The 57,671-nt window shown below is 42.2% G+C and carries 43 protein-coding genes (1 of these 43 running past the window's edge); 15 read left to right on the top strand and 28 right to left on the bottom strand.

Annotation, left to right across the window (positions count from 1 at the left end):
• Both AC1DQW_RS12865 and AC1DQW_RS12870 read right to left on the bottom strand, forming a co-directional pair.
• A partial coding sequence (locus tag AC1DQW_RS12865; protein ID WP_477454447.1) for a beta strand repeat-containing protein occupies positions 1 to 6,441 on the bottom strand: 6,441 nt, incomplete at its 3' end.
• 272 nt (positions 6,442 to 6,713) lie between these two features.
• Entirely contained in the window at positions 6,714 to 7,250 is a 537-nt protein-coding gene (locus AC1DQW_RS12870) for a phage tail protein (protein ID WP_477454448.1), read from the bottom strand.
• Between the two features lie 462 nt (positions 7,251 to 7,712).
• On the opposite strand from AC1DQW_RS12870, the gene AC1DQW_RS12875 reads away from it, so the two are divergent.
• From AC1DQW_RS12875 to AC1DQW_RS12890, 4 genes are read left to right on the top strand one after another with little or no spacing between them, the layout of a single operon-like run.
• On the top strand, positions 7,713 to 8,309 hold the full coding sequence (locus AC1DQW_RS12875; RefSeq protein ID WP_477454449.1) for a hypothetical protein: 597 nt from the start codon (positions 7,713 to 7,715) through the stop codon (positions 8,307 to 8,309).
• 13 nt (positions 8,310 to 8,322) lie between these two features.
• A complete protein-coding gene (locus AC1DQW_RS12880) occupies positions 8,323 to 8,979 on the top strand; it encodes a hypothetical protein (RefSeq protein WP_477454450.1) in 657 nt (218 codons plus the stop codon).
• Positions 8,946 to 9,734 (top strand): sensor histidine kinase, encoded by a 789-nt coding sequence (locus AC1DQW_RS12885; RefSeq protein WP_477454451.1) that lies wholly within the window; start codon positions 8,946 to 8,948, stop codon positions 9,732 to 9,734. The genes AC1DQW_RS12880 and AC1DQW_RS12885 overlap by 34 nt, the downstream gene beginning before the upstream one ends.
• A 6-nt stretch (positions 9,735 to 9,740) precedes the next feature.
• Positions 9,741 to 10,394, top strand: a complete 654-nt coding sequence (locus tag AC1DQW_RS12890; RefSeq protein ID WP_477420631.1) for a response regulator — start codon at positions 9,741 to 9,743, stop codon at positions 10,392 to 10,394.
• 72 nt (positions 10,395 to 10,466) lie between these two features.
• Here AC1DQW_RS12890 and AC1DQW_RS12895 read toward each other — a convergent pair whose 3' ends face one another.
• From AC1DQW_RS12895 to AC1DQW_RS12910, 4 genes are all read right to left on the bottom strand, one after another.
• Positions 10,467 to 13,268 (bottom strand): outer membrane beta-barrel family protein, encoded by a 2,802-nt coding sequence (locus AC1DQW_RS12895; RefSeq protein ID WP_477454452.1) that lies wholly within the window; start codon positions 13,266 to 13,268, stop codon positions 10,467 to 10,469.
• Between the two features lie 199 nt (positions 13,269 to 13,467).
• Positions 13,468 to 15,675: an alpha-galactosidase gene (locus AC1DQW_RS12900; protein WP_477454453.1), complete on the bottom strand. Its 2,208-nt coding sequence runs from the start codon at positions 15,673 to 15,675 to the stop codon at positions 13,468 to 13,470.
• A gap of 46 nt (positions 15,676 to 15,721) precedes the next feature.
• Positions 15,722 to 16,003: a hypothetical protein gene (locus AC1DQW_RS12905; RefSeq protein WP_477454454.1), complete on the bottom strand. Its 282-nt coding sequence runs from the start codon at positions 16,001 to 16,003 to the stop codon at positions 15,722 to 15,724.
• A 237-nt stretch (positions 16,004 to 16,240) separates the two neighbouring features.
• On the bottom strand, positions 16,241 to 18,178 hold the full coding sequence (locus AC1DQW_RS12910) for an SGNH/GDSL hydrolase family protein (protein WP_477454455.1): 1,938 nt from the start codon (positions 18,176 to 18,178) through the stop codon (positions 16,241 to 16,243).
• Positions 18,179 to 18,645: 467 nt separating this feature from the next.
• Here AC1DQW_RS12910 and AC1DQW_RS12915 point away from each other — a divergent pair, with 467 nt between their 5' ends.
• On the top strand, positions 18,646 to 19,425 hold the full coding sequence (locus tag AC1DQW_RS12915; RefSeq protein ID WP_477454456.1) for a hypothetical protein: 780 nt from the start codon (positions 18,646 to 18,648) through the stop codon (positions 19,423 to 19,425).
• 122 nt (positions 19,426 to 19,547) lie between these two features.
• Here the strand turns inward: AC1DQW_RS12915 and AC1DQW_RS12920 are convergent, their stop codons facing one another.
• The 5 genes from AC1DQW_RS12920 to AC1DQW_RS12940 form a co-directional block, all read right to left on the bottom strand.
• Entirely contained in the window at positions 19,548 to 21,437 is a 1,890-nt protein-coding gene (locus AC1DQW_RS12920; RefSeq protein WP_477454457.1) for a right-handed parallel beta-helix repeat-containing protein, read from the bottom strand.
• Entirely contained in the window at positions 21,418 to 23,700 is a 2,283-nt protein-coding gene (locus AC1DQW_RS12925) for a glycoside hydrolase family 95 protein (protein WP_477454458.1), read from the bottom strand. The genes AC1DQW_RS12920 and AC1DQW_RS12925 overlap by 20 nt, the downstream gene beginning before the upstream one ends.
• Positions 23,701 to 23,761: 61 nt before the next feature.
• Positions 23,762 to 23,974, bottom strand: a complete 213-nt coding sequence (locus AC1DQW_RS12930; protein WP_477454521.1) for a DUF4998 domain-containing protein — start codon at positions 23,972 to 23,974, stop codon at positions 23,762 to 23,764.
• Positions 23,975 to 24,118: 144 nt separating this feature from the next.
• Positions 24,119 to 24,586 carry an L-rhamnose mutarotase gene (locus AC1DQW_RS12935; RefSeq protein ID WP_477454459.1) on the bottom strand — a complete coding sequence of 156 codons (468 nt, stop codon included), beginning with the start codon at positions 24,584 to 24,586 and terminating at the stop codon, positions 24,119 to 24,121.
• A gap of 256 nt (positions 24,587 to 24,842) precedes the next feature.
• Positions 24,843 to 24,989: a hypothetical protein gene (locus AC1DQW_RS12940; protein WP_477454460.1), complete on the bottom strand. Its 147-nt coding sequence runs from the start codon at positions 24,987 to 24,989 to the stop codon at positions 24,843 to 24,845.
• Positions 24,990 to 25,116: 127 nt separating this feature from the next.
• On the opposite strand from AC1DQW_RS12940, the gene AC1DQW_RS12945 reads away from it, so the two are divergent.
• Positions 25,117 to 26,019 (top strand): AraC family transcriptional regulator, encoded by a 903-nt coding sequence (locus AC1DQW_RS12945; RefSeq protein WP_477454461.1) that lies wholly within the window; start codon positions 25,117 to 25,119, stop codon positions 26,017 to 26,019.
• Positions 26,020 to 26,367: 348 nt separating this feature from the next.
• A complete protein-coding gene (locus AC1DQW_RS12950; protein WP_477454462.1) occupies positions 26,368 to 28,467 on the top strand; it encodes a response regulator in 2,100 nt (699 codons plus the stop codon).
• A 61-nt stretch (positions 28,468 to 28,528) separates the two neighbouring features.
• Here AC1DQW_RS12950 and AC1DQW_RS12955 read toward each other — a convergent pair whose 3' ends face one another.
• Positions 28,529 to 29,146 carry an acetyltransferase gene (locus tag AC1DQW_RS12955; protein WP_477454463.1) on the bottom strand — a complete coding sequence of 206 codons (618 nt, stop codon included), beginning with the start codon at positions 29,144 to 29,146 and terminating at the stop codon, positions 28,529 to 28,531.
• Between the two features lie 452 nt (positions 29,147 to 29,598).
• On the opposite strand from AC1DQW_RS12955, the gene AC1DQW_RS12960 reads away from it, so the two are divergent.
• Both AC1DQW_RS12960 and AC1DQW_RS12965 read left to right on the top strand, forming a co-directional pair.
• The gene (locus tag AC1DQW_RS12960; RefSeq protein WP_477454464.1) at positions 29,599 to 30,465 is read left to right on the top strand and encodes a glycosyltransferase family 2 protein; all 867 of its coding nucleotides are present in this window, start codon (positions 29,599 to 29,601) and stop codon (positions 30,463 to 30,465) included.
• Between the two features lie 119 nt (positions 30,466 to 30,584).
• Positions 30,585 to 31,301 carry a DUF72 domain-containing protein gene (locus AC1DQW_RS12965; RefSeq protein ID WP_477454465.1) on the top strand — a complete coding sequence of 239 codons (717 nt, stop codon included), beginning with the start codon at positions 30,585 to 30,587 and terminating at the stop codon, positions 31,299 to 31,301.
• Between the two features lie 42 nt (positions 31,302 to 31,343).
• Here AC1DQW_RS12965 and AC1DQW_RS12970 read toward each other — a convergent pair whose 3' ends face one another.
• The 8 genes from AC1DQW_RS12970 to AC1DQW_RS13005 form a co-directional block, all read right to left on the bottom strand.
• Positions 31,344 to 32,102: a hypothetical protein gene (locus AC1DQW_RS12970; protein ID WP_477454466.1), complete on the bottom strand. Its 759-nt coding sequence runs from the start codon at positions 32,100 to 32,102 to the stop codon at positions 31,344 to 31,346.
• A 19-nt stretch (positions 32,103 to 32,121) separates the two neighbouring features.
• Positions 32,122 to 34,425 carry a family 20 glycosylhydrolase gene (locus AC1DQW_RS12975; RefSeq protein ID WP_477454467.1) on the bottom strand — a complete coding sequence of 768 codons (2,304 nt, stop codon included), beginning with the start codon at positions 34,423 to 34,425 and terminating at the stop codon, positions 32,122 to 32,124.
• A gap of 235 nt (positions 34,426 to 34,660) precedes the next feature.
• A complete protein-coding gene (gene trxB / locus AC1DQW_RS12980) occupies positions 34,661 to 35,617 on the bottom strand; it encodes a thioredoxin-disulfide reductase (RefSeq protein WP_477454468.1) in 957 nt (318 codons plus the stop codon).
• A gap of 196 nt (positions 35,618 to 35,813) precedes the next feature.
• Positions 35,814 to 36,743 (bottom strand): toxin-antitoxin system YwqK family antitoxin, encoded by a 930-nt coding sequence (locus tag AC1DQW_RS12985; RefSeq protein WP_477454469.1) that lies wholly within the window; start codon positions 36,741 to 36,743, stop codon positions 35,814 to 35,816.
• 128 nt (positions 36,744 to 36,871) lie between these two features.
• The gene (locus AC1DQW_RS12990) at positions 36,872 to 38,044 is read right to left on the bottom strand and encodes a dipeptidase (RefSeq protein ID WP_477454470.1); all 1,173 of its coding nucleotides are present in this window, start codon (positions 38,042 to 38,044) and stop codon (positions 36,872 to 36,874) included.
• 66 nt (positions 38,045 to 38,110) lie between these two features.
• The gene (locus tag AC1DQW_RS12995) at positions 38,111 to 38,539 is read right to left on the bottom strand and encodes a DUF3592 domain-containing protein (RefSeq protein WP_477454471.1); all 429 of its coding nucleotides are present in this window, start codon (positions 38,537 to 38,539) and stop codon (positions 38,111 to 38,113) included.
• 37 nt (positions 38,540 to 38,576) lie between these two features.
• On the bottom strand, positions 38,577 to 39,479 hold the full coding sequence (locus AC1DQW_RS13000) for an energy transducer TonB (RefSeq protein ID WP_477454472.1): 903 nt from the start codon (positions 39,477 to 39,479) through the stop codon (positions 38,577 to 38,579).
• Between the two features lie 128 nt (positions 39,480 to 39,607).
• Positions 39,608 to 41,236 (bottom strand): acyl-CoA carboxylase subunit beta, encoded by a 1,629-nt coding sequence (locus tag AC1DQW_RS13005; protein WP_477454473.1) that lies wholly within the window; start codon positions 41,234 to 41,236, stop codon positions 39,608 to 39,610.
• Positions 41,237 to 41,454: 218 nt separating this feature from the next.
• On the opposite strand from AC1DQW_RS13005, the gene AC1DQW_RS13010 reads away from it, so the two are divergent.
• A complete protein-coding gene (locus tag AC1DQW_RS13010) occupies positions 41,455 to 42,225 on the top strand; it encodes a C1 family peptidase (RefSeq protein ID WP_477454474.1) in 771 nt (256 codons plus the stop codon).
• Between the two features lie 143 nt (positions 42,226 to 42,368).
• On the opposite strand, the gene AC1DQW_RS13015 is transcribed toward AC1DQW_RS13010, so the two are convergent.
• Positions 42,369 to 42,953, bottom strand: coding sequence for an LOG family protein (locus AC1DQW_RS13015; protein ID WP_477454475.1), 585 nt, complete (start codon positions 42,951 to 42,953; stop codon positions 42,369 to 42,371).
• A 187-nt stretch (positions 42,954 to 43,140) separates the two neighbouring features.
• Here AC1DQW_RS13015 and AC1DQW_RS13020 point away from each other — a divergent pair, with 187 nt between their 5' ends.
• Positions 43,141 to 43,905, top strand: coding sequence for a hypothetical protein (locus AC1DQW_RS13020; RefSeq protein ID WP_477454476.1), 765 nt, complete (start codon positions 43,141 to 43,143; stop codon positions 43,903 to 43,905).
• Positions 43,906 to 44,042: 137 nt separating this feature from the next.
• On the opposite strand, the gene guaB is transcribed toward AC1DQW_RS13020, so the two are convergent.
• The 3 genes from guaB to AC1DQW_RS13035 all read right to left on the bottom strand — a co-directional run bounded on the left by guaB (position 44,043) and on the right by AC1DQW_RS13035 (position 48,371).
• Positions 44,043 to 45,512, bottom strand: coding sequence for an IMP dehydrogenase (gene guaB / locus AC1DQW_RS13025; RefSeq protein ID WP_477454477.1), 1,470 nt, complete (start codon positions 45,510 to 45,512; stop codon positions 44,043 to 44,045).
• Positions 45,513 to 45,705: 193 nt separating this feature from the next.
• Entirely contained in the window at positions 45,706 to 46,989 is a 1,284-nt protein-coding gene (locus AC1DQW_RS13030; protein ID WP_477454478.1) for a M16 family metallopeptidase, read from the bottom strand.
• Positions 46,990 to 47,102: 113 nt separating this feature from the next.
• Positions 47,103 to 48,371, bottom strand: a complete 1,269-nt coding sequence (locus AC1DQW_RS13035; protein ID WP_477454479.1) for a M16 family metallopeptidase — start codon at positions 48,369 to 48,371, stop codon at positions 47,103 to 47,105.
• Between the two features lie 172 nt (positions 48,372 to 48,543).
• On the opposite strand from AC1DQW_RS13035, the gene AC1DQW_RS13040 reads away from it, so the two are divergent.
• Positions 48,544 to 49,092 (top strand): hypothetical protein, encoded by a 549-nt coding sequence (locus AC1DQW_RS13040; RefSeq protein WP_477454480.1) that lies wholly within the window; start codon positions 48,544 to 48,546, stop codon positions 49,090 to 49,092.
• A 116-nt stretch (positions 49,093 to 49,208) separates the two neighbouring features.
• Here AC1DQW_RS13040 and AC1DQW_RS13045 read toward each other — a convergent pair whose 3' ends face one another.
• Positions 49,209 to 49,553 (bottom strand): phosphoribosylpyrophosphate synthetase, encoded by a 345-nt coding sequence (locus AC1DQW_RS13045; RefSeq protein WP_477454481.1) that lies wholly within the window; start codon positions 49,551 to 49,553, stop codon positions 49,209 to 49,211.
• 202 nt (positions 49,554 to 49,755) lie between these two features.
• Positions 49,756 to 51,369: a hypothetical protein gene (locus tag AC1DQW_RS13050; protein ID WP_477454482.1), complete on the bottom strand. Its 1,614-nt coding sequence runs from the start codon at positions 51,367 to 51,369 to the stop codon at positions 49,756 to 49,758.
• Positions 51,370 to 51,563: 194 nt separating this feature from the next.
• Here AC1DQW_RS13050 and AC1DQW_RS13055 point away from each other — a divergent pair, with 194 nt between their 5' ends.
• Positions 51,564 to 51,983, top strand: a complete 420-nt coding sequence (locus tag AC1DQW_RS13055) for a hypothetical protein (RefSeq protein ID WP_477454483.1) — start codon at positions 51,564 to 51,566, stop codon at positions 51,981 to 51,983.
• A 94-nt stretch (positions 51,984 to 52,077) separates the two neighbouring features.
• A complete protein-coding gene (locus tag AC1DQW_RS13060) occupies positions 52,078 to 52,266 on the top strand; it encodes a hypothetical protein (RefSeq protein ID WP_477454484.1) in 189 nt (62 codons plus the stop codon).
• 410 nt (positions 52,267 to 52,676) lie between these two features.
• Here the strand turns inward: AC1DQW_RS13060 and clpB are convergent, their stop codons facing one another.
• Positions 52,677 to 55,295 (bottom strand): ATP-dependent chaperone ClpB, encoded by a 2,619-nt coding sequence (gene clpB / locus AC1DQW_RS13065; RefSeq protein ID WP_477454485.1) that lies wholly within the window; start codon positions 55,293 to 55,295, stop codon positions 52,677 to 52,679.
• A gap of 142 nt (positions 55,296 to 55,437) precedes the next feature.
• On the opposite strand from clpB, the gene AC1DQW_RS13070 reads away from it, so the two are divergent.
• Positions 55,438 to 56,766, top strand: coding sequence for a sensor histidine kinase (locus AC1DQW_RS13070; protein WP_477454486.1), 1,329 nt, complete (start codon positions 55,438 to 55,440; stop codon positions 56,764 to 56,766).
• A gap of 322 nt (positions 56,767 to 57,088) precedes the next feature.
• Here AC1DQW_RS13070 and ligD read toward each other — a convergent pair whose 3' ends face one another.
• A protein-coding gene (ligD, locus tag AC1DQW_RS13075) for a DNA ligase D (RefSeq protein ID WP_477454487.1) crosses the window boundary here: on the bottom strand, positions 57,089 to 57,671 show its 3' portion. It continues 2,132 nt past the right edge of the window; the window shows 583 of its 2,715 coding nt (coding positions 2,133–2,715); its start codon lies off the right edge, out of view — the gene reads right to left on this strand; its stop codon occupies positions 57,089 to 57,091.

Consider the following 57,671-nt stretch of genomic DNA (forward strand, 5'->3'; position numbering starts at 1 on the left):
TGAGCCGTTCTTACTCACGGTTACGGTGTAAGTACGGGTGGCAATACCATCTTCGGCCGTTACCACAACGTTAATATCGGTGGTACCTGTAGTGTTAAGCGGCACTGTGGTTACTATCCCCGGTGTCGCAGCTATATTATTTACTGTAAAAGTTGCATGACTGTCACTCAAAGTTGCGCGCTGTTGTACACTGGTTGCAGAAAAACCTACAGATGTGGTGTAATGATCTGTCTTGCCTACCCTGGTCAATATAGCGCCATTTATAGTTAGCGATGTAAGGGATGCATCTGATGAGCCGTTCTTACTCACGGTTACGGTGTAAGTACGGGTAGTAATACCATCTTCAGCTGTAACAACAGTTGTTATTGTTGTTGTTCCCATACTGTTCAATATTATAGGGTTTGAAGTTGCCGCCGATAATACTAAGATGCCATTAACTTTGATGGTGGAACCGTCATCTTCAGCTGTAGCAATCTGCTGCACATTTATAGTTGATGAATTTACCAAAGCCGTGTAGTTGTCCGTTGTTCCCACTCTCACTATCGGCACCGATATTAGACTTATGGCCGATAGATTGGCATTATTAGAAATTGAAGCTTCCCTGGTTACTTTTAAAGTATACATTTTGCTGGTAATACCATCTTGCGCGGCAACCACGATAGTTATTACATTATCACCCACATTTAACGGTATATCCATTGTTCCGGTCACCCCATCCGGTGCTGTACCGTTTACCAGCAAAGTAGCGTTAGGATCATTAGAAAATGGAGAAAGCGTGATACTGCTTACCGTATTACTTACTGTAGCCGTATAGCTGGTTTTACCGGGCGCAAATACAGGGATTATCGTTCCAGTATTTATGTCCAGGCTGGCTAATGTTGCATCAGTGGATGCTGCGGCCCTGTTAACCGTTATCGTGTAGGTTTGGGTTGTGCTGCCATCTTCGGCAGTTACTACAACAGGTATAGCATTATCACCCTGGTTTAAAGTCACACCCAAACCAGCTCCCGAAACAACGGCCACCCCCCCTACCGTAACTACCGCGTTTGCATTGGTAGTGACCGGGGTTACTGTAATTAAACCTGTTGCATAATTTACGCCCATCGTGTAGGTATCTGTACCGCTGCTAAACACCGGACTAATAGCACCCGTACTCAGGCTTAGGCCGGCAAGAGTTGCATCGGCAGATGGTACTGCCCTGGTTATAGTTACAGTATATGTTTTGGTAGTACTACCATCCTGCGAGGTTATGGTTGTGGTTACTACGTTAGCGCCTGCATTTAACTGTATTAGTACTGATGGTGTACTGGCATTAATAGTGGTTGTATTACCTGCATTGGTTACGGTAATAATAGCGTTAGCTTCGGCTGTTGCCGGGGTAAAGTTGACGGACGATACATTACCCGCAACCGAAGCCGTGTAAATTACCGTGTTTCGGGAAAATGCGGGCGAAATAACGCCGCTGCTCAAAAGAATGTTACCAAGAAAAGCCTGGTTTGCCGACGGACGGAGCACATTTAAAGCATAGCTTGTAAAATTCACGCCATCTGGAGCTGTTACCCTTACAGTGATGCGTTGGTTGCCTACAAATAAAGCACTGTTGGTGTACGATGGAGTTGAAGCATCAATGGTTTGTCCGCCGGCATTTACGCTAACACCTGCTGCCGAAGCCACCGGCGTAACAGTAATAGCATTATCACTGCTGGCTACAACTACTGTATAACTTGTTGTACCCGGTGAAAAAGCGGGTGCAATGGCGCCTTTATCTACCGTTAACGAACTGAGCGTAACATCGGTAAACGGCAGCCTTATGGCATGTACTGTATAATATTGTGTATTAGAATTATCTGCCGCAGTTATGGCTATGGTAAATACATTATCGCCAACGGCTAATGGTAGGTTGTCTAATGAGCCGCTTGTTAAAGCATAGCCGTTCACTGTAATAACCGTACCTCCCGGGTCTGAGGCGTTAGGAATTAGCCTTATAGACGTTACATTATTAGGAATAGTAGCAGTAAGGTTATTAGCGGCTTGGTTAATGATAGCCGAATACCCCGCGTTACCGGAAAGGATAATATTAATCAAATTGGCATCTGATGAATAGGCCCGGTTGATGGTGATATTGTAGGTATTGTTACCCCCGCCAAAAGATAATACGTTTACCGGGATTACATTGGCGCCGCCCTGTAAGGCTACAAACCTTGATGTTCCTTTGGCTACGAACACTCCGCCCACCCTTAGTTCGGCATGGTCATCCTGTGCCACAGGTGCAATTACTACACCGGTTACACTTGGATCGCTAATAATCATCGTATAGTCATTCGTCGCCGCATCAAATACAGGAATTAGCGGTGTTATTGTCCCGTTGATATTCATCGTTAAGCTTTGCAGCAAATTATTTGTCGAGAAATTCCTTGTTACATTTACAGTGTAGGTTTTTTGGGTTGTTCCGTCGCCGGCAGTAACTACTATTTCTATAGGTTCAACTACCGAAAAGTATTGGAGCGTTATGGCATTGCCGTTGGTCGTATTTAAAGCCGTGCCGTTAATGGTTATCGTCGAGCCGTCGTTTGCAGCGACAGGGTTCAGTCTAAATGCTGTAACATCGCTGGTTAACGTAGTGTTATAGGTGTAAGTGCCACTGTCAAAAGGCACATCAAGCCCCGAAATGGTGGTCATTATACCCAGACCGACCAATGTTGCATCAGTCGATGTCGCCCTGGTTACGGTTATATTGTAGGCTCTTGGTGTTCCATTTTGTGCCGTTACGGTTACTGGTATCTGGTTATCACCTATAGCAAGTGCGCTGGTAAAAGCCGCTCCGGATGGGGCCGGCAAACCATCATGAGATCCGTAAGCAGTGGCATCAAAGGAGGGTGTAATATCGATGGATTTGGTTGCATTGCTCACCTGCACGGTATAGTTAAGGGTAGCGTTGTCAAAAGCAGGACTAAGCGAACCTGCACTCACCGCCAGGCTGTTCAGCAGGTTATTTGATGAGAAGGCGCGGTTAATAACCATGCCATAGTAATTTTGCGTAGTACCGTCTTGCGCGGTTACTATTAAATTGTATACATTATCGCCCAAATTAAGCGGCAGTGTAACCGGTGTACCCGACGTTACAGGATTGCCGTTGACTGTTATAGTGGCATTGGGTTCATGAACTACTGCGGTAACATCAAAACTGGTTATCGTATTAGCTACATTTGACCGGTATACATTGTATGCATCTGGTGTGGGCGTACCGGTGCTGATGTTAAAGCTATTTAATGTTGCATCTGACGAAGGCAGGCGGGTTACTGTAACATTATACGGGTTAGTGGTGGTACCATCCTGCGCGGTTACGTTTACCGGGATAACATTGGGGCCAACATTTAAAGAGATACTGCCCGATGATGTACCGGATATTACCTGGTTGCCATTAACCGTTACCCTGGCGTTAGCATCTGATAACGTTGGCGTTAAAGTTAACGACGTAATACCTGTTGCGACCGTTGCGGTATAATTATTAGTGCCCGATGCAAACGAGGGCGATAAACTACCCTGGCTGATAGCCAAACTACTCAGGTTGCCATTGGTTGATAAGAATATAGAAAACGCCGTGGCATTTGAAGCATCCTGCGCAATATTATAATTGGCCGAGCTTAAACCTGCGCCATCAATAGCGTATGTGCCAACCGGTGTACTTGTTGTTGCAGTTGTGTTAAAGCTAAGGGTACCGGTAGTAGCCGATGCCTGGGTATCGCCGTTTAAAAAGCCGGTTACTGTACCTGTTACCGATGGGTTGGCCGTATTAAACGCCCGGCTTGCCGGCGTGGCCACGTAACTCAGTGTATTTTTAGTGATGGTTAAGGCCGTATTGTTAGCTACGACAGCTGTTATGTTATAGTTGGTAGCTGATACGCCACTTAGCGTTATAGGATAACTGCCAACGCTGCTGGCTGTACCGGCCGTTGTGTTATAAACCGTGGTACCGATCAAAGCAGTTGCGGCAGTTTCGTTGTTTACGAAGCCGGTAATGGTGCCACTTAATGTAGGGTTAATTTCACCGTAACGTTTGGTGGCCGCCTGCGCCGTAAATGTTAAATTGGCCTTGGTTACGGTAAACGCGGTGGTGTTGGATGATGATGCAGAAAACGTGTAATTGAGCGCATCGAGGCCGCTTACTGTAATGGGATAAGCGCCAACCGGGCTACTAACTGTGGCAGTGGTAGTGTACGACAAAGAATTAAGTACCTGGTCAATCGTCTGACCGTTTGCCATACCGGTAAACACCACATTCAAGGACGGGTTTGCCGCACCATAAACCTTGGTTGCCGGTTGCGCGGTATAGGTAATAACAATTTTATTAAGCGTTAATGCCGTGTTATTTGCCGTAGCCTGTGCAAAGCTGTAATTGGCCGAGCTAAGCCCATTCCCGTTAATCCCATACTGGATAACCGTTGTGTTATTGGTAGTTACAGGAGATGTAGCATCGGCTGTCGAAGTAAAAACCATAGTACCGGTTGTAGCGGTTGCCTGGGTATCGCCGTTCACAAAGCCGGTTACGGAGCCTGTAAAGGTTGGGTTGGCGGCACCATAATTGCGCGATACAACATCAGCAGTATAAGTTAATACTGCTTTGTTTATAGTTAGTTGCTGGCTTACATTTGGTGCAGCAAGATAAGTGGTGTTACCGGCCTGTGCCGCCGTTATGTTCACCGTGCCAGTTCCTACTATATGTACCAGGCCCGTGCTTGATACCGTAGCTACATTATCATTATCGCTGGTATAGGTTACTGCCAGTGTGCTGCCGGATACCGCGCCCAAGGTAAAGTCTGCATCGCCGTAGGTTTTCGCCGTTAGTGCATTGAACGTAATGATTTGCGGGCTTTTATCTTTTGTAATAGTGGTTGTATAGGTTTTTGATGTTGTGCCATCCTGGGCCGTTACCACTGTAGTAATGGTGTTGCTGCCGGGGTTAAGGTTTATTGCGCCTGTGGCCGAACCCGAGGTGACTGCTATGTTGTTTACTTTTATAGTGGCATGAGACTCTTCTATCGTGGGGGTTACTGTTATCGTTGTTTTATCATAAGTGACGTTGGCTGTATAGCTTGTTGTGCCACTTGCGAAAGTTGGGCTTAATGTGACTGAACCGATGCTAAAGGCAGATAGGTTGGCATTATTGGATGTGGTGGAAACACTAACTACTTCACTATAGGCTGTACCTGCACTGCTTGTGGCATATGCCCTGACATTGTACGTGGTTGAAGGGCTAAGCCCTGTAACACTTGAAATAAACAAGCCGGTGCCCGTACCACCTGATACCTGCGTAACACCTCCGCCGCCAATTTCCGGCATAACTGCACTGCTGCTGTAGACGATACCGCGCGCTGTAACGGCCACATCGCTCAGCTTAACAGTATCAGTCACATTTACCGACGAGGCCGTTATACTGCCAAATATAGGTTTACTTAACACTGCACGTTGCGGAACAGCTATAAAGTTAACCGCCGCCACATTGGGATAAGTTGAAATATTAGTGACTAATGTAATCGCACCTGTAGTAAGATCAATAGACGTAACCTTTCTATCGGCCGGTGCCGCGCCGGCACCATCATAAACATATGCCCGGTTATTGCCGGCATCCATGGCAAAGGCATTTTCCGCTGCACCAATTGATCCCACTACTTTAGTATTAGTAACAAGATCCGGCGTTAAACTCCAGATGGCATCATCCGGCTTATTTGTTTTGTACGATCCGTCACTGGTAATATAATAAACCAAATTGGTTTGCGCATCATATTCTAAGCCGTAAGCTCCAAGCGTTATCACGAAACTTATTTTGGCCCCCGTTTTGAGATTAACGGCATAAATTTTTCTGTTGGTTCCGTATGAATCATAGATAAATACCCTATCGTGTGGAATATCGATGGCTAAATATGTAGGGCCGGGCGTAATCGAGCCCATCACCAGTGTTCCGGCGTTGTCGGTAGGTAATACTTTATAAAGTGCATCAGTTGCCTCAAGTACATTATTTGAACTTGCACCTGCCGTTATATAATATATATAACCACTTGTCGCATCATACCGCAGGCCAGCTATCTTGTCCGGTACCGGTATTGATTTAATTACCGCCTTAGTAGTTAAATTAATAATTTTAATGCTATAGCCTGTAGGTGCATACCCTTCACTTACAAATGCCCGGTTGTTTGGCAAATCGAGCGCTAAAAAAAGTGGTGTAGGACTAATGGAGCCTAAAATACTTGAAGCATTACTGCCATTGTAATCCATCTTAAAAAGAGCATCATTAGCAGTTGTGGTAGCACCGCTACCATCGTTAAAAGTATAATATACCTGGGCCTGGCTGCGGTCTGCTATTGATGCCAAAAGCAATAATAAAGCAAAAAAATATCGGCTATAACGCCCAAAATTCCTGTTAAGAAGTAAAAGTTTTTTCATAATAAGTTATTAATATTGTTATAGCTATCTGGGTAAAATTATTATTAATTCTTCCACGCCTCTTGCAATTCACTTTATAAGCAGTTCTATTGTCTACAATAACAGAATTCACTTTAATAACTATACGCAACCCACCCTGATACATTATAAAAGACATTGATAGATGATAGCCGATACTACACAACCCCTGTCTTAAAATAAGTCAGGGGTTGTATTTACTTTAGATTCCCTCTTCAATACATCGTATTAAAATCCGGTACAAATCATTACCACTATGGTCTTGGAGGGTAAATGCCTTCCAATGCAATGATGTAAGTAACCGCAAGCACTGGTTGTATTACACTAAAAGGTCGATTATCACCAGACGGTTGGATCATTTTAGGACTCATTTGCTGATTAGGATCAGCTGAAGAATAAGAACTGTAAAGCGTACCTGGTCCGGGGTCAATTGTTGAAGCCGGGACTCCTGCAGACGGTTGTATTAAGTCGCCGCCGCCCGAGAACGCGTTTACAACGTGACTATGTGCCGGCATTTGTGCAGCAGTTAATACTACATTTTCACTGCCGTTTCTCTGACCGAGGTAATAACCGGATGTATAGCCAGTACTAGCGCCTGCACTTACCGGAGCGCGGCCGCGCAAATCGGGCACGGCAAAGTTACTTGCGCCATCACCGCCATAATAGGTTTGGATAATCGAAAATAATTTATCCCACTGATCAATTCTTAGTAAACTGCCGTCGCAAAGCGCCCAGCCACGGGGGGCAAAATCGCCCGCAAACATTCTGATCTCGCCAATGTAAGGTTCCATAATAATAAGTTTTAGAGTTTAAATTAATAAGTTAGTTTTAGGGTATGATTTAGTTTATTTTGGTTTAATCGGTTAGTAAATATATGTCATTATATCAATTGAAAAATTTCATCTGTAGTTAATGTTCAAAACCAATTACCATGAACATCAGCTTAATTATTAATAGTTTATAATAATATACCATTGGTTAATTTAATTACAAATTCCAGTTAGTTATCACTATAACAAAGCATTATTATTACTGCCAGGTTATATTAAACAAGTATTAATACATGTAACAAAACCGTTACTTCATTTTCTTTGCTTTTGTATTACATCACAAATGTCTGTTATAGTTAAAAGGTAGTATAGGGTATAATCAGCTTTTTTAAAGGTGTTTTTTAGGGTAAAAAAAGGTTTAATATAGATGTTGTGTTTCTACGCATAATTAAGCACTTTCGATAAACTTAAATAATAATTATTATGACCCTAAAAATTACCCTAATTACCCTGGCTTTTGCCGCTATTGGTTTTAGCTCGTGCCAGCAAAAGCAGCAATCCGATGTCAGCGCTAATAAAATCGGCATCAACATTGATACCTTAAGCCTTCAAACAGCGCTGAGGTATGTAAAAAACTATAAAAAAAATGCCGGCACGGTTGATTCAGCCTTCGCTGATGCGCAAACTGTAGAGAGGACCTATAAAGGATCAAACACCAGGTGCATTTGGTTTAGTGTCGAGAGGCTACAGGCTCTTGTTGACACTATAATAAAGGAGAAGGGCGATGGCGTTCGTTTTTACCTGGCTACTTATGACAAATCTTACTCCGAAGATTTTAAGGGCGGCCATAAGCCTGAAAAACAATACTGGGGTTATAATACATTGGTAATGGTATCAACAAAAAAAGACAGCACTTCAGGCAAGATAATCCACCAGGATTACTACGGCAAAAAAAACCAACAGGGTCAAAATGGTGGCCAGCAAGGCTTTATTGTCGGCACTACCCCCGAAAATCGCGGTGAACAATGCCCGCCACCAGCTACCTGTAAAGGTGCAACCCTATTGCTATTAGGCAACTAATCCAACAAAACAAATGATGTTCATCACCATAAATACCGGGTGTGAATTTATATGCTTCCTGGCTGCCCTTATCTTTTTAATAAAAGATAAGGATACAGCCTGGAAGCTGTTTATCCCATACCTGCTGCTAACCTGCCTTGTCGAAATTACCGGTGTATACATGCGTAAAGTAGTACACGTGCCTAATTATAACCTGTACAACGCTTTTTTAATGTTTGAATGTGGCGTTACCAGCTATACACTTTATAACTTATATAAACCGTTTAAAAATACAGGTAAATGGCTTATTGCCTGGTATGTATTCTTTATAGCGATGTGCACAACTGAGCTGGTGATGACCCATTTTAAAGCATTTGTTTCCATAACGGCAATCGTTATGTCGGTTGTATTTGTACTGGCAAGCCTGTATTATTACTATCTTAAACTGATGGATGAAAACTTTGAGCGGCTTTCATTTTCGGCACCGTTCTGGTGGGTGAGCGGAGCGTTATTTTTTTACTTCGGCAGTACTACCTGCAACATATTTTTTGATTACCTTTCAAGTTTAAAACCTATCAATAACCAGCTTTCCATACGGTACTATATCTTTATTTTACTAAACATAACACTATACTCTTTTTGGTCATACGCTTTTTTATGCAGATATCTTCGCAGGAAATCATCTTCCTGATAGGGTTAACTTCCCTAATTTTTTTAATTGCCCCCCTGTTCCTCATCATTTACGTAGTTTCATACAACCGTAAAAAAAAGAAACATCAGGAGGAGAAGCTACTGCTGCAAAAAACATTTGAGAATGAGTTGCTTAAAACCCAGATAGAAGTACAGGAGCAAACCCTTAAAACCATCGCTTACGACTTACACGATAATATAGGGCAGTTGCTGAGTATTACTACTATCACCCTAAGTTCTATCGACCTTGACAATAAGGACAAAACGGCCGAAAAACTGGCTTTTGTTGAAGATCTTACAACCCGGTCAATCAAAGAAGTAAAAGCCTTGTCGCGCCTGTTACACGGTGAAGAACTGGTAAACCGTGGACTGGCCGCGGCTATTGAATTTGAACTGGAATGGCTGCAGCGATCAGACAAGTTTAAGATCAATTTCGATAAGCGAAATTTCAACACATTTAATGCCTATAGCGGTAAAGAAACCATCCTTTTCCGGCTGTTCCAGGAGATTATAAATAACATCATACAGCATGCCAAAGCAACCGAAATATTTATAACTTTAGAGCAGATTGAAAATTCATTTAAGTTAACAATCCGCGATAACGGGAAAGGTTTTGATGTTGAAGAAACGCTGAAACGAAAAAACGGGATGGGCCTGCACAACATCACCAAACGGGCGGCCATGATAAATGGCATAACCTCCATTAACTCAGCGGCCGGAAATGGATCTGAAATTATTGTAACCATACCCTACTAAATATTGATGTACGCCGATAAAATAGATATAGCCATTGTTGATGACCATACCCTTTTCAGACAGGGCCTGGTGAGCCTGCTTACCGATTCGGGCAAAATTAACGTGATCTTTGATGCCGAGAATGGCCAGGATATGATCCAGAAACTACCGCGCCATCCCCTGCCCGAAGTGATCCTGATGGACATTACCATGCCGCAGATGGATGGATATGAAAGCACCAAATGGATCAAAGAAAAGCACCCCCAGATTAAAGTACTGGCCTTAAGTATGTTTGAGGAAGACAAACCCATCATCGGGATGCTAAAAAGCGGCGCCGGCGGCTACATGCTTAAACAATCCAGGGCATCCGATCTGGTTGATGCTATTACCGGTATTGCTAAACAATCGTTTTATATTAATGAACTTGTAAGCGGGAAACTATTACGCAACATACAAAACAGCCAGCCTGTAAACGCACAACAAATAGAGGTAAATGCCAACGAGCTGAAGTTCCTGGAGCTATGCTGCAGCGACCTTACTTACAAGCAAATTGCAGATATGATGAACCTTAGCCCGCATACTATTGATAACTATCGCGAAGCGCTGTTTCAAAAGTTTGAAACAAAATCAAGAACCGGGCTGGTGATAGCGGCGTTGAAGCAGGATTTAATAAAGATATAAGCGGCTTTTTTAAATTAACCCCAAGTCATGAACTTGTTTCGCATGACTTTTTTATTGTTTAAACCCTGCCACCTACTCTATAAAACTACCGTCCCCTCTCCTCTTCATTCTTTGGCCACGGCGCATTGGTGTGCCGCTCCATTTTTGGAGGTTTAGTTTTGCGCTGAACATAAAATAACGGCTTTGCGCATTACTGAGTGTGTTGGTTACCGAGTTTTCGGTTGTAACCTGGCTAACAAAGTTATTTTGCTTTAAAATATCAAATACCTGGAAAGTAAGGGTGAGGTTACGGCGCTTAAAAAATTGCTGTTCAATGTAAGCGTTAATAACCAATGGGTTGCGGGTAAGATTTTGCGATATCCCTTTTACAAAGTTTTTATTGGCGCTGTAACCAAAAGTAGCAGTGCGCCCCGTAAGGAAATAAAATTTACCATCGACAGCCAAAGCCGTGGTACTGATATTGGTATTTACCGAGTGGGGCAGCGTGAAATATGATTTGGCCACATCATAGGAAACGTATGGGTTAATTTCTACCGATTCGCTTGGATTTATTTGCGGGCCTAAGCGCTCATTAAAGTGCCAGGTTGTGGTAAAGTTTTGCACGTTGTTACTCATTGATATGCCATGCCCATAATTGATGGTACCATTAAGCGAGAGGTTATATTTCCTATCGTCCAGCTGTTTCGAAATATTGTAATTGCCACCAATGGTATAACTGCCATTTAGGTTAATATAGCGCGTTTCGTTTTTTAAGGCGCCAAGGGTGTCGGCTATCTGCACCGTATTAGTAACTATCTGATTTTTAATAAAGCTTACGTTGGCATTGGCCGATACATTAAATTTTGAATCGACTATGTAATTATTGTATTGCAGGTTGATGGAGTTACGGAACGATGGCTTTAAATCGGGATTACCAACAACCGGGTTTTGCGGGTTTGACTCATCGCGCACAGGCTGAATCTGGGTAAATGAGGGTTCCTGGGGGCTACCAGAATAGTTCACCGAAAAACGTTCCTGTTTTGACCATATATACTGGAACCGCGCTATCGGGATTAAATTAAAATTGCTGCGGTGTGTGCTTACAATGCCGCCGCTAACTTTTGTACCATCCAATACCGTAGGCACACCCGTAACACCTAATGAAACACTGTACTTTTTTTGATTTATGCGGTAATTGAGGGCTAAGCGTGTTTCGGTGAATGAATATTTAAAAACGTTACTCAATGAATCAACCAGGTTCCTGTTCCCAACTGAATCGATATTAAAGGTATAGGCCTGGTTATCATAGCCGCGCGAATTTACCTGCGCGTTAAACTCCAGTTGTGATACATCACTCAGCGGTTCAACATAGGTAAAACTTGTCCTGAAATTTTTGCTCAGGTTGCTCCGGCTGATATGGCGGTTTACTAACGAATCTTTTAAAACGTGATTGGTAGAATCCTGGTAGTAAATAATGTTATTGTCCTGCTCGTTAACAGTTTCATTATCCGACCTGTTGTAGCTTACCTGCAACGACAGGTTGCGCTTCGGTTTTTTAAACAAATGCTGATAAAACACAATAGCCCCCCAACTGGGCACGGTATTATTACTGCCGGTTAATCCCAAAATATCCTGATGCATAAGGCCGGTTTTAAAACTTTGAGATGTGTTTGTTGAATTTACACCCGAGTAACTAAAACTGGGGGTTACTTTTAAGTAATGGGCGCTATCAATATTATACTCCAGCTCCAGGTTTACATTATGGGTTTTGTTATTATTTTGCGAATTGGAGTTCCTGATAAAGTTGGTTGTACCCCGTGTGCTGAACTGCTGTCCATCGCTATGGTTAATGGAATTAACATCCCTGAAATTATAATTATAACTGGTATTGATCTGGATCTTTTTGGTTAGATAGCTGCGATAGCTGATATTAGGACCGCCTGTTTTTGTTGTTCCCCCGCTTCCGCCCCCACTACCGCCGGTAACACCGTTCACTGTATTTACAAAGCCGCCTACAAGTCCTATCTGTTCGTTACCATTCAACCGCTGAAAAAACAGGCGGGTATCGTACCTCTCATCGCTACCAGCGCCGGCAGTTAAACGCCCTGTATTCCCTACCGATCTATCGGCCCTCGTGGTAATGTTCAATACCTTTTGAGGGTCGCCGTCTTTGATGCCCGTACGGGCTGCCTGGTCGCCGTAATCATCGATGATCTGTACTTTCTCCACAATATCGGCTGGCAGGTTTTTAATGGCCTGTGCTACATCGCCACCTATATAATCCTTACCATTTAGCCTGGCCTTTACCACTGCCTGCCCCTGGTGCGTTACTGTACCATCTTTGGCAACTTCAACGCCTTCCATTTTTTTAATCAGCTCATCAACAGTAGCATTAGGACGTACTTTATAATCACTGGCGCGATATTCAACCGTATCGGTTTTGTAGGTAATACTGGGCCCTCCGTTTACAACAACCTCCCCAAGCATATGCGATTGCGGTTTTAAAATAAAGGGATCAAGCGATAAGCTGCGCGATTCATCATTGTTCAGCATCTTACGGATAACAGACTGATAACCAACACTGGTAACCGTTATTACAAATATGGCCGATTTAATTTTCCTGAGAACAAATTTACCCGTTGGGCCGGTAATGGTAACCACACTATCAGTAGCTGATACCAGTTTTACGGTTGCCCCTTCCATCTTTTTATCAGCGGTATCTTTCACTACACCGGTAACCTCCCTGAATGGTAAAGGTCCTTTTTGTTCCTTCGGCCGCCGCTGTTGAAAATTGCCATAATTGCCACTATTTCCATTGCCGCCTCCCCGGCGGTTTTGGGCATAGGATATGCTGGCAAGCGCAATCATAATTAGCAGGAGTACAGGTTTTTTCATGGTAAGGCAGATACACTGGGTTAAATCTTAAGTTCTAAGTCGGAAGTCTTAAGTTCCAAGGCAAAAGTCTTCCTGACTTAAGACCTCCGACCTGGAACTTAACACTTGTAAACTTGACATTAATTTAACCCGTCTGCTAAAATACAAGGCTGCAACGGTTTATTTTAAACTGTTGCAGCCTTGTTACATAACATCCTTGTTACCTGATCTCGTCCAACTGCAAAACAACGCTTGTTCTGCTGCTGTTAGCATCGGGGTTGATGCCAACGGTCATTAAAAAATTGCCGGTAAAGATAAGATCATCACCTAACGAGGATTTGGAGCCGGGATAAAGATTGATCTCTTTAACCTGGTATTTCTTCTGCGGATCGAGGCCTTTTAAACGGATAGGCACCTTTGTACCTGCATTATAACGATTGTTAACCAGGTAGTTAAACACCACGGCTTTTGATTTGGCATCGTTGACGTACAGGATAGATGCGGCATCATTATCCCATGGGCTTTGCAAGCGATATTGGTCACCATGCCATATGGGTTCTTTAAGGTTATCGTAGTTTTTAAGCGCATCATGAACGTATGAAAGATCGTGCTCACTTAATTTACTTACCACAATATCGAAGCCTAATTTACCCATCATTGCCACATCTGTACGGAATTTGATGGGCTGTTTACCCCAATCCGTAACGTGATTTGAGCTGGTAATAGCCGGATAGAAATACGAGTATTCCCATTGGATGAAAACCCTTTCCAGCGGTTCGGTATTATCGCTTGGCCAAAACTCGGTGAAGTATTTTAGCGCGCCATAATCCACACGTCCGCCACCACCTGAGCATAACATGAGCGGTACCTTTGGATACTTCGCCCTTACCCGTTCAAGCACCTTATATAACCCTCGCACATAGTCAATATACAAATGCGACTGATCTTTCTTTAAATAAGCCGAATAAGCATTATAGATCACCGCATTACAATCCCACTTGATGTAAGCCAAATCGGGATTTTTGGTGAACAGGTCGTCAACTATCCCATAAACAAAATCCTGCACCTTTGGATTGGAAAGATCCAACACCAACTGGTTACGGAAATATTTTTCGGGACGGTTTGGTTGTTTAATTACCCAATCCGGGTGTTTGGTATATAATTCACTTGCCGGGTTAACCATTTCCGGCTCTATCCAGATACCAAACTTTACACTATTGGCCTGTGCTTCCTTAACCAGCGAACTGATGCCATTTGGCAGCTTCTGCTTATTTTCCTGCCAGTCGCCCAATCCAGCAACATCGCCGTTACGCGGAAATTTGTTACCAAACCAGCCATCATCCAGCAAAAACAAATCGACACCTAATTTTTTGGTATCCTTTAATAATTGAGCCAGTTTAGTTTCATTAAAATCAAAATAAGTTGATTCCCAGTTATTAAGCAAGGTAAGTCTGTCGCCTTCGCCATTAACAATTTTATATTTGCGTGCCCAGCGCTGTAATTTACGACTGGCATCACCTTTACCATGGTCTGAATAGGTATAAACAAATGCCGGGGTGGTAAATTCCTCGGCAGGTTTAAGGTGATATTCTGAGGCGGCATTATTCATACCGGCTATCACCCGTAAATTATCAGAAACATCCAGTTCCAGGTCGATCTTAAAATTGCCCGACCATTCCAGCGCACCCAGCATTACTTTCCCTTCATCCTCGGTAGCCGGCTTATCCATAGACACCATGAACATGGATGGCTCGTACAAATTGGCACGGGTGCCCAGTTTACTATCAATAGTTTTAATACCGTGGGTAAGCTTTGCTTCTTCGGGCTGCATTTCAACGGCCCAGTTGCCATGGTATTGTTTCAGCCAAAAGCCGCTACCCTTTAGGTTAAGATTTGCCGACGCGAATTTATTAAGTGTTACAATCCCCTTCTCGCCATGTTTTATAACCGACCATTGTTCGGTAACGTCCTCTTTAAAATAGGTTTTGTAATACAGGGTTACCTCAAAAGGATAAGCGGGGTCTTTCAGGTTTACGGTTAACAAGCTGACATCGTCGGCAATTTTAGTAACCGCATGGCTTACATACACCAGGTTAAGTGATTTATTACCATCGGCATGCGTAACTGTAATGGCAGGCTCGGCCAGGCTTGCCGATCCTGATGGCATATAGGCATCATTGAGGATGCCCGAGTCATCAGCCTGCCTGTACATTTTCAGGATCTGCTCATACTCTTTTGCATTGCTCAGTTTGGCGCCGAAATAAACCATTTTAAGGTTTTTATTTGCATCCGTTTGCAACACTAATGCGTTGTTTTGTGTTTCTACCGGGATGGTTACTGTTTGGGCAAAACTTCCGGCTGTCAGGAACATGGTACTGATAAGCACCCCGCTAAAGGGTACTATTTTGTTTAGGAACTTCTTTCTCAATTTACAGGTTATTTATTAGGTACAAATAAGGTTATTTTTTTCGATTTTACTCCCCGAACTTAAATTTATATAATGCAGCATCGGCGGCATTAAGCTTTGCAGGGATATCTGAATTATTACCCTGCAATATTTCGGTAACCCGGTACTTTTGATCTGGAATACCTAATCTATTTAAATCAAGCGCAAACTCCTTTGACTTATCCGAATAATTAAATACAGCTACATAATAAGCATTACCAATTTTTTGGGTAAATATCTCCGAGGCATTCTCGCCGGTGTTACCTTCAACTGGTTTAAAGGCCTTGCCATTGTTTATCACAGCTAACATTTCGGGGTTTTGATACCATGCTTTGGCCCTGTCGCTCCATGGCCCGTTTTCTAATAAGCTGTTTAAATTTGATTTATTAATGTTCTTATACTTCTAATGAAGCACATATACACGCGTCATTGCGAGGTACGAAGCAATCCCCCACCCTACAGAGTAGCTTTGCAAATCCGATCTGCATAGTAGGGGATTGCTTCGTACCTCGCAATGACGATCTGTTTTTTTATTTTTAAACAGCTTCTAAGGCTTGTTCACAAAAAAGTTAACAATCCTGCAGGCATGACCTTTGCTTACGTTGTTTTTGCTATTGCTTATTTTAATTTTTAAAGTATGGTTGCCATTACCCAGGTTGTCGCCCAACATATAGTAAACCCCAAGGTGAATCCAACTATAATACTGGGTTAACAGATCAAGCTCTTTATATGCTCCATTATCAATTGAGTAGGATATAATACCGGCATCAGGCCCCGCTACTACCGCAATGCCAACGGCTGTGCCTTTAAGGGGCAATGTTAGTTCGCTGCCTGGTTCGGTCGAGATCAGCATCGGCACATCAACAAAACCAGGGCGGGTTGAAAGGCCATCTTTAGGGTTCCATTTGGTGTCGATAACCCATCCTTTATCCAATTTGGCGTTAGTGATATTATAGTAGCTGCCATTTTCATAGCGGGCTTTATCTATCGGCTTGGGCAGTGCAACTTTAACAGGTAATTTGTAGGCCGTATTAATACATTCCTGCAACAGCGCTTTGATGGTTTCAAAGTAGATTTCCTGGCCGTGGTACCAGGGGTGAATATCTTTAAAATCATCGGCCCAGGTAAGTTCATTGTTCCTGATCTTATCATTAACCTCAAGCGCGAGGTTTACATAGGGCAGGTTGTAACGAGTAGCAACCAACTGATGGTTTAACAACTCGGGCGATACCTTGCCTTTGGCGTAATTATCTATTTTTTGAGGGTCGGCAAAGGCCATATAAATGACATCCATCGCGGGATTGGCCAGTTTTGCGTGACGAACGATCCCTTCTAACGAGCGAACCTGCGTGGTGCTATCAGTTCCCCGGTCGTTCACTGCGGCCTCAACAAAAAGCAGATCGGTTTTGCCCGAATCAAGGATATCCCGCTGCAACCTGAAAGCATGCGGCAAGCTACCCAATGACGGAATGCCTGCCGCTATAAAATGAAAATCGGTTTCAGGATAAGTTTCCTCCAAGTACCTGCAAACCTTGTTGCGCCAACCGGGATTAAAGGTGATTGAACCACCGAGGAATGATACCGTAGCTTTTTTCTTAACCGTTACGGCATAGTAAAAATTATTAAGCCCGCCGCCTGTTTTCACATAATTTGTGTAAGGCAGTATTTTTTGTACGGGGTATGAGTTATTATAGATGAAATCAGCATAATACCCCGGGCGATCTACCTTAAAATGGTGCCCCTGCAATTCCATTGGCCCCTGTGTTACCGGGTAAATACTTACAGGCCCACCTAAGGCAATGTATCGTTTTGCCAAAACATCGCTGTTTTCGGCAGGCGGGGCCACCTTATCATCCAAGCCGATGGTATGTAATATAGGTACCCTGAATGATGCCAAACCATCGAGGTTATCAACAGGGTTATCGTTATAAGCAATGGCCTGCTCTTCGGTAAAGTGATAAACCTGTTTTAACTCATTCCAGGAATCCGCATCGCCAACTCCTTTAAGCTTGCCACCCGGCCAGCTTTTAATATCACATACAGGTGTTTCGGCATAAATGCAGCTAACTTTGTCAGGGTTACGTTTGGCCCATGCATATGTGTATAAACCTCCCCGGCTTACGGCTTCAAGAGCTGCTTTTGGAGCAAAAGATTGGTGTTTGGTAAGGTATGTATAAAACACATCATAAAGCTTCATGGCCTCAGGGCTGCCATACTGGTTATCTACATTAATAAAGGCTACATAAAAGCCTTTTGCCAGCAGGATGCTATCCATTTGCGTATGCCAATCTGGAAAAGAGGTACGCCATACCCAGGGATTACCCGGCAGCGAATGAGCAGGCTTTACATAATAGGCTTCATGACCGGCAAGTTCCAGTTGTACTTTTTGAAAACCCTGCCAAAGGTGAGTTTTATCCTGTGCTTTTAAGGTCGAAAAAGCGACAGTTGAAAGTAAAAAGATTATTAGATATTTAAGTTTTAGCATCGTTTTTTCTGCTTTACCGTATTAAATCAAATGTTTACATGTATTAATATAGGTATAAATTAAATAGCGTTTCACTGATCCAAAACACGGCTTTGTTCATAACGTAAAAAATGCGGCATTTAATTAAATCAGTTTTATTGGTTAGGGTAAATGTATTTGCTTATCGCATTTCAAAAAATGGATAAACCTTTTAAAACGATGGATAATACACCGATAGTTCATCGTATAAAACGCATTCTGCATAAATCATCCTGTTTTAACAAATTAATAATCAACACATTAATAAATACACATTGAATTACTTATCAGCAAACCTGGTTTGTATCAATCTTGTTATTTAACCCCGGGGTAAATAATTATTATCCTGGAGTTAAGAGCTCTAATTATTAAGAAAAAAGAAATTTTTTATTGAATAGGTTTAAAAAACACACAAAACACTTATCTTTGCCCGTAACAAAACCCTTATCATGTCATTAAATATCAACTCCAAATTAAAAATCTCATTTGCGCTTTTTGCCCTAACTGCCATTGTTTATACCGCTTGTAAAAAGGTTGACAGCAAACCCGTTACTAAAACAGATAATTCAAAAATAGTTGAACAGATTGCCATTAACGTTTACAACTCCTTATCAGCAAGTAACAGCGGGCYGGGCATTCAATCCAGCACCAGGCTGAGAGTAAATAATACAGCCGGAATATTTTGCGGCTATAAAAAAGACACTGTTTACATTCGTGACGACAACCAGGGAGATACTATTAAATCGCACACTTCAGAAACAGTTAAATATAAGGTAACCTGCGATAACGATATGGCAGGCTATACCTCATATGATAGTCTTGCTAACAACATGACCACCCTCGAGTTCAACTTAACCAGGAGTAACGTTCTGGATTTTGTGGTAAAATCATTAAATGATCAATACACCAAATTTACCATCAACGGTGCAATGAGAATAGTAAGTATCATAAAACCTATAAAAACTACTGGCGCAAATACGCTGAAATATGATATGCTAAAAGGCAGCTATACCTATAAAGATGTTGTTTTTACCTATAAAAAACCAGAAATTGATTTTACCGGCGCTACTGTAACCTTTGAAGGCACACATGTTTACGACGGTGGCGGCGCCTTTTATAATTCTGATAGCTACTCTGGCAGCATCACATTTCTTGCCGGTCATAAAGCAACGCTCATTTACAACGGCACAACCTACACTGTTGACCTGGTAACAGGAAAGGTGATATAACGATTACTAATTTTTCAATAAAAACGGCTCGATGTAAACATTGAGCTGTTTTTGTTTTTGGGTTGCTTCCCCTCAGGGGTCTTCTCAATGCTATTAAGTTAAGCCATTTTTCGCCCGTTAACCTATTGCTTACCTCCTTTCCCATAAAAAATCATATTTAGGGATACCGATGTACCAACGCAATCCTGGAGTTTAACCAGGTCTGTTTCTTCTTTAGGTGTACCCACTAATTTGAATTGGTTGTTTACAATGCTAATGCTCGCTGTACTTTTTGCAGATACCGCGACAGGCGATATTAAAGTAAAGACATTGTGCGTAATCAAAATATTGTTGTGTACTTTTTGTTCAGCACTTTCGGTATTCTCTGGCGCTATCAAAATAACAGGACCGCCGCATAAATTGAATTGGTTATTCCTAATCACCAGGTTGTTTACCACGCCCGATTCATACCAGCTTGACGCATCACCGGCAACCGTTATACCGCTGTTGTGCGTTCTTTGAAAAACATTATTTTCAATTACTACCTTACGGCGCGTGGTAACTAAAATGCCTCTTGTGGGGATACGGGTAATGATATTATGATTGATATAAACCTGTGGCGTCCAGGTGATATTCTCAACAACATCATTTGGTTCTATCTTATCGGTCAAAGGTTCTTTAAGGGTTAACAGCACATCCTTATCATTTATCCTTTCGGCTTTGGATACCACATTGATGCCATACTGCAGCAAGCTTTTGGCATGAACAAGGGCTATACTATCTCCTTTGGTAAAAGCTTCAAAACCATAGGTCTGACTGTGCATAAACCTAACAAGTAGCTGATAGGGCCTGGGCTTATCTATGATGCGCAAATAAGTTCCGTGTACATTAATGGCATCGTCATTAGCGCCGGATAAATAGGAATTAGTGATCACAATTTTTCCCTTACAGCCCGAAAAGTGTAAAATATCCGCCCATGCAGCCGAGGTACGGTCGGAATTTGCAGCGGGTTTAACAAAAACAGAATCAATGGCAATATCCTGGCAAAACTGGCTCACTACACCCATCCCATGCATAAAATTAATATGGATATTTTTTAACCGCAGATTTTTACTTCGCAGCAGAAATATCCCGGTACAATCCCTTAAAATGTCGCGGCTTTGATAAATGAGGCCGGTTTTAAAACCCGGGTTCTTTTTAAAGTATACCCTTAGCAGGTTCGGGCCCGTTTCTGCATACTTCAGCCCATCCATGTTAATATTAACACGTTGCAGGTCGCCGGTTGCAGGATCAAACACTTGCCATAACGAAATAGGATTATGGTGCCAGCCTTCTCCTTCCCAGGTAAGCAGACTATCTTTAATGCTGTATTTTGAGTCGGCGTGAATCTTCAATTCGGCGAAGTTATCCGCCGTTTTAAGCACTTTCAACTCCGATACTGTTGGCCGGTGATAATCATAGGTAGCGCCATGAAGGCTTATATTTTCGCTATGATCTATACAGGTCTCTATCATTTTTCCACGCATCACCATTTCTGCATCCCTCGCCTCAATATCTACATACCTTGAACTGTCGATATATATTGCGATAGCCTTTGGCGTATATGCATCATCGTTAGTATTCGATATAAAAAACTGCTTTTTAAAGCTCGTTTCGGGGTAAAAATTATAGGTTCCTTTTAAAAAGATGAGCTTAACATGCTTTTTACTGCTGCCTCGCGCCACCAGGAATAAGGATTCCCTAAACTCAGCCGGACCAATCACTATTATCCTGTCGTTAGCAGAAAAAATCCTGTTGTTTACCTGTTTAAATGTTTTCCAGGCGTTGTGCCGATCAGTTCCCGGGTTTCTATCACTGCCCTTTTCGGCATCGATATAATAAGCGGTGTTGCCCGGCGATATGATGCGGTCGTTAATACCTGGATATTTTATTGCAGCGCGGGCAGGCAAACCGAAATAAATAGCAGTGACAAGAAAAAAGGGAATTAAAAATCTGCGCCCAGGCTGTATGATATTAGTTACCTTTAAAAACATAAGTTTTGCCTGCAATTGTATCAAATTGGTATTTAAACTCGTTGATTGCCCGTTGACCTGCTATACCTACATTGTTGATCTTTATAGCATTTGGCGATCTGAGCTTACAAACCCCGCCTGCCAGTGACTTGATAGCGAGCTTTGTTATTTTACCATCTTTCCATTCCATATCCGTGATCTCGAAATCGCCGCGTGCCCGAATGCCTTTTACGCTGCCTTTTAACCATGCTTTTGGCAAGGCCGGCAATAGTTGAATCTCATCTGTCTGGCTTTGCAGCAGCATTTCGGTAACACCTGCGGTGTAGCCAAAATTACCGTCTATCTGAAAAGGCGGATGCGCACAGAAAAGGTTGGCATATACTCCCCCACCGTTATTATAATCAACACCCGAACCACCTGCCAGGGTAATAAAATTATTGAGGATCTTGTAAGCATGGTCACCATCCTGCAGGCGTGCCCAAAAGTTCATCTTCCAGGCCATCGACCATCCTGTGGAAACATCGCCACGGGCCAGTAAACTTACTTTAGCAGCCTGTGCCAGCTCAGGCGTTTTGATAGTGCTGATACGCCTGCCGGGATGCAAACCAAAAAGGTTTGACGAATGGCGGTGCGTATCTTTAGGATCATCCTTATCGGTTTCCCACTCCTGTAGCTGTCCCCATTTGCCAATTTCAGGTTTTAGTAAATGCTCCCTCATATCGGCAACATGGTCGCGGTAGGTTTTATCGGCATTTAAAACATCGGCTGCGGCAATATAATTGGTAAACAAATCGTAAACTATTTCCTGGTCGTAAGTTACCCCATCTTCGGTAGGCCCATGCTCTGGCGACCAGCCCAGCGGCGATACCAACGTACCATCGGGGCGGCGTTTTAAATGATCGTCCCAAAATTCAACAATCTCTTTCAGGATAGGATAAGCAAAGCTTTGCAGGTAAGCTTTATCTTTTGTAAAAGCATAGTGCTCCCAAATACCCTGTGCGTACCAGGCACTGCCGGGCGTATTCCATAAAAAACTTCCTCCCCCGTATACCCCGTTCTCGGTTTTCACCGTCCAGCCGCGTACACCTGGATATTCTTTTTGGGTGCTTACCTTTTTTACCTCGCGCATACTATTGATATAATCGAGGTATGGGAAATGGCATTCAGAAAGATTGCTTGGTTCGGCCAGCCAGTAATTCATCTGGATGTTGATGTTGGAGTGGTAATCGCTGCGCCATGGCGGGTTATTGCTTTCGTTCCAAAGCCCTTGCAGATTAGCGGGTAAGCCCCCTTTTCTTGATGAATTGATCAGCAAATAACGGCCATACTGGTAAAGCAGGGCTTCCAGTTGAGGGTCGGCTGCTTTTTTATAATTGATGAGGCGTTTATAGGTTGGTTCGGCTGCTATTGGCGACGGTGTTGTGCCCAGGTTGATAGCAACCCTGCCAAACAAACTTTGGTAATCGGCTATATGATTGCCCGATAACTGAAGATATGTTTTGGCTGATGCAGCATCCAGGTTTTGCTTTACTTTAATACCAGGAGCTTCGCCGCGCCAATGCTGTTCGCGCTTGTTGCTATAATCTGTTGCTGCCGAAAGCAATATGGTAAAACCATTAGCCCGGTTAATATTAAGCTGTGAGCCGCCTTTGCCATCACTTTCAACTGTGGCAGTGCCACCTTCTGTTTTTACTACGATGGATGCCTGGTAAGCCAGGCCATTATCCAGCTTACCTTCAAACTGCAAAGCAGTGCCGTTGCCGGTAACTTTTGTACCATGTGCATCTTTTAAGCTGATGATAGCCGAATAAGCGCCCTTTTTATCGGCACTAAAATGCAGCACCATTACTTTATCGGGAAAACTGCAAAAGTATTCGCGCTTATAAGCTACACCGCCATCGGTATAAGCTACCTGCTGAATGGCTTTACTGAGATCCAACTGCCTGCGGTAGTTTGCAGGTGCGGCCATGCTGGTGTCCTTCCCTTTAAAATCAATAAACAAATCGCCAAAGGCCTGGTATGCGCCGGTTTCGGATTCATCTCCCGTCCACAGGCTAATCTCGTTAAACTGGATATGTTCCCTGGCCACGCCGCCAAAAACCATGCCTCCAAAGCGGCCGTTACCCATGGGGTAAGCTTCGGTCATCCAGGTTTTGGCGGGTTTATCGTCCCATATAGCTAAGTCCTGCGGGCTAATTTTAACCACGTGGCGCTGGGCATTTACTTTACCGGAGTATACGGCTACAAAGGCAATAAAACTGATGCGAATTATTTCTTTTATCATTTTAAGTTTAAATCGGATGGGCTAAATATCAGTATAAAACAGCCGCTACAATACACCAATCTTAGCAAATTATTATGTTATTTAATGAACCATCATTGTTAAGCACGTAAGGTGTGGTGCCATCGTATCCCCGGTTTAATAAAGTGGCTGAATATAGCGGACCGTAAACTTTCGCATTATTCAATTCATAAGGGATCGATTTATTGCCCTTTGCATCGTATGAATAAATGGTAAATGAGTAAGTATACTCCTGCAAATTTTTTATTACCGTAATTGTTTCCTTTTACTATGGATGGAATGTTAACGCTAAAATGCTTCTTAATGCTCATTAAGAATAAATGGACCGTCCTTCAGAGGCACGAAGCAATGACGCGAATATTTGATGTGTGGGTATTTTAAACAACTACTAAGTAACATTTTAATCAGTATGGAGTACTTCCTCCATATTTTGCCATTGATTTTTCTGTGCAACAGCTTCGAGGAGCGGGTTTTGTGTTGGGTCTGTTTCTTTCCACCAGCGTCGGGTAGCGGTATCGGCGGCCATTTTAGCCATGTCTTTTTCTAAATCGACGCCGGAGTACTCAAAATAACTAAACAAAAAGTACTTATTTTCAATTTTTTGAATGTAGATGGAATAGTTGTGAATATTAAATTCGGCAATTTTTTTTAATACCCCCGACCCGGCATCAGCGTGCAGCTTTTTATAATGAGCCATTTTTTCGGGCTTTAAGCCCGTTACCATGCCAAAGCGCTGCACGTTTATAGTGGTCACTTTTGGTATACTGCTGTCATTTTGGGGTTTACTGCGCTGGTTTCGGATATAAAGTCCAAAACCTATCCAGCTTGACATTATTAAAATGACGACAAGTATCTTGAATGAATTCATGCTATAATATATTATCTGAACAGGTAGAAAAGCACAGCCATTATACAAATCAACAAAACTGAAAGTACCTTATAATTGCCCAAACCGCCCCAGGCCGCACCACGTAATGGCTCCCATGGAGATTTCCAATACAATATAGCACTTTTTTTGGTATGTTGAACAGGATAAGGTAATTTGCATAAATAAACAAACCAGGAACAGGTAAAAGGCCATCATCATAAACGGTATTTGCCCAATGACGCTTAAAGGATATAGTTTACCTGTTACAAATACCCAAAACGCCTACTGCCGATCCTATCCATAACATATATTTTGCAGATATAGCCGATGCTTTATCCCAAAATACACCCAATAAAAACACACAGGTTATAGGCGGCGCTATGTGAGCTACAATATCATTCAAGCCGTTAAAGATACTTTGGTAATTATTCAATATGTATTTGCCAATTGTTTTATCTATAATAGCATGCTGTAAACAGATATTAAATTAACGCTAATGTAGTATCCTGCTATAAAACCAATTTATTTAGATGAGTAACAGCTTTAAAAGACGGCAGGGTTTTGAGGGTGAAAAATTTATCAGCATTCCTCAAAAAGTAATGCGCGATGCCAGGGAACGCGATCCAGAACTTTTCCATATCTATATTACACATATAGGCTATTTCCCTAAAGCTGCATTTCATTACCGCGAACGCCGCAAAGGCTGCGAAGACAATATCCTCATTTATTGCCTGCAGGGCAAGGGCCATTATATTGTGGATAACAAGCGCTATGAGGTGCGCAGCAATCAATTCATCCTAATACCCGCAACCGACAAATACATGCGTTACTGGGCCGATAATGATGATCCCTGGACCATTTACTGGGTGCACTTTACCGGCGATAAGATCCATGACTTTAACAGGTCGCTTAATTTAAGCATTACCCGCGGCCCGGTACAGATCCCCTTTAACGAAAATGCCATAAACATATGGCATAACATTTACCAAACCCTGGAGATGGGCTACAGTCTGGAGAACATCAACAGCGCATGCTTTTGCCTGTACCATATTATTGCAACTTTTTTAATGCCCGAGCGGCATATCAATAATGACAAGAACGAGGATGGCGATATCATAACCAAAACCATCCGCAACATGCGCAATAACCTGAGCAAGAAACTGAGTGTGGAAGATATGGCATGTAAGCATAATTTATCGATATCACATTTCTCAAACCTTTTCCGCAAGGCTACCGGGATGCCGCCAATTGATTATTTTAACCATCTTAAAATGCAGAAGGCCTGCCAGCTGTTATATGCCAATGGCGATAAAGTAAAGACCGTAGCTGCCAGCCTGGGTTATGAAGATCCCTACTATTTCTCGCGCATATTTAAAAAATATATCGGCTCCTCGCCCGAGCAATACCGCATTACGGCGAAGAATACGGGTTAATTAAGGGAACATCTCCTTTAATTTTTCATTAAAGCACCATCGGCCCGAAACATTATTTAACAATGGGTTTTAACCTGGATTGTTCGACATAATTTTTTCCCCAACGGGAAGAGTGTGTTGGTATGTGAAGCGGCAGGGAGGGATTTCTGTCAATTTTTCTTCGGGGAGAACAGGCTGAAACCACTTTTTTATCCCAAAAAATAGCGGAAACTTACTCAAGTAAGTTTCGTATAAGTAAATTGAAACAGCAATATTTATTTAGAAGTTAAATAAAATTAATAGATTATGTAGATAATGTTTAGCCATTTTACTCATTTTCATTCTTCATTTTAACCACGCTATAAAGTCATGGCTAATCCTTTCTCAATGATAATTTTATTTTTGAAGAAAAAACTAAGAGATATTACCATATCTAATAAACTCTATTTCACGGTTGGAATAATGACTTTGCTGGTTACTCTCGAGGTATGTACCCTCTGGTTTGCAGTAGGTACACTATCATCCGTKAGGTCTATGGTAAATGGTGAGGGCTTATGGTCAAAAGCGCAGAAAGACGCTGTCTATAGTTTGTTTGTTTATGCACACTCGCACCAGGAAAAGGATTACCAGGCTTTTCGCGAATTTTTAAAGGTTCCGCTTGGTGATAATAAAACCCTTCTGGAACTTAAAAAATCAAATCCCGACCTTCGGATCGCCCATGATGGCTTTATAGAAGGCCGTAATCACGCCGATGATGTTGATGGAATGATTAGCCTGATCACCCGCTTTCATAACATTTCTTACCTTAACAAGGCGATTGTTGCCTGGGGCGAAGCAGAGAAAAAAATGGAGCAATTAATTGCCCTGAGTGATAAGCTGCACGTTATGATAAGGTCGGGGGCGGTTTCGCAGCAACAAATTGATAAGCTAATGACACAGGCCAATGAGCTAAACAGAAAGCTTACCATATCCGAAGATKATTTTTCGTTTACACTTGATGAGGGCGCCCGCTGGCTGGAGCGCATTGTTTTGCGGATATTGCTCACCTTGTCAATTACCATAGGCACAACAAGTATATTGATAACAATTTCGGTGACCCGCGGTATCGAAAAGGGCATTAAAGCAATAGTAGATGGCGCGGCATTGGTTAGTAAGGGTTTATTAGATACCAGGGTAAAAGTTTATTCGGGCGATGAGATTGGAATGCTCGCTACCTCTTTTAACCAGATGACCGATACGCTGGAACATAGCTTACACAATATAAACGAGCTTACAGACAAAAAGGAACAACTTAAAAGGGAAAAAGAAAAAGCCGAAACTTCGGAAAAGACCAAACAGCTTTTTTTGGCCAAAATGAGCCATGAGATCCGCACCCCGATGAACGCCATCCTTGGCTTCGCAAAACTGCTCGAAGAAACTATTAAAGGTAAAGAGGAACAGGAATACATTCGTATAATTATTAAATCGGGCGATAATCTATTGGTCATTTTAAATGACATTCTCGATTTTTCGAGGATGGAGGCGGGTAAAATTGTTTTTGAAAACTCACCGATCCGCATCAGGGATATTGTTCATCTCAACATCAGGATGATGGAGTCGAAGAAAAAAAATCTCGAAATCACCTACAGTATTGACGAGAAAATACCTGAAATAGTATTGGGAGATTCGGTGAGGCTGAATCAGATCTTGTTAAACCTTATCTCGAACGCTATAAAATTCACCGAAAAAGGAGGTGTATTTGTTTCTGTAGTTTGTGGGGAAGGAAATATCGATAACATTTTAGTCGATTTTAGGGTTAAGGATACCGGCATAGGGATCCCTATAGAAAAACAGGCGAAAATTTTCGAGAGTTTTGAGCAGGCTACCAATGATACCGCACGCAAATTTGGCGGAGCCGGACTGGGGCTGAGTATTGTGAAACAATTGGTGGAATTGCAGAAGGGCGAAATTTTTGTTAATAGCGAAGCCGGAATCGGTTCCGATTTTCATTTCAGGTTGCCGTTTTTAAAATTTGAGACCGAAATGGAGACCATTCGCCCTATAAAAACCCAAACAACAACCCCAAATGGAAATGGCATTAAAATTTTAGTGGTAGAAGACAACCCGATAAACCAGATGCTGGTGATAAAAGTGCTCAAAAACCAAGGCTTTGAAACCGAAGTGGCCGAAAACGGATTAATTGCCTTAAGCCTGTACGAGCATAACGATTTTGATATTATCCTGATGGATATACAGATGCCCGAAATGGATGGTTATGAAGCTACACAAAAAATACGCGAGCTAAAAACCTATAAAAAGGATATCCCCATTATTGCCATGACGGCACACACTATTAAAGGTGAATACGAGCATTGTATAGAAATAGGAATGAATGATTTTATTTCGAAACCGTTTGACAAAAATGAATTGTACAAAAAGATTTTTGAACTATTAAAAAGAAATAAAAGTGAGGTCCTCGTATCGCCGTAAAAACGGAAGATTTTTTGCAGCCTCACAAAACATGAGCCTACATTTATTTTTTTAAACAGTGCTAAGATTGAGTAATTAGTCTTGCGGGGTTTCCATAAACTAAGCAGTCACAGGCAATATTTTTAGTTACTACGGCACCGGCTCCTATAGTTACGTTCGATTCAATAATTAGTTTGGGTAAAATAGTCACATTAGAACCAATACTGCAATTGGAACCAATTTTTACATCTCCCAATATCGTGGCGCGAGGAGAAACTTCAGAGAACTCTCCAATGTGAACCCCATGATGAATTTGTGATCCGGTATTAATCAAACAGCCTTTTCCAATAACGGTTCCTGAGCCAATAAAACAATTTTTCATCACATCGTAATGCAAATCATTTGCAAACAAACTAAATATCGACATTGAGGATCGTAAGGGGTAATATTCGCCACCCAATTTTATAAACTTGTTATAAGCGAATCTTCTTTTAGCAGGATCGCCTATACCTAAGATAAATTTAAATTTGCCGGGTAAAATATTTTTGACCTCTCTTTCGGATTTTAGTATCCTGTAATTCCTCAGTCTGATATTTGACGCATTAATATCATCATAAAAAAAGATCTCTTTTTTTACGGAATTTTCTAATAATACATCCAAAACTTCTAATGCGTGTCCGCCGGCTCCGAAAATCACCATAGCTTTTTGGTTTTTTATGGTACTGACTATATCATTAAATAAATGTTAATTTCACAACAATATTAACATTAAATTCTCACACAAAACCACCTTTGTTATGGGCTTTTAAAAAACACCCTTACACTTAACAATACATAACAATCTGATTTTCATTGAATTAAAACCATTAGATAGGTAATATAGGCATATGTTTATGGCCAATATGTAAAGGCATTTTACACTTTATGTGCAATATTTAATGATAGTTTACAATTTCAAACAATTGCTATAAGTTTATGTATTATTGAATACCAGTTAAATAGATTTGTCTTGAAACTTAGAGAAGTACAATATCTGCAGGGGGGCTCAATGGACTTTAAACCTAAATCCAGATAAGGAAGATACATAGAAGCAGGATTCATCCTAATAAGCTTCTTTGCCTGATTATACCCTTTGCATAAAAAACCGAAAAGATGAGTTATGATGAAAAGCAGGATTTAATGGTCAGCATTTGCTGTATCACCTTCAACCAAAAAGAATTTATTTCCCAGGCCCTTGATGGTTTTATGCTGCAGGAAACAAACTTTAATTTTGAAATTGTAATTGGCGACGATTGTTCTACTGATGGCACATCAAATGTGTTGGCATTATTTAAAAAAAAGTACCCCACCAAAGTTAAATTGATTACTAACGAAAAAAACATGGGTTGTTATTATAACCTCATGAATACAATTAAAGCTTGTAAAGGCAAATATGTAGCACTTTGCGAAGGAGATGACTATTGGATAAGGCCTGATAAACTGCAAAAACAGGTTGATTTTTTAGAAAAAAAACCTGGTTACGTAATTTGCTGCCATTACACTCAGGTAATTAACGCTTTAGGCGAAACTCTGTATGTTCATTCAAAACCGGTACCACGCGAATATACCTACCTTGATTTGCTTGTAGGGAAGCAGGAAGAGACCAAAACAGCTACGCTGGTATATCGTAATATCCCCGAGGTATACCAGGTATTTCTGAAGCCCTGGTATCATAGTGTTTTCGCAGCCGATAAACTATTAAAACTTTTTGCCACGTATAATACCGGCCTTAAAATATATGTACTGCCAGAAGTAATGAGCTGCTACCGTAACCACATGGGAGGCATATGGAGCATGATAAAAAACGAATCGCGTATGGAAATGATGATCAGTGATTTTAATCTGATCATTAAGCAATTCGGCTATCCGGAAAGTCAAAAAAAGTTTTTATTGCTGCTGTATATAAAAAGATACTTATTATTTGAATTAAAGCGGTATAAAATGAGGAAAGCGTATGAGACGATAAAATACCTTCTTTAGCTATCCATAGGCCTGTGCAGCCATCTGTTTTTACCACTGTTTACCCCTCACCAAATCTGTTTGTTTAATTCGGCAAACAAAACTTCCAGCCACATTCTTTTATACTAAAACATATTTGCATGGATTGGCATATCGGTTGTTCGGGGTTTCACTACAAGGATTGGAAGGGCAGGTTTTATCCTGAGAACCTGCCGCAGCGCAAGTGGTTTGATTACTATTGCGAACACTTTAAAACATTGGAACTTAATGTTACTTTTTATCGTTTTCCCCAACTTTCCTTTTTGCAGAACTGGTATGGTAAAAGTCCGGCCGATTTTAGGTTTGCCGTGAAAGCGCCCAGGGCTATAACCCACTACAAAAAATTCAATGACTCTGCCGACCTGATCACCAGCTTTTATGATACCATAAATAACGGCCTGCAGGAAAAGCTTGGCCCCGTACTATTCCAGATGCCGCCCAGCTATAATTATACCGAAGAAAGGCTGGAAAAGATCACCGACAGCCTTAATCCAACATTCAAAAATGTGCTGGAACTGCGCCACGTAAGCTGGTGGAATACCAGTGTATATCAAAACCTGGCAGAACATGACATCACCTTCTGCGGCATGAGCCACCCCAGCCTGCCCGATGATGTGATAAAAAATACCCCGGTTGTGTACTATCGCTTTCATGGTGTACCCAATTTATATAGGTCGGCCTATTCTATGGAGTTTCTGCAAAAAGTGGTCGACTCCGTTAAGCACGATGTTGATATTAAAGAAGCCTGGTTTTATTTCAATAATGATTTCGACGCCGTAGGTGTGAAAAATGCAAACGAGATGATTAGCCTGATTTAGGGTGCACAGAATGGCGCACCTGTTAATACTAATCAAACTGAACTAATCCCTATGCCTCCTACGCTTTTTCTTCTTACTTGATTTTGATGAGCTTTTCTTCTCCGATTTGTTAGACTTACTTACCCTGGTGTCCGATTGCTTTGCCGGGGCTATCGCAGTAGCTTTATCCGCCACTTCAACAGAATCTTTGCTCAGTTGCTTTACAGTAAATTCGTTACGGCTCAGGCCGTATTCCAGCTGGCGTTTGGCACCGGTTGGTACCGCATCTTTACCGCTACCCTTATAAATTGAAAACTCGCGGAACAGCTTACCCTCGCGGATATAAAAATTATCCCCGCCCCGGTAGCCTTTGCGTTGTGATGAGTTCAGTTTAGGAAAATCGAGTTTATTTGCCCTGTTATCAGTAAATTCAAAGGCGTACATACTGGTACGGTTTATAGTATCTTTTGATTTTGCTTCTATCAGTATCTCCGGGTTGCCGTCCGCGTCCATATCGGCATTGTAAACATCGATAATATTGCCATCCAAATCGCCGGTTGTGGTAGTATACCTGATGGCCGACGAATCTGAATGCAGGATCATAAACGCTCCTGCCTCCTGCGATCCGCGCCCCCAGCTTAATACATCATAGCTTTGCCCTGGCGATACTTCTATCAGCTTATGAAACCTGAATGGTTGTATCAATCCGGGCTTTTTGGCAGCAAGTGATGCATTTGTACTCTTGTTTTCGCTGTTGCCGCATCCGGCCCCGACAATAACCACGGTTATTAAAAAAGTTATATAATAAAATCTCCTGATCATTATATGTTTATAATCCCTGTTAATTTTTTAGCACATCGGGTGTTAATTCTGCTTTGGTTTTACCGGGTGCCGATATAAATACTTTTAAAGTATTATTACCACCCGCATCCACATATTTTAAAGTGAAACGGTGATATCCTTTCAATAAAGGCGCCGCGCCAAACTGCTCAATTACCGCGTGTTTACCATCATTATCAACAACTACCTGGTCATCAATCAATAAAACAGATCCGTTGGCCGATAGTGTTGAGAAGCCATAATTCCCATCGGCATCAATATAAATAAATCCGCTGTAAATTACACCAAACTTACCTTTACTTTTCCTGAAATCTGTTGTACTAAAGGTTTTTACTGCCCCACTATCGCTTGCGAGGCCAATCAGCTGACTTGTACTGCCAAAGGTTCCGGTAAATAATTGGTAATTTAATCCTGTACTTGTACCCGTATAATTAACGGGGGCTAAAGGCGCTTTATTGTAAACCAAGGTACGGGTAATATTGCTCCTTTTGCCCGATGGGGTAATCACTAAGGTTTGCAGCTCGCGGTATTGATCAAGTGGCACATCATAGGTCATCGGGATATGGTATTCCAGGTCGGTTTCGCGCGGGGTGTAACCATCAATGGTATAATATATCTTAGCGCCATCAACCGGTGATTTTAGGTTGACGCTCACCTGGTTACCTATCATCACGGTGTCTTTTGCTCCAATAGCTACCGGTACATGGTAATCTAAATTATTCTTATCCAGCCAGGCCAGGTGAGATGGCAAACGGGTTTCTGAAAAATCCCGGAAGTTTTTATTTGCCAGGGGCGACCATGCTATTTCTGACAGCGCCATCAATCGCGGCAGCAGCATAAACTCCACTTTGGCATCGGTTGCTACATACTCAGTCCACAGGTTAGCCTGTACGCCCATAATGTATTTCTTTTGCTCTGGGGTTAAAGCTTCGGGAGTTGGATCGTAGCTGTAAATTTTAGATAAGGGTTCATTACCCCCAATGCTCAATGGCTCCTGGCTGGGTTTACCCTGTCCGTGGTCAATATACAAACCGTGGCTGCCTGGCGTCATGATCACATTATGATTTTGTTGCGCAGCCGCTATACCACCTTCTTCGCCACGCCAGCTCATTACAGCAGCATTTGGCGCAAGGCCGCCCTCCAATATCTCGTCCCAGCCAATAATGCTTCGGCCTTTGGAGTTTACAAATTTCTCTACCCGCTGTATAAAATAGCTCTGCAGCTCATTTTCATCCTTAAGTTTCAGTTTTTTTATAAGCTGCTGGCAAAATTTTGAATTTTTCCAGGCCTCTTTAGGGGCCTCATCACCACCTATATGAATGTATTTGCTTGGAAACAGCGCCATCACCTCGGTTAAAACATCCTCTATAAAAGCAAAGGTTTTGTCGGATGGGCAATAGATATCTTTAAATACCCCCCAGGTTTCGGCCGGCTTGTATGTTTTAGCCGGGTCGCAGCTTAGCTCAGGGTAAGCTGCTAAAGCAGCCTGCGAGTGACCGGGCATTTCAATTTCGGGCACTATGTTGATATATCTTTCTGATGCATATTTTACCACATCGCGGATCTGATCCTGGGTGTAAAAACCGCCATAAGGCGTGCCATCAAACTGTTGCGGGGTTTTATCGCGGTAGCCACCAATTAAGGTTTGTGCCCGCATACTGCTAATCTGCGTTAGCTTCGGATATTTTTTAATCTCGATACGCCAGCCCTGGTCTTCGGTTAAATGCCAGTGAAAGTTATTGAGTTTATACGCGGCCAGCAGATCGATATATTTTTTCACCATCTCTACCGAGAAAAAATGGCGACCAACATCGAGCATAGCACCACGGTAACCAAAGCGCGGATAGTCCTCCACCTGTACACATGGTAATTTAGCGGTAGCGGCCCTATCGGCGGGGAATAGTTGGATAAGTGTTTGTATACCATAAAACAGGCCTGCTCCTTTACCGGCAACAGTAATTTGCTGTGGAGTGATTGTTAGGCGGTAACCTTCGGCAGGTAAATTATCTGTCCCGGCAGATGTCAGGGTAATTACATTTGATGCACTACCTCCGCTTTTTAATGTTATGGCTTTATTGTAGGCCTGGTTATTGGCCAGGTAATCCTTAAAAAACAATACAGCTTTGTTTGATGGTGAATCGGCCTGGATGCTGGTTTCCTGGCTCAATACAAAGTTGCCGGCTGCTTTTTTAAGCGATACAGGTGCCGGGATGATTCCTGCATAAGGATCGGTGTCCTGAGCGTTAACAACAATGGTAAATGATGTAAGCAATGCAAACAGCATTAAGGAGGCTTTTTTTAACATAGTTTTAATTGGAGGTTGGTACTACGTTGTGAATATAGAAGTTTTTAAAAAAATATAAGAAGTTTTCTATTGTAACAAAAGCATAGCGCCTTGAATAGTTGACAATTTAAGCCCTCATACTTACATGTAACCCATATATAAACGAATTTAAAACAAAAGGTCATTTGCTGCCAAATGACCTTTTAAAATATTTTCTTAAAGCCCTCTCCTTCAGGAGAGCATTTAGGAGAGGCTGTTAGGCTGTAACTACATGTTCTTTAGCTGCCAGATAACGCTCTGCATCAATGGCGGCCATGCAGCCTGTACCTGCTGCTGTAACAGCCTGGCGGTATATATGATCCTGGGCATCGCCGCAGCAAAATACACCTTCTACATTGGTTTGTGTTGAACCCGGATGGGTGATGATATAACCGGTTTCGTCCATATTTAACCAGCCTTTAAAAATGTCGGTATTCGGGTGATGACCTATCGCCACAAAAAAGCCGCTAACATCCAGGTCAGTTTCGGTATTGGTTGCATTGTTGATTACCTTAACACCGGTAACACTCTGCCCGTCGCCAAGAATCTCTTTGGTTTCTGTATTGTACAGTATCTCGATGTTTGGTGTGTTCAAAACGCGATGAACCATTGCTTTTGAAGCGCGAAACTCATCACGGCGAACGATCATATAAACCTTGCGGCATAGTTTAGCCAGGTAGGTAGCTTCTTCGGCAGCGGTATCGCCGGCACCTACTATGGCTACATCCTGCCCTTTAAAAAAGAAGCCATCGCATACAGCACAGGCCGAAACGCCAAAGCCACTATATTTTTGCTCGGATGGTAAACCCAGCCATTTTGCTGATGCACCTGTTGAAATGATAACGGTATCGGCCAATATGGTTTTCACTTCATCAACCACCACTTTATGCGGCAGGCTGGTAAAATCAACCGAACTTACATAACCAAAACGGATCTCGGTACCCAGGCGCTCGGCCTGTTTACGAAAATCTTCCATCATTTCGGGACCCATAATACCTTCAGGATAACCCGGAAAGTTCTCCACATCGGTAGTTTGGGTAAGTTGTCCGCCGGCTAATAAACCAGTGTACATTACGGGCTTCAAATCGGCCCTTGAGGCATATATTGCGGCAGTATATCCCGCCGGGCCCGATCCTATGATCAGGCATTTTACGTGTTCTAATTCTTGCGTCATTCCTTATAAAAATGTATGCGAATTTAAGGTTAATCTGTTTATTAGACAAATGGAATATGGTCAGTTCTGTGCCATCATTTACCGGCGCTTATTATTAAAATTCAATTGTCTTTCCTTTCAAAATCCAATCAGGATCGCTTAAACTTAAAACTTTCTGAATCTTTAAAGCGTAAGTAAATCTAAACATTATCAACTCCTAATCGTATTTAAACAGTTGGGTATTCGCGTAAGATATGTTAATCTTGCCACGATGGTCAACATCAATGTCAAATACCAATGGAATAGTTACCGCTTTAAAATGATCATTTCCTGCCTCAACGTTGGTTGGATACATTAATAAAAATATTTTTGCCGCATCGTTAACAATAGTTGGTTCCCAGTTTGGCGCCGCCGTTAGTTCTTTGATAACCGCATCGTCGATCTCGGCTGCAGATTTTCCAATAATGTGCGGGCCAACAAATTTATTATCGGCGTCTAAACACAGTGCGTATTCCACATGAAACTGACCATGAGTTTTAAACCTGGCATTTTGCAGCTTATCGTTTAAATAAGCCACCAGGTTATACTTTTTCCCCAGCCCTTTTGAATTAAATCTGAATTTTTCATCATTAAGATAAGATACTGTTTTAATGATTTCACCATCCTTATAAAGCTCAGTTTTTATAATATCGCCATTATAAGCCAGGGTGTTCCAATCCCCCTGCCTCACATTATTTATAATGTTACCCTCAACTACTACATGGCCGCTGTCAAAACCAAAACTCTGGTACAGCCCATTTAATACGTCATCCTCGTAAGTTTCTGCAGATGCCAGTTTTCCATGATTATAAATTTTCCACACACCGTTTTTTTTGCCGTTAAGGTAAACGCCGCTCTCTGCAACATAATTGTGAGCGAAGGCTTCTATCCTATTATACATCTTATTATTTTTAAAAAGCACTCCCAGGTATTTAGTGGAGTCAACCAGGTATTTATAATACGTAAACTTTCCATGCGGAATACGTAGCAATTTATCCTTAAAAGTACCCTGCGCCATGATAGTATCGTGTATATCATACCGCGACATAGCCCAGGCAGAATCTCCGTCTAATTTTTGATAGATAATGTAAGACTCAGCCTTCTTCAAATTATCGGTAGGTTGATTGCCCGAAGTATAATATGTTTTATAAACTTGTGCCTTTGAAGGTAAAAAAGCACTAATTAACAGCAGAAAACAAAGGTAGCGCATAGTAAGTTTAAAAATTCAATATATAATTATTTCCCCGTATTAGCCTTCAAAACCCGTATCACATTTCCGCCTAAAATTTTATCGATATCGACCTCACTATACTTAAGTTTTAGCAACTCTTCGGTAATTTTCGGGTAATCGCTTACACTATCCAAACCTAAGGGATACGATTCGGCTCCATCAAAGTCGGATCCGATACCAACGTAATCAACCCCTATCAGCTTTACGATGTAATCTATATGATGGATAAGCAAGCTCAAAGGCGGGCGGATCTTGTCCGATTCGGTTTTGTAAATCGCATTCAGCCGGATATTGGCAAGGTCGCCGTCATGGTAGATCTTTACCAGCGAATCCAGTTCTGCTTTATGCTGATGGAGAAAAGCGGTTACTTTGGGTGTATAAGTGCTATCAACAAAACCGCTGTAAAAATTAAGGCAAACCACTCCCCCATTTTTGGCTAATGCTTTTAACTGATCGTCCTTTAAATTACGCCTGCTTGGGTCTATGCTCCAGGCGCAACTATGCGATGCAATTACAGGCTTTGTGGTAGTAGCCAGCACATCATAAAAAGTACGTTCGCCTACGTGCGATACATCAACCATTACTCCCAACTCATTCAAATGATGAACGATTTGCTTACCATAATCTGTTAAACCCAAATGTTTCAGGCTATCTTTTTTGGTGACCTCATCCCTTGCCGAAGTAGCCCAGGAGGTGCTGTTATTCCAGGTAAGGGTTAAATAGTTCATACCGCGTTTGGCCAGGCTGTCAATGTAATCCATCCTGTCTTCAATCATATGCCCGCCTTCAACACCAATAAGGGCTGCCAGTTTATGCTTTTTTACTGCCTTTTTCAGTTCGGCGCTGTTATGCACCAGGGTTATTTTATCGGGATTACGGTTGATGAGGGCATATAATGAATCTATCTCGCGGTTAGCAAAAGCGAAGGCTGTTCCCTTACCATAATTTTCGCCGCACCAAATGGAAAAGATCTGCGCATCCAAACCACCTTCTTTGGCACGCACCAAATCAAAATCACCTTCTGTTTGCCGTTTCGCCAGGTCGAATTTAGTGATCAGCTGGTTGGATAATACATCGTTATGCGTATCTACCAGGATTGCCTTTTGATGAATTTTAGAAGCATCCTGTGCCGAAAGTTTTAACGAAAACAATAATAAAGGGAGCAGCAGTTTTTTCATGTTTCAAGATAAGGTTTTGACCGTTGATTTTTTTGATTTCGCTGATTTCGTTGAATGATGATCTATTTAGCCCGGTTGATATTGATTTAAAATGTAATAGACGCCCACACCAAGCATCAGCAGAATCCCGATAATGATGCATACAGGACCGAGCAATTTAGTGGTTATATTATCAATGATATAGTGCTCAATGTCGGCTTTATCATAGATCACTATAACACGATCTCCTTCGTTATAAGCAGATGAGTTAGTGCCGATATCATATCGTTTAGTTACCCATTCTTTTTCCAGGGTCACATACCTTATTACCGGAAAATAGTCATAAGTATAATAGCCTTTACCGCTTCCCCTAACCTTTTCCAAACTAAAAACCACGCCCTCTACCTTAGCACCTGTTTTGAGCAGTTTCCGACGTTCATTTAACTTACCAATGCCTAATACCACTAAAAAGGTTCCTCCGGCAAGCAACAGGAGTTCATCGATGGTGGTGTTCATTGTTATTAGTTTACTATTTATAAAAAAATTGATAAGATCATTTGCTTTTGTATTCAAAAACTAAAGTTTGTTCTTCGGCAATGGTTTTCTTTTTTTGGTAGGCGGGCTCCCATTTAGGGCTATTACTTATTGCATCTATCAATGCTTTATCAAATTCGGCATTTACACCGGTTAACAGTTTGGGTTTAATAATATTGCCATTTTCATCAATGGTAAACGAAATAACAGCTCCCCCCATTACGGTTGGGATTCTTTTATTTTTTAAATATTTTGAAAGGTGATATTTAAAATTATACCTTGGATAGGCCGCATATTTTAAGCCTTCATTACCATATTCTTTAGTATCTATTAATCTATCATACTTATAAACTTTACGGGTATGTATAGTACTATCAGCATTATAAAAATACCAATCGCCTTCTTTTACCTGATCTAAATAATTGCCTCTGGAGTAAATAATGCCGTGATCGTCAAACGACTCATATAATCCATTACGATAATTATTTTCATAATTTGCGGAAGACTCTTTAACACCGTTTGCATAATAAGTAGTCCAGATGCCCTCTTTTATACCATTATCATAGAACCCTGTTATTTTAACTTTCATTACTGTATCTATAGAAACAGCGTGCTCACCAATACTTTTTTGCTCAATTACCGTTTGATAATATACAACCTTTCCATGCAAAATTGTCAATTCTTCATCCAGATAAAATCCTTTGAAAAGTAGGTTATGATATTTATCATATCGCACAGCCGACCAAACAACAGTGGAATCCTGTTCAAATTTCTCATATAATACATAACCATATGATTTAGTGGAATCTTTGTCTTTTATAAACTTATAATTTCCATCTATATAGCGTTTATGAACCTGCGCATTTACCTGTATGATACAAATAAACAAGAAACTTAAAAACAGAAAGAGGGGTTTACACATAGTGATAATCAATTCAGGGTTTATTTTTGGCGATGCAATAATCGATTATCACCAAAAACGTCCATCACAAAATTAATTATTTACCTGGAATGTATAGTCAATTGTATAATAAATCAATATTGAAAATATCAGGTCTGTATCACCCCTACATTAAACGGCTTTTCTATCGGTGCATGGTTGGCGGCCTCTATGCCCATCGAGATCACCTTGCGGGTTTCCAGCGGATCGATGATACCATCAACCCAAAGTCTTGCGGCGGCGTAATATGGCGTGGTTTGTGAATTATACCGATCTGTGGTTTGCTTCAATAACTCCTGCTCTTTTACATCATCTACCTCTTCCCCTTTTGCTTTTAAGCCTGCAGCCTGCATCTGAACCAATACTTTGGCTGCCTGTCCGCCGCCCATTACGGCTATTTTTGCTGATGGCCAGGCATAGATCAATCTTGGATCATAAGCCTTGCCGCACATGGCATAATTACCGGCACCGTACGAGTTGCCTATTACAATAGTGAATTTGGGCACCACCGAATTGGCAACCGCGTTCACCATTTTAGCGCCATCCTTTATGATACCGCCCTGCTCGCTGCGGCTGCCTACCATAAACCCGGTAACATCCTGCAGAAACACCAGCGGTATTTTTTTTTGGTTACAGTTCATGATAAAGCGGGTTGCCTTATCTGCCGAGTCGGAGTAAATCACTCCTCCAAACTGCATCTCCCCTTTTTTCGATTTGATCACCTTGCGCTGATTGGCCACAATACCCACAGCCCAGCCGTCAACCCGACCTAAGCCACAGATGATAGACTTGCCGTAACCTTCCTTGTATTCCTCAAATGCAGAATCATCCAGCAGGCGCAGAATGATCTCCATCATATCATAGGCTTTCTCGCGGTTATCGGGCAGTATGCCATAAATGTCTTTTGGATTTAATTTAGGATTGGATGGCTTGATCCTGTCGAATCCGGCTTTGGTATAATCGCCCACCATACTCATAATGTTGCGGATAGAATCAAGGCATGCCTGGTCATTGGGTTGCTTATAATCGGTAACACCCGAGATTTCGCAATGGGTTGTTGCGCCGCCTAATGTTTCGTTATCCACATCTTCGCCAATGGCCGATTTTACCAGGTATGATCCCGCCAGGAAAACCGACCCTGTGCCTTCTACAATCATAGCCTCGTCGCTCATGATGGGCAAATAAGCGCCACCTGCAACACAGGAGCCCATAATAGCCGAGATCTGGATAATACCCATACCGCTCATGATGGCATTATTACGAAATATGCGCCCGAAATGCTCTTTATCGGGAAATATCTCATCCTGCAAGGGTAAATACACACCAGCCGAATCAACCAGGTAAATAATAGGCAGGCGGTTTTCCATGGCTATTTCCTGCGCGCGCAGGTTCTTCTTGGCGGTTATCGGGAACCATGCGCCGGCCTTTACCGTGGCATCATTTGCAACAATTACACATTGCCGCCCGGACACATACCCAATACCACACACAACCCCGCCGGATGGGCAGCCGCCATGCTCGGCATACATGCCGTCGGCCGTTAAAGCGCCAATTTCAAGCCAGGGTTTATCGCTGTCAACCAGGTAGGCCACACGTTCGCGGGCCAGCATTTTACCTTTTTCTTTTTGTTTGGCTGCTGCCTTTTCCCCGCCGCCCAAATGCACTTTTTTTAGCCTTGTGTTCAGCTCATAAACAAGCTGTTTGTTTATATCTTCATTAATGTTAAAAGCGATATCCATAATTGGTTTTTATAGAAAATGTAATTTAGAGAAAATTACCTGGACAAATCTAATTTTTAGTTGGCAGTTTTCGGTTAACCGGCGGCGGTCTTTTTTCGCTTGCCAAAATTGTATTATGGTACCTGGTACAATTACTTATTAAATTACGTAAAAACACGCATTTATATTCACCAAAAACAATATAGCTTTACTTTAAATTTATATAAACCCCTACCACCATGATACAGCAAACCAAACGATACGGCTGGACACCCGACCTGCCCGATCACCGCGATTTAAGATACGCCATTGTGCGTCCAGAAGCTTTGGCAAAACCCCTACCTACGTTAGTCGACATGCGCCTGCAGTGCCCGGCTGTTTATGACCAGGGCCAGTTGGGTTCATGTACAGCCAACGCCATAGGCGGGGCTTTTCAGTTTGAACTGATGAGGCAAAAACTGCCTGTGTTTAATCCCTCGCGCCTGTTTATTTATTATAACGAGCGTGTACTGGAAAATCATGTTAAAGAAGATAGCGGCGCCCAGCTACGCGATGGCATTAAATCTGTAGCTACACAAGGTGTTTGCGATGAAAAGCTTTGGCCGTATGACATCAGCAAGTTTGCTAAAAAACCTAAAAAGAAATTATATACCCTGGCCCAAAAAAATCAGGCTATTCAGTATACCCGCTTAAACAATATGAATATTACCGAGTTAAAATCGTGCCTGGCAACCGGCAATCCTTTTGTTTTTGGCTTTACTGTTTACCAGGCTTTTGAAGGGAGTACAGTTGCCCAAACAGGCATACTAAACATGCCCGGAAAAAATGAAAGTGTTTTGGGAGGCCATGCCGTAATGGCGGCTGGTTATGATGATAAAAAGAAGGCCTTTATTATTCGGAATAGCTGGGGCGATGGCTGGGGACAAAAAGGATATTTTTACATGCCCTATGATTACATTACCAGTACCGACCTGGCCGACGACTTTTGGACCATAAGTAAGGTGGAGTGAGTTTTTTGGAGTAAGGATTTTTGGACAAAGGACAAAGGACTTTTAGACAAAGGATAAAGGACAGAATATATTGACTTTGCTGCTAATCCTTGAACTTTGCTGCTTTAGTCTTTTGTCCGAAAATCCGAACTAAAGACTACGGCCTAAGTCAGGTTTCTGTCCCTGAACCAAACTTCATCAGGAGTAGCATTAAAGCTGTCCATTAGGCTTACCAGTTCTATGGGGTCGCCGGAGGTTATCACCAGTTCGCGGTTGGTGGGTTTAAGGAACTTTTGTTCTACCATTACATCCAGTTGTTTTAATAATGAATCATAGTATCCACCCACATTAAGCAAACCAATGGGATGATTATGTAAACCTAACTGCAGCCATGTTAAAACTTCAAAAAACTCTTCGAGGGTACCTAAACCACCGGGAAGCGTGATGATACCTTCGCACAGGTCGTTCATCATTTGTTTGCGCTGGTGCATGTTGTCAACAATATGCAGTTCGGTTAAACCGCTGTGGCCAACTTCCTTGTCCATCAAAAATTGAGGGATCACTCCTATCGCTTTTCCGCCCCTGCTTAAAACAGCATCAGCAAGCAGGCCCATAACACCAACCTTGCCGCCGCCGAACACCAAAGTAATATTACGACTCACCATAACTTCGGCCAGTTGCTCAATAGCTTCTTTTAATATAGGGTCGCCGTTAAAGTTGGCGCCGCAGAATACGCAGATAGATTTCATTGCTCAATTATAACAAAAATTCCTTGCCCCTGAATTAAGCTTTTATTAACTCTTATAAACTGGGGCTACCTATGACCTTTTTGCAAAAAAACCTTTTTGTCATACTGAACAGTTTCTTATTATTTTTTTGGCCTTTAACCATGATTAAGCATATGTTATTATTTATATCTTTAAAAAAACATATCATATGAAAAAAATACTAACCTTATCAACTATGCTAATAATGAGTTATCTATCCTCATTAGCACAAACCATTGTTAACCCACAGGTAGAAAGCAGTGACGACTATAACAGTACCATAACTAAAGTGGAAACTGATGCAAAATTTACGGTTGTAAACTTTGAGTACACAGCCAGTTCTGATAATTCCTGGGCACAGCTCAATAAAGAGATCTACATTCAAACCGACCAGAGTAATGCACATTACAACTATGTAAAATCTGAAAACATAGCCATGGTACCTGCCAAACACACTTTAGCAAAAGCCGGCGAAAAGCTTTTATTTAAAGTATATTTTCAAAAAATACCGCAAACCACAAAATCAATGGATATTATTGAAAGGGCTGGCAGAAGAACCGACGGCATTACGTTTTTTAACTTTTATAATGTAAGCCTCACCAAACAGCGAGTATTCATTACAGATGTTAAAATAACCGGTCCAAATGGAGGTTCGCCTTACTTAGCGTCGGGTAGTGATCAGCAATCAGACATGAAGGACGGAATGGCAAATGCTATGAGTGCAATGGGTCCAATGTACACATCCATGGCAAAAAGCATGCTTGATGCACAATTTGCTTACTACAAGCAACCCGGTAAAATAGCCGAGATTGCCAAACTAAACAAAGAATATTTCGACGCGCTTATAAAAGAAGGCTTTACAAATGACCAGGCTTTAAAAATAATAACATCCAATAGCTTAATTCCAAAGTCGGCATCAGTTAACGGCCAATAAAATACTATTTGTATAAGCTAAAAGCAGAAAGCAAAAAACTAATACTGTCATTATCAATAACGCAAAAAGCCTGCAAGGTTATAAATAAACTTTACAGGCTTTGCTATTTTAATTGCAGTTCAGTATTTTCCCGGGAATTACCTGGTATAATTAGGCGCTTCCTTAGTAATTGTAATATCGTGCGGATGGCTTTCACGCATTCCTGCTGCAGTGATACGTACAAATTTGGCGCGTTGCAGGTCTTCAATATTGGCAGCACCACAGTAGTGCATACCGGCACGTAAACCGCCTATGTATTGGAATATCACTTCGGCCATGTTGCCTTTAAAGGGTACGCGACCAACAATGCCTTCTGGTACCAGCTTGGTAACCACATCGGTTTCATCCTGGAAGTAACGATCTTTTGATCCTTTTGCCATCGCCTCAACCGAACCCATACCACGATATGATTTAAATTTACGGCCTTCGTATATAATGGTTTCGCCCGGTGATTCTTCCACACCTGCGAATAACGAGCCTGCCATAATGGTGCTTGCACCAGCAGCTATGGCTTTTACAATATCTCCGGTTTGTTTGATACCTCCATCGGCAATAACGGGGATACCGCGACCTTCTAATGCTTTAGCACATTCATAAACGGCATACAGTTGAGGTACACCTACACCCGCAATTATACGGGTGGTACAAATTGAACCCGGACCAATACCTACCTTAACCGCATCAGCACCGGCATCAGCCAAAGCAATTGCAGCATCTGCAGTGGCAATATTACCGGCAATAACCTGTAATTGAGGATGTAAGCTTTTAACGGCTTTCACCATATCAATAACTCCTTTTGAGTGACCGTGAGCTGTATCAACAACAACCACATCAACACCGGCGTTATATAAAGCGGTAACACGGTCGATGTTATCTGCAGCAACCCCAACAGCCGCGCCTACACGCAAACGGCCAAATGAATCTTTACATGCGTGAGGGAAGTTTTTAACCTTCTGGATATCTTTATAAGTAATTAAGCCAACCAACTTACCATCTTTATTTACTACCGGTAGTTTTTCTATTTTGTTGCCTTGTAATATTGCAGTAGCCTCAGTTAAAGTTGTTCCTTCAGGTGCAATGATCAGGTTAGTTTTGGTCATCACATCGCTTACGGGAAGCGTCATATCTTTTTGGAAACGCAGGTCGCGGTTGGTTATGATACCTTTAAGTTTGTGCTCTGCATCAATAACCGGGATGCCACCTATGCTAAACTCCCTCATGATCTGGAACGCATCTGCAAGTAGCGCATCCTCCATCAATGTAACGGGGTCCTGGATCATTCCGCTTTCAGACCGTTTTACCTTACGTACCTCATCAGCCTGTGCCTGTATGGTCATGTTTTTATGCAAAATACCAATACCACCAGCCTGGGCAATGGCAATTGCCAGCCCTGCTTCTGTAACGGTATCCATAGCGGCCGAAATAATAGGAATGTTTAAACGGATGCTTTTTGTTAAAAAAGTACCTGTGTTAACATCGCGCGGTAGTACTTCAGAATAAGCGGGGAGTAGTAAAACGTCGTCGTAGGTTAATCCTTCGGCAACAAATTTGGATGGGTCTAACTGCATAGCAAATAATTATTTTGGAGTTATTATTTGCCGGGCAAAGGTAATAAAAATTTAGGTAATCAGAAATGCTTTGTGAAATAGAGTCAAGAATTAAGAGTCAAGAATCAAGAATTTTACATTTCGCAGAAAAACGAAGTTTGTGCAGTCCGGTTGAAGCTGTCTTAACTCTTGATTCTTGACTCTTAATTCTTTTTCAATATTTGCCCACTATAACTTTATAGAAACTCTCAAAATGAAAATATTTATTGGCCAATTCCTGCAGTTGCCGGGTGGTAACATTTTTTACTGTGGCTGCATATTTGTCGTAGTAATCATAATCAAGATCGGCAAAATAAATACTTTTAAACTTATCGGCATGTGAGAAAACATTCTCCAGGCTACCCAGTAGTGAACCCAGCATATAGTTACGCACCAGGTCGAGCTCTTCATCGGGTATCAGTTCGGTTTTTAATATATTGATCTCTTTTTCAATTTCGGTGATGGCTGCTTTGCAAACATCTGCTCCTACTTCGGTAGCTATAAAAAATGAGGCTCCCTGTTTAAACGGCCCCAGTCCCGAACCTATACCATAAGTATATCCCTTATCCTCGCGGATATTGGCCATCAGCCTCGATCCAAAATAGCCGCCCAAAACCGTGTTTAAAACCTGTAAAGGCTGAAAATCGGGATGGCTGCGGGTAATTACAGGTGTACCTATCCTAATGGCAGATTGTAAGGCATCAGGCTTTTCGGTAAAATAAAACAGATCTTTAGATGCTTCAATCGGGGGTTGGGTAGTATCGGCAGGCGCATCACCATTAGTCCATCCTTTATCAAAAGTATCGGTAACGAGCGATAAGGTTTCCGGCTCAATTTTACCCGCAATTATTATAGTACAGTTTGATGGCTGATATTGTTGTTTATAATGGACCAGCAGATCATCGCGCTGCAATGTTTTATAATTATCAAAGCTGGCGCCTAAGCCATAAATGGTATCGCCATAAACGGCTTTGTTAAAATCCCGCCGGGCTACAACATCATTTTTTTGCAGGCTAACCTGTAGCTTTTGCTGTTGGTTACGCTTAAACGTTTCCAGTTCCTTCACCGGGAAAACAGAATCGGTAAGCAGATCCATAATAACCGGCAATGTGCTATGTAAATGCTTATTTAAGCTATATAGCGTAACCACCGAATTTTCGTAACCATAATCAACCTGCAAAAAGGCGCCGTAAAAGTCTATCTTATCTGCTATTTGTGCTGCATTCAAGGTGCTTGTTCCCTCGGTAAGCATCGTATTAGTCGCCATATTTAACAGCGGATTTGCCGGGTTGAAACGCAGGTTTCCAAAAATCCACTCTATACGTACCAGCTCCTGGTCGCCCGAATTAAAACAATAAATATTGCAGCCATTATCAAGCTTTTTATGCCCGGGCCTTATCAGGGTTATATTATCGATAGCCTTAAAATCTGGGGCTAATGTTCTATCTATTTGGGTCATTGGTCAATTGTCATTAGTCATTGGTTTTCTTCTGAAACGGAATTCTTCGAATTAAAGAATTAGCAGAATTATTGAATGAAATTCGAAAATTCTTCAATTCAATAAATTCTGGTTCAGACTAACTCTGATTCAGGCATCTCCGCAGTTTGCTCCGCCAGGTAAACCAGCGTTGATGAATTGTCTTTCCTGAATATTTTATTGGCTACCGCTTTAATTTGCTCGCTGGTTACGGCCAGGTATTTTCCTGTTTCCTGGTTAAGCAAGCCGGCATCGCCAAGCAACTCAAACGAGGCCAGGTTCATGGCTTTATCCAGTAACGACATTTCAGAGAACACCATGGTTGATTCTGTTTTGTTTTGCACCTTGGTTAATTCATCTGCTGGCACCCCGGTATGCTTAACTTTCTCCAATTCGTCCCACAGTGCAGCTTCGGCTTGCTCAATGCTGATGTTTTCCAGTGGCTTACCTTCCAGCACAAACATGCCTTTATCAAGGCTGCTGGTAATGTAGGCATGCACCTCACTAAAAATCTGCTTATCCTGCACCAAACTTCGGTACAGGCGCGATGAGTGGCCGCGTGAAAGTATATCGCTCAACAGCTCCACTGCGTAATAATCCTCATCTAAACGGGCGCCCATCTGGAAAGCGATATAAACATCATTTAAAGGCACTTTGGCGGTTACCGTTTCACGGCGTTCTTCGTGCTGATCTGGTTCCTGCGGCAGGTTACGGTTGTACTTTTCGCCCGCAGGTATTGGCCCAAACCATTTCTCTGATAGTTGTTTTACTTCTTCGGTTGTTACGTTGCCACCCACTACCATAATGGCATTTTGTGGATTATAGTGTTTCTTGAAAAATGCTTTTACGTCCTCAATCCGAGCATCCTCAATATGTTTGATGGTTTTACCTATGGTAGCCCACCTGTAAGCGTGCTCTTTATAAACCAGCGGACGAAGCTTTAACCAAACATCGCCATAAGGCTGATTAAGGTAGCGCTGCTTAAACTCCTCTATTACCACATTGCGCTGCACCTCAAGGCTTTTTTCGCTGAAAGCAAGGCTAAGCATCCGGTCGCTTTCCAGCCAGAAAGCGGTTTCGATATTAGCAGATGGCAGGGTGATATAATAGTTGGTGATATCGTTGCTGGTAAAGGCATTGTTTTCCCCGCCTACCCTTTGCAGGGGTTCGTCATAGCTGGGAATATTTACCGATCCACCAAACATCAGGTGCTCAAACAAATGGGCAAAGCCGGTTTGGTCGGGATTTTCATCGCGGGCACCAACATCATATAGTATGTTGAGCACCGCCATAGGGGTAGTATTATCTTCGTGAACAATAACCCGCAGGCCATTATCCAATGTAAACCGGTTGAACTTAACCATGGACAGTCATATTTAAAACAAAGCAAATGTAAAAATTTTGTTGATATAGTTGTTTGATGCAAAAAAAGTCCGAAAGTCCAAAAAGAGGGGAAAGTTATCATGAAATATTTATTAAAATCTTCCTTACCTTGTGATACCAGATACCGATCATCGGACTTTCGGACTAAAAAACATGACACAGGCAGAGCTCATTAAAAAAATAACCAGCATAATTGGCAAACCCAAGGTGCTTGAGCTTAGCAGAATATTAAAGGAACAGCATTTTGCTTTACGCGATTTAATCGATATTACTTTTCAACAGGATAAAGCTGTTGCATTCAGGGCGGTGTGGATACTGGAAAATATTTTTTTATCAGATCCGGAAATTTATCTCGACGACCTGCACTATATGATCTCGCGGTTTGGCGAAGTGAAACACCCCGGATGTCAGCGCCATTATGCCAAAATAATAATGCACATTACTGATGCAAAGGCCCCGAAGTCGTTACAATTAAAGCTTCAGGAAATCAACTTTGAACCGGTGGTTGAGCAACTATTTGACTGGATGATAAACCCAAGAGCAAAAGTTGCTGTAAAAATATTTGCAGCTTATGCCCTATTCAATTTAAAGGATTCATTCCCCTGGGTTAAAGAAGAACTTACCGCCCAAATGGAGTTTTTAATGCGCAACGGCAGCGCGGCCATACAGGCAGGCGGGCGGAAAATATTGAAGGATTTATAAATATGCAGATTTCAGATGTGCAGATTTCAGATGTGCAAATGAAGCCTTTTGATAATCATCTGCACATTCGCAGCTCAATCATCTGTAATTTGAAATCTGCATATCTGCACATCTAATTACTCATGCGGCCTATCCTCACCGTGCAAATTATGGCTTACCTGGCCGTGGCGAAGCTTAGCGTGTATGGCAGATGAACTATCATCGGCATAAGTACCATAGGCATTTACCAATACGCCTTTAAGGCTATATTTTGGAGATGACACCGCATAAACTATCGACATATCATCGGGATTGCTGGCGCCTTCAAAACGGTAAAACTCGTCAATTATAAAATCGTCGGCCCCCATGTGAATGGCCTGGGCTTTATCATCTATTGTATCGCCTTCCAGGCTAAGATTAGCCGTATATCCCCGTTTGAAAAGATCATTGGTGGCATCAAGTAAGCTTTCGTAATTTTTCATGGTGGTGATGTTTTGTTTAAGTAACAGCAATTGATACTGCCTTTATTTGTGTAACCAATGAACTATTGATGTTGTTTTGATTTTATGAATAATAAGCCTCCTGTAAAGCTGTGTTAAACAAAATGTCTCATTGCATTTAAGCAACGAGACATTTTTGTTTATTTAAGGTCCTCCCTTTTTGAAGAGGTTTAGGTGAGGCTATTTACTGCGCCTTAGCCAGCCACAACGAAGCATTTAAATGCAAGGCCGGGTGCGAAGTATAACCTGAAGGTGCATCACCAGACCAGCCATTAAACAGGTTATCGTTGGTATCGCCTGTGCCGTCATCGGCGGGTGAGCTATCACCAATAAATACAACCCTGCCACTGCCATATGTTGCTAAAAGTGCCATTGCGTTGGCCGTACCGCCATTAGTGGCACTGTTGCGCCAGAATAAGCCCTGCACGCTTGCGTTATTTGCAGGGTACAACGTAGCGGTTGATCCGTTATAGAAAGCCAGTTTTGAAGCCGTACCAGCTGCGCCGTTTAACACTATCTGCGCATTGGTATTGGTACCTGTATAAACGTTGGTTGAAGGGCCTTCGCTGATATCAACATAATTGATATTGAAACCAAAAGGATTGCTGTTATTGATCCCATTGTTAGTCATCAAATCGTTCCATACGCGGGGCGAATCGTAACCATCGCCATCCCTGTCAGACGGGTTGTAACCATTGGCATCGGTACCGGCAGTTGTAGCTGCGGTATGGTCGGCTATCATAAACAAGCCGCCACCATTGGCAACAAAATTCATTAAAGCAGTTTTCTCCGCAGCAGTGAATAAACGGTTAGGCTCAACAACCACAAATACATCATAATTGCTCAAATCCTGCGCGTTTGCAGTACCATAGGTAATGGTAGTTCCACTTGGCAATGACTCTACCAGTTCACCGCGTTTTACCAATTCAACAGCCCATGACGAAATAGCGCCTTTCCAATAGGTTTCGGCAGTGCCGGCAGTAATGCCAGTATATGATGCCGTTGGTATGCGCTGTGCTTTGGTTTCAACAGTTGTACCGCCGGTGTAAAGTGGCACACTTTCGGTACCATCGGCATCAATTTGCCAATCGGCGCTGCCTGCATTTTCCAGGTGACTTGCATCAAACAGGAATTTTTTACCTGTAAGTACAGTGCCGCCACCGCCGGTGCCGCCATTATCATTTATAGTAATATCATCAATATCTACACGATTAGTGCCGCCGCTTAGTTTGCGGATCTCTAAACGGGCCGTGCCGGTTACGCCGGTGATAGTAAATGTTGAAGTGGTTAATGTTGTGGTAGTAGTTATAGTTGAACCTGCCTGTGTATAGCTGCTACCGCCATTAACAGAATAAAACAAACCCCATGTACTTGCTGCATCCGAGCCGTAAGTACCACTTTTAATAGTAACTGTGCTTATGCCGGTAGTAACATCAAACAACATGGTTATTTTACCTGTATTGCGGATGCGCGCTGCCCATGAACCAGCTTTCAGATCGCCGGCAAGGTTGCCTATTAAAGCATCGTACAGATTCCATGAGTTGCCAGACAGGGTTACATTATCGCCACTGCTTGAACCTGTAGGCGAAACATCATAAGCAGTTTTTGGGCTGGTTGCCCCTACTTCGAAACCCTGTGTAAGTGATACCGCCTGGATTTTAAGTTTTGTTACCGATGCTGTTCTGCTATCGGCAGCACTTTGAACCGGCTGATTTGCATTTTTTTGACAACCAGAAGCCAACGCTCCGGCAAAAGCTAAGGCAGCAAAAAGCAACCTCGGATTTGTAAATTTTAGCATAGTGTGTTTTTAAAGTGATTTATGTATAAGTTTATATTTATTAACCGTGCATCAAACTTCATGATAATTAAGAACTTAATCATTGCCAATATATTAACTTATTGTTAAATATAATTGCTTTAGTTAACAAAATCATGGGGTAGACAAGTGTTGATGTGCAGAATAAATTAACTGTAATTACAACTTAATAAACCATGCGCAATCACGTATATTTACACGTGATTAATAGCGAAATAGTTATCAATTTAAAAGGCAATATCAGCAAGTGCTTGCTGGCGTTTATTTTATTGCTTGGTTTTTTCGCTTTCCAGGGTCATGCAAATAGCAGCCAGGTAAATAATAGCAGCACAGATACCGAGGTGCCGGCCAAAAAGCAATCTGTATTAAAAAACTGCATCGGTTACAAAAGGGCTTCCTTAGCTTCCTGTAAAAACGCTATTATTTACTTCGTACCCAGGGAGAATTTTGAGCAGCACATATTGCTTCATAATAAAGTTATCATAAATAAGTTTGAGCATTTAAAGCAGCTTTTCCTGGCGTATAAAAGCGATGCTGATTATTTGTTGATTACCCCCATCTACGCTGCCGATCAGGACCTCCCACGTATCGGTTAATTCCACCACTGCTAACCAATTTATTGAATTAAGTAAAATTTATTTAACGGTTTAACTGTGCCTTAAGGCCTGTTAAACGCATACTGCTATCTGCATGAAAAAGCTTAAAAAGCTGTTAAGGCTTATTTGCCTTGCCCTGTTTTTAATACTGGCTGTAACCGGAATTTCCATAGCCGGGGCCGCTCCTATCCTTGCTAAAAACGAAGAACGTTTTAATAACAATGAAACGTTGATAGAAATGGTTGATGAGAAGAAGGAAGATGAGGAAGAGGAGAAATGGTAATGGTTTAAAAACCGCCTTATTAAATCGCTGGGCGATAAAATCCGGAGACGCTAAATCAGGAAATGGTGCGCTGGGTTTATGCCCCAATAATAACCATGTCATTGAGCGCAGCGCGGCAATCGCGAACTGTGCAGATCGGCTCTGTAAGTTGGGGATTGCTTCGTACCTTATAATGACGTGTTTATAAGTTACTGACCATCAATATAAAAAATCGTCATTGCGAGGAGGAACGACGAAGCAATCCCGAACTATACAGGGCGAATTTGCAAGCGCACCTGCTTACTGGGGATTGCTTCGTTCCTCGCAATGACGGTTCAAAAAATCACGTCATCCCCATTTTTTCCAGGATTACCCTGATGGATACTCGCAATGACGATTATTATTTATGGACGATTATTTATTTCTATTTATTATTTCACCGGTTCCGGAGCCGCCTTAGGCGTGTTCAAAAACACAAAGTTGTTATCAAACATGTCAACCTTGATGGTGCTGTCCTTATCTACCTTACCGGCCAGGATTTGCTTCGATAGCTCGTTCAGGATCTTTTTCTGGATGACGCGTTTTAGGGGACGGGCGCCAAACTGGGGATCGTAGCCTAACTGGCCCAGCCAATCAAGAGCCTCCTCCGAGGCCTCCATGGTGACGCCCATTTCGGCCAGGGTTTCTTTCACATGGTTAAACTGCAGTTTCACAATGTCATGGATCTCATCGCGGCTAAGCGGAGTAAACATAATGATCTCATCGATACGGTTCAAAAACTCCGGACGGATAGTTGCCCTTAACAGGGTAAACAGTTCGTTCTTTGTTTTGGCTATCAGTTCATCACGGTTTTCATCTTCCAAAGCCTGGAAGTTTTCCTGGATAATGTTTGATCCTATGTTTGAGGTCATGATGATGATGGTGTTTTTGAAGTTTACCACGCGGCCTTTATTATCGGTTAAGCGGCCATCATCCAACACCTGCAGCAGGATATTAAACACATCCGGGTGCGCTTTTTCAATTTCGTCGAGCAGTACCACGCTGTATGGTTTACGGCGCACAGCCTCTGTTAACTGCCCGCCTTCATCATAACCTACATAGCCCGGGGGCGCTCCTATCAGCCTTGAAACAGCATGGCGCTCCTGGTATTCACTCATATCTATCCTCACCAGTGCACCTTCGTCGTTAAACAGGTATTCGGCCAATGCCTTTGCAAGCTCGGTTTTACCCACCCCGGTTGTACCTAAAAATATAAACGATCCAATTGGCCTGCGTTTATCCTGCAAACCGGCACGGCTGCGGCGTATAGCATCGCTGATAGCTTCAATGGCTTCCTGCTGGCCTGCTACGCGTTTGTGTAACTCATCTTCCAGGCTCAGTAGTTTTTCGCGCTCGCTCTGGATCATTTTGCTAACCGGGATACCTGTCCAGCGGCTTACTACTCCCGCAATATCGTCGGCAGTTACTTCTTCCTTAAGCATGCGGCTGTCGCTCTGGTTTTCCAGCAGGGCAGCCTTTAGTTTTTCAACTTCGGCCTGTGCCTGTACAATGGTTCCGTAGCGCAATTCGGCTACTTTGCCATAGTCGCCCGCACGTTCGGCCTGCTCAGCTTCCTGCTTATAGTGTTCTATCAGCTCAACTTTTGTATTAATGCCATCAACAAGGTCTTTTTCGGCCTTCCATTTGGCCCGCAATGAATCGCGCTGTGCAGATAGATTGGCAATCTCCTTGCTTAACTCGGTAACCTTGTAATCATCCTTTTCACGCTTTATGGCTTCGCGCTCAATCTCCAGTTGCATAATGCGGCGCTCCAGCTCATCAACCACTTCCGGTACCGAATCCATTTCCAGGCGCAGTTTTGAAGCAGCTTCGTCCATCAGGTCAATAGCCTTATCCGGTAAAAACCTGTCGGAGATATAACGCTGCGACATTTCTACCGCGGCTATAATGGCCTCGTCTTTTATCCGCACTTTATGGTGGGTTTCGTACCGTTCTTTTAAGCCGCGTAAAATAGATATAGCATCAGCAGTATCCGGCTCTTCAACCATCACTTTTTGAAAGCGGCGTTCAAGAGCTTTATCTTTTTCTAAATATTTCTGGTATTCATTAAGTGTGGTTGCGCCTATTGATCTCAGTTCGCCACGGGCCAAAGCCGGTTTTAATATATTGGCCGCATCCATGGCACCTTCGCCGCCGCCAGCACCTACAAGGGTGTGGATCTCATCAATAAACAGGATAATCTCGCCATCACTTTGCGTAACTTCTTTAATAACGGCTTTAAGGCGTTCTTCAAACTCACCTTTGTATTTGGCGCCTGCTATAAGCGCACCCATATCCAACGAATAAACCACCTTGGTTTTCAGGCTCTCAGGCACATCCCCTTTGATGATCCTGAAAGCAATACCTTCGGCTATTGCAGTTTTACCAACACCAGGCTCGCCAACCAGTATAGGGTTATTTTTTGTACGGCGGGATAGGATCTGGATCACCCTGCGAATCTCCTCGTCCCTGCCGATAACCGGGTCAAGCTTGCCCGATTCGGCATACTCATTAAGGTTACGAGCATATTTGTTAAGCGCGTTGTAAGTAGCCTCGGCATTCTGGTCGGTTACTTTGCTGTCTCCGCGTAAGCCGATAATAGCTTTTTTCAGATCTTTTTCGTTTACCCCAAAATCTTTAAGCGCGGTGCTTACCTTGCCCCCTGCTGCCAGCAGGCCCAATAATATATGCTCAACAGATACAAATTCATCTTTAAATTCCTTTAAATATCCCTGCGCTTTCTGCAGGGCCGAATTACTGTCGGAAGATAAATAAACGTTACTGCCGCTTACCTTGGGGAACGACGCTATCTGCGTATCCAGTGTATCATTCAGGCGGTTAAGGTTAACGTTTAGTTTTTTTAATAAATACGAAATAACATTTTCATCAACCAGCAACAATCCCTTTAACAGATGCGCTGGTTCAATTGCCTGCTGCTGGTTGCCGGTGGCAATTTCTGAAGCCTTTTGAACGGCTTCCTGGGCTTTTATTGTAAAGTTGTTAAAATTCATAGTAGTTGGTGTTAGTCAAATCGCTTGCCAGTTTTTAAAGCCTGATAAAAAGTCATACAAAAATAATTTGAAGCGCCATTTTGACGTTACCTGGTAAACAATTGTTATTTTTTGATATTTTTGAAGAGCCCAATAAATTTTGATGTCAAAAACGCGTTTCTTTTTTAATAGTCTGCCGGCAAAATACCAGTCGTTATACCGGAACTTTTATACGTATCAAAATTTAATTGCCATAAGGGCGGCCGGCATCATATTTTTATTATTAAACATAACAATAAGAATACTGTACCTGGTTTTTCCGGCAAGCCTTACAAAGGCTCAAAACTTTCCCGAATTTAACACAAGTAACTGGGTATTCCTCGTCATTACGCCGGTTTTTCTGATAATTAGCAACTTGCTTATAATTGATTACAAAAGGCATAAAAAAGGCACTCAGCTAATGGCATTTGTTGTGTTTTTGTTTTCGTTATATATCATTACCTGTGGCATGTATTCCAGTTTTATTGCCACATCAGACCCTGGCAACTCACTTACCCTTTACCTGGTTGCTTTGTGCCTTATAAGTGCCATGTGTGTAATGGAATATTATGAAACCATTATACTGATCATCGCGATTGAGTTGTTTTTTACGGCCTTGTTATTATACAGTCAGGCATCGCCTACCCAAATGCTTTATAACCAGTTAGTATCCGTAATATTATTATCGGCCTTTTACCTTACATCCAGGTATTTTTTTACTTCTAAAGCCAATAGTTATCAGCAGGTTATCCAGATAAAGGAAAAAAACGAGCAGATTGAAAAAGCAAACGGATTTAAAAACCAGGTATTGGGGATGGTGGCCCATGATCTGCGCAACCCCATAGCAGCGGTTGAATCCATTGCAATGATGATGGAAATGGATGAGATAACCGAGGATACACGCGATAATCTGGCAATGGTAAAAACATCGTGCGCAAAAGCAAGGTCGATAATTGACGATTTGCTGGAGGCTGCACGTAATGACAACGACAATGTTATTGTTACCGAAAGGACGGAGTTGAACAAACTACTTAAAACAGCTGTACAAAGCTGGAAAAACCACCTAAAAGCCGATATATTATTCACCAGCAGTATAAACCCTGTTTTTGTATCAATTAACAAGGAAAAATTTTACCGGATTATTGATAACCTGGTAAGCAATGCTGTTAAATTTTCAAAGGATGACGACCGCATTGACATCAGACTGAGCGAAGCTGACAACGAAATTGTGATTGAGGTACAAGATTACGGTATGGGCATATCCACAGAAATGTTGCCCGAAATATTTACTCGTTTCACTAAAGCAGGGCGCCCCGGTATCAGGGGGGAAAAATCAACCGGCCTGGGCCTCAGCATCGTTCGGCAAATAGTTGAAAGCCACAATGGCACCGTAAATGTTGAAAGCTATGAAGGTAAAGGTTCTATTTTTATAGTGAAGCTGCCTGTTGGGTAGATGGTCATCGGTCATTTAGCTACGCTGTCATTAGTCATTGGCTGCATCTTTTTTCATACGATTTGTAAAATTCGGGAACAGGCAGAGGGAAGTGACGTTTTGAAAAATTTGTCATCCTGAACGTAGTGAAGGATCTATTCGTAGACTGTGCAGGGCGAAGAAGCATGGCGAATATCAGATCCTTCACTACGTTCAGGATGACAAAAGTTTTTTTTCAAATACTGAAAGTCTGGAGGTCTGCAACTAACTTGTCATGAATGCCGCGCTGCGCTCGCAGTGACATAAGGGATAATTAATTGTCGCAAACCGCCCGCTACCCCCCCTAACTAAAAATACTTTGCGCTTTCTTAATCGCTTTTTCCAGGTCGATAGCTTTGCCCAAAACGCCTTTGAAAAGATCGCCTTCGGTTTTTAGCCTGTCGATAGAATTAAATATTGTAAAGTGCTTCATTGTAAGGCCGGGTTTTACTTCGTCCCAATGCAGGGGCATAGATACCGTTGCGCCAACCTTTGGTCTGAGCGAATACGGACCGGCGATGGTTGCGCCGGGACGGTTTTGTAAAAAATCCAAATACATTTTTCCCTTACGGTTGGCTACCATACGTTCCAGGCTGGTATAACCGGGTATTTGTTTGTGAACAATATTTACAATAATGCGGGCAAACAGCTGTGTTTGGTCATAACTATACCGGGCATCCATCGGGATATAAATATGCATGCCGGTAGAGCCGGATGTTTTGCAGTATGAGGGCACATCAATGGCATCCAGCACCTTTTTAACCTCAAGGGCAGCTTCTATCACCTGGTCGAAAGTGTTTTTATCGGGATCAAGGTCTATCACGCAGTAATCCGGGTTATCCGGCGATTGTATACGACTGAACCAGGGGTTCATTTCAATACAACCA

It is taken from the genome of Mucilaginibacter sp. P5_A4 (genome assembly GCF_056400605.1).

Coding starts and splice junctions, on each gene's coding strand:
- AC1DQW_RS13015 (WP_477454475.1), bottom strand. CDS start 42,953: ATGAAATCTATCTGCGTATTCTGCGGCGCCAACTTTAACGGCGACCCT.
- guaB (WP_477454477.1), bottom strand. CDS start 45,512: ATGCAGTTAGACCCATCCAAATTTGTTGCCGAAGGATTAACCTACGAC.
- AC1DQW_RS12895 (WP_477454452.1), bottom strand. CDS start 13,268: ATGAAAAAACCTGTACTCCTGCTAATTATGATTGCGCTTGCCAGCATA.
- clpB (WP_477454485.1), bottom strand. CDS start 55,295: ATGAATTTTAACAACTTTACAATAAAAGCCCAGGAAGCCGTTCAAAAG.
- AC1DQW_RS13045 (WP_477454481.1), bottom strand. CDS start 49,553: ATGAAAAATTACGAAAGCTTACTTGATGCCACCAATGATCTTTTCAAA.
- AC1DQW_RS12885 (WP_477454451.1), top strand. CDS start 8,946: ATGCAGATATCTTCGCAGGAAATCATCTTCCTGATAGGGTTAACTTCC.
- AC1DQW_RS13000 (WP_477454472.1), bottom strand. CDS start 39,479: ATGTGTAAACCCCTCTTTCTGTTTTTAAGTTTCTTGTTTATTTGTATC.
- AC1DQW_RS12910 (WP_477454455.1), bottom strand. CDS start 18,178: ATGCTAAAACTTAAATATCTAATAATCTTTTTACTTTCAACTGTCGCT.
- AC1DQW_RS12960 (WP_477454464.1), top strand. CDS start 29,599: ATGAGTTATGATGAAAAGCAGGATTTAATGGTCAGCATTTGCTGTATC.
- AC1DQW_RS13060 (WP_477454484.1), top strand. CDS start 52,078: ATGAAAAAGCTTAAAAAGCTGTTAAGGCTTATTTGCCTTGCCCTGTTT.
- AC1DQW_RS13030 (WP_477454478.1), bottom strand. CDS start 46,989: ATGACCCAAATAGATAGAACATTAGCCCCAGATTTTAAGGCTATCGAT.
- AC1DQW_RS12975 (WP_477454467.1), bottom strand. CDS start 34,425: ATGTTAAAAAAAGCCTCCTTAATGCTGTTTGCATTGCTTACATCATTT.
- AC1DQW_RS12875 (WP_477454449.1), top strand. CDS start 7,713: ATGACCCTAAAAATTACCCTAATTACCCTGGCTTTTGCCGCTATTGGT.
- AC1DQW_RS13005 (WP_477454473.1), bottom strand. CDS start 41,236: ATGGATATCGCTTTTAACATTAATGAAGATATAAACAAACAGCTTGTT.
- AC1DQW_RS12995 (WP_477454471.1), bottom strand. CDS start 38,539: ATGAACACCACCATCGATGAACTCCTGTTGCTTGCCGGAGGAACCTTT.
- AC1DQW_RS13010 (WP_477454474.1), top strand. CDS start 41,455: ATGATACAGCAAACCAAACGATACGGCTGGACACCCGACCTGCCCGAT.
- AC1DQW_RS13040 (WP_477454480.1), top strand. CDS start 48,544: ATGACACAGGCAGAGCTCATTAAAAAAATAACCAGCATAATTGGCAAA.
- trxB (WP_477454468.1), bottom strand. CDS start 35,617: ATGACGCAAGAATTAGAACACGTAAAATGCCTGATCATAGGATCGGGC.
- AC1DQW_RS13050 (WP_477454482.1), bottom strand. CDS start 51,369: ATGCTAAAATTTACAAATCCGAGGTTGCTTTTTGCTGCCTTAGCTTTT.
- AC1DQW_RS12870 (WP_477454448.1), bottom strand. CDS start 7,250: ATGGAACCTTACATTGGCGAGATCAGAATGTTTGCGGGCGATTTTGCC.
- AC1DQW_RS12880 (WP_477454450.1), top strand. CDS start 8,323: ATGATGTTCATCACCATAAATACCGGGTGTGAATTTATATGCTTCCTG.
- AC1DQW_RS12925 (WP_477454458.1), bottom strand. CDS start 23,700: ATGATAAAAGAAATAATTCGCATCAGTTTTATTGCCTTTGTAGCCGTA.
- AC1DQW_RS13055 (WP_477454483.1), top strand. CDS start 51,564: ATGCGCAATCACGTATATTTACACGTGATTAATAGCGAAATAGTTATC.
- AC1DQW_RS12955 (WP_477454463.1), bottom strand. CDS start 29,146: ATGGTGATTTTCGGAGCCGGCGGACACGCATTAGAAGTTTTGGATGTA.
- AC1DQW_RS12905 (WP_477454454.1), bottom strand. CDS start 16,003: ATGTTAGCTGTGATAAACAATGGCAAGGCCTTTAAACCAGTTGAAGGT.
- AC1DQW_RS12920 (WP_477454457.1), bottom strand. CDS start 21,437: ATGTTTTTAAAGGTAACTAATATCATACAGCCTGGGCGCAGATTTTTA.
- AC1DQW_RS12970 (WP_477454466.1), bottom strand. CDS start 32,102: ATGATCAGGAGATTTTATTATATAACTTTTTTAATAACCGTGGTTATT.
- AC1DQW_RS12935 (WP_477454459.1), bottom strand. CDS start 24,586: ATGAATTCATTCAAGATACTTGTCGTCATTTTAATAATGTCAAGCTGG.
- AC1DQW_RS13035 (WP_477454479.1), bottom strand. CDS start 48,371: ATGGTTAAGTTCAACCGGTTTACATTGGATAATGGCCTGCGGGTTATT.
- AC1DQW_RS13070 (WP_477454486.1), top strand. CDS start 55,438: ATGTCAAAAACGCGTTTCTTTTTTAATAGTCTGCCGGCAAAATACCAG.
- AC1DQW_RS12990 (WP_477454470.1), bottom strand. CDS start 38,044: ATGAAAAAACTGCTGCTCCCTTTATTATTGTTTTCGTTAAAACTTTCG.
- AC1DQW_RS12965 (WP_477454465.1), top strand. CDS start 30,585: ATGGATTGGCATATCGGTTGTTCGGGGTTTCACTACAAGGATTGGAAG.
- AC1DQW_RS12945 (WP_477454461.1), top strand. CDS start 25,117: ATGAGTAACAGCTTTAAAAGACGGCAGGGTTTTGAGGGTGAAAAATTT.
- AC1DQW_RS13020 (WP_477454476.1), top strand. CDS start 43,141: ATGAAAAAAATACTAACCTTATCAACTATGCTAATAATGAGTTATCTA.
- AC1DQW_RS12890 (WP_477420631.1), top strand. CDS start 9,741: ATGTACGCCGATAAAATAGATATAGCCATTGTTGATGACCATACCCTT.